Raw genomic sequence first — 43,276 nt, 5'->3', positions numbered from 1 at the left:
GTTGTGTCATATACCAAACCCCCCGACCCCGCCCCCCCAAGGGGGGCGCGGGGAACTGCGCGAGCAACCGAAGAACGACCCGCACCCGTCAGGCGGCGTGCACGACATCCTTCTCTTCAGCGAAGTGGCAAGCCGACTCGTGCGCCGCCGGCGTCCTCTTGCCGGCGAACACCTCCGGCACCGCCAGCAGCGGCACCTCCTCCGCGCACTTGTCCTGTGCCTTCCAGCACCGCGTGCGGAACCGGCAGCCGGACGGCGGGTTGGCCGGGGACGGGACGTCGCCGGTGAGGATGATCCGCTCGCGGCCCTCACGCGCCTCCGGGTCCGGGACCGGGACGGCCGACAGCAGCGCCTGCGTGTACGGGTGCGTCGGGTGGTCGTAGATCTCCGCGTCCGTGCCGATCTCGGCCAGCTTGCCGAGGTACATCACACCCACGCGGTCCGAGATGTGCCGCACGATCGACAGGTCGTGCGCGATGAAGACGTAGGACAGGTTGAACTCGTCCTGGAGCTTCTCCATCAGGTTCACGACCTGGGCCTGGACGGACACGTCCAGAGCCGACACCGGCTCGTCGCAGATGATGATCTCGGGGTTGAGCGCCAGCCCGCGCGCGATGCCGATGCGCTGCCGCTGACCGCCCGAGAACTGGTGCGGATAGCGGTTGATGTACTCCGGGTTGAGACCCACCACGTCCAGCAGCTCCTGGACCCGCCGCCGGCGGTCGCCCTTCGGGGCCACCTCGGGGTGGATGTCGAAGGGCTCGCCGATGATGTCGCCCACCGTCATACGGGGGTTGAGCGACGTGTACGGGTCCTGGAAGACCATCTGGATGTTGCGGCGCACGGCCTTCAGTGCCCGGCCGGACAGCTTGGTGATGTCCTGGCCCTTGTAGAAGACCTCGCCCGCGGTGGCCGTCTCCAGGGTCATCAGCAGCTTGGCGACGGTGGACTTGCCGCAGCCCGACTCGCCCACGATGCCGAGCGTCTCGCCCTGGTAGAGGTCGAAGGAGACCCCGTCGACCGCCTTGACCGCACCGACCTGCCTCTTGAACAGGACTCCCTGCGTCAGCGGGAAGTGCTTGACGAGGTTGCGGACCTGGAGGATCGGCTCGCCGCGCTCCACAGGGGCGTCGAGCACGGCCTCCACCTCGGCGGTCGTGCTGGCGTCACTGGCCACGACGTCGGAGAGGGCCTCGTCCTTCACGCCGGTCTCAGCCATGGATCGTCTCCTTCCAGAAGTGGCACGCGCTCCCGCGGCCGGCCAGTTCCGCGCCGTCCCGCTCGGCCACCTGGTGCAGCTCCGGGACCTCCGAGCGGCAGATGTCCTGGGCCTTGGGGCAGCGCGGGTTGAAGGCGCAACCGGTGGGAATGCGCAGCAGGTTGGGCGGCAGACCCTTGATCGCGAAGAGCTCCTGGCCCTTCTGGTCCAGGCGCGGGATCGAGTCCAGCAGACCCCGGGTGTACGGGTGCGCGGGGCGCTTGTACAGCTCGTGCACGGGCGCCGTCTCCACGATCCGGCCCGCGTACATCACCGCGATCTTGTCGGCGACGTCCGCGACGACACCGAGGTCGTGCGTGATGAGGATGAGCCCCATGTTGAACTCGCGCTGCAGCTCGGCCAGCAGGTCCATGACCTGGGCCTGGACGGTGACGTCCAGCGCGGTCGTCGGCTCGTCCGCGATGATCAGATCCGGCTCCAGGGCCAGCGCCATCGCGATCATGATGCGCTGCCGCATACCGCCCGAGAACTGGTGCGGGTAGTCGTTCACCCGCTCCTTCGCGGCCGGAATGCGCACCCGGTCCATCAGCTCGATGGCCTTGGCCCTGGCGTCCTTCTTGGACATGCCCTGGTGGACGCGGAACATCTCGCCCAGCTGATACCCCACGCTGAGCACGGGGTTGAGGGAGGAGAGCGCGTCCTGGAAGATCATGGCGATCTTGGCGCCACGGATCTTCCGGCGCTCCTCGGCGGACATCTTGAGCATGTCCTGGCCGCGGAAGAGGATCTCCCCCTTGGGGATGGACCCGGGCGGCATGTCGAGGATGCCCATGATGGCCTGCGCCGTCACGGACTTGCCGGAGCCGGACTCGCCGAGCACGGCGAGCGTCTCGCCCGCGTTCACGGAGTAGTTGACGCCGTTGACGGCCTTGGCGATGCCGTCGCGGGTGTGGAACTCCACGTGCAGATCGCGGACTTCGAGGAGCGGGGCGTCCTTCTTCCCCGACTGCTCCGGGGTGTTCGCCGTCTTCTCTGTGGGGGTGGTGGTCACGTGCGTCTCCCTCAGCGCAGCTTGGGGTCGAGGGCGTCGCGCACCGCGTCGCCGAGCATGATGAACGCCAGCACGGTCACGCTCAGGAAGCCTGCCGGGAAGAGCAGGACGTGCAGCGCGTTACGGATCTGCTCGGAGCCGTCGGAGATGTCGCCGCCCCACGAGATGCCGTTCTGGATGCCGATGCCGAGGTAGGACAGGGTCGCCTCGAGCGAGATGTACATGCCGAGGGAGATGGTCGCCACGACGATGACCGGCGCGAGGGAGTTGGGCAGGACGTGCTTCATCAGGATCCGGCCGCTGCCCGCGCCGAGGGCCCGGGCGGCCTGGACGTAGTCCGCCTGCTTGACGGTGATCACCGCACCGCGCATGACGCGGGTGATCTGGGTCCAGCCCAGGATGCCGATGGCCGCCGAGACGGTCCAGGCCGTGCGGCCGGTGAACGCCTGCAGGATGACCAGGGAGCCGAGCAGGATCGGCACGCCGGAGAAGATGTCGGTGAGCCGGGAGAGCAGGGCGTCCAGCCAGCCGCCGAAGTAGCCGGCGATCATGCCGATGAAGCTGCCGAGCACGGTGACGATCGCCGTGGTGACGACACCGACGATGATCGAGGCACGGGCGCCGTAGATGACACGCGCGTAGATGCTGCGGCCCTGGGCGTCGTAGCCGAACCAGTCGACGTCGCCGACATGGCTGAGGTTGGGCTTCTGGAGGAAGTGCGTCAGGTCGCCCGGCTTCGGGTCGGCGTCGGTGAACCAGCCGGGGAAGGCCGAGATGGCCAGCAGCAGCAGGATGATGACGGCGGACACGATGAAGACCGGCCGGCGGCGCAGATCCCGCCAGGCGTTGGCCCAAAGGCTGTTGGCGGCTTCCTTCTTGGGCTTCTCCGGAGCCGCGCTGCCGGTACCGGTGGACGGAACGGTCGCGGATGCCCGGGCGGTGGTGGTGTCGTTCAGCTCAGGCATAGCGGATCCTCGGGTCCAGAACGGCGTAGAGGAGGTCGACCAGGAGGCTCGCGACCAGGTACACGACGACCAGGAAGGTCACGGTCCCGACGACCAGCGGGCCGTCGGCCCCGGTGATGGCCTTGTAGAGCGTGTTGCCGACGCCCTTGACGTTGAAGATGCCCTCGGTGACGATCGCGCCGCCCATCAGGGCGCCGAGGTCGGTCCCGAGGAACGTCACCACGGGGATGAGGGAGTTGCGCAGCAGGTGCACGCCGATGACGCGGCGGCGCGGCAGGCCCTTGGCGACCGCGGTGCGGATGTAGTCGGAGCGGATGTTCTCGACCACGCTGGTGCGGGTGAGCCGGGAGACGTACGCGAGCGAGACCGAGCCGAGCACGATGCCGGGGAGGATCAGCTGCGTGATGTCGTTGGAATCCGTGACCGTGGGATTGACGATGCCCCACTTCGTTCCGATGTAGACCTGCGCGAGATAGCCGATCACGAAGATGGGGATGGAGATGACCAGCAGGGTGAGGACGAGGACGATCTGGTCCACGATCTTGCCCCGCTTGAGGCCCGTCAGCACGCCGAGGGCGACGCCGAAGACCGCCTCCAGCACGAAGGCCACGAGCGCGAGTTGAATGGTGACGGGGATCGCGTCCCCGAGGATGTCGGACACCTCGCGCTGGCTGAAGCTCAGGCCGAGGTCGCCCTGGAACAGGTTGCTGAGATACGTCCAGTACTGCTCGATCAGGGACTTGTCGAGTCCGTACTGGTGCTTGAGCCGGACCACGGTGGCCGGGTCGGCGGCCTTGTCGCCGAAGAGCGCCTTCACGGGGTCGCCCGGGAGGGCGTACACCGCAAGGAAGATGATCAAAGTGGTGCCGATGAACACCGGGATCATCTGGAGCAGGCGTCGCAGGATATAACGCCCCATCGTGCCTCCAATGCGGTCGGCACGGCGGCGGCCGGAGGGTTCTCCCGGAACCCGCCGGCCGCCCGCCGTGCGACCGGTTCAACCGTCCCCGGCGGTGGGCGCCGGGGACGGAACGCCGGTGTGTGAACTACTTCTTGAGGACCTGGACGTCGGTCCAGATCGGGTCGCCGATCCAGTCGTACGCCACGTCCTTGACGTGCGTCGAGTAGCCGCCGTTCTCCTCGTAGTTCCACAGCGGGATCTGCGGCATGTCCTTGAAGAGGACCTCTTCGGCCTTCTGGTACAGCTTCGCCGAGTCCTCGGGCGTCTTGGCCTTGTCGGCCTCGGCCGCGAGGTCGTCGAACTCCTTGCTGCTGTAACCGGAGTCGTTGGAGGCGGCACCCGTGCGGTACACGTCGGCGAGGAAGCTCGCGATGTGCGGGTAGTCGGCCTGCCAGCCGGTGCGGAACATGTCGCCGGCGCCCAGCTTCTTGCTGGTGATCAGGTCGCGCGAGGTCTTGAAGTCCGGCTTCGGGTTGCCTTCGCAGGCGACGCCGAGCGTCTTGGTGATGGAGTTGCAGACCGCGTCGACCCACGGCTTGTGGTTGCCGTCGCTGTTGTAGAGGATCGTGATCTTGTTGCCCGGGACGCCGCCGCCGTCCTTGACGAACTGCTTGGCCTTGTCCGGGTTGAACTGCAGCAGGTCGTTCTTGGCGTTCGGGTCGTAGCCGAGGATGCCCGGGGTGAGGAAGCTGTTGGCGGGCTTGCGGGAGCCCTGCAGCACCGTCTTGGTGATGGTGTCGCGGTCGATGGCCATGGACAGGCCCTGGCGGACCTTGGCCTTGTCGACGCCGTCCCACTCCTTGTCGTACATGGCGAAGCCGATCATCTGGATCGTCGCCATCGGCTGGTCCACGGCACGGTCGCCGAGGTCCTGCTTGTACTTGGTGAGGCTGGACGGCGGGACCATGTCCAGCACGTCGAGGCCGCCGGACTGCAGGTCGGCGTAGGCCGCCTCGCCCTTCAGGTAGAACTTGAAGTCGACGCCGCCGTTCTTCGGCTTGTCGTCACCCTTGTAACCGTCCCACGAACGCAGGGAGATCTGCGAGTTGTGGTCCCACTTCTCCACCTGGTAGGGGCCGTTGCCGATCGGCTTCTGGCCGAACGCCTTCGGGTCCTTGTAGAACTCCTTCGGCAGCGGGGAGAGGGCCGGGTAGCCCGTCTTGTACTGCCAGTAGGAGACCGGCTGCTTGAGCTCGACGGTGAAGGTCTTGTCGTCCTTGACCACCAGGCCCGACATCTTGTCGGCCGACGGGTCGCCCTTCTCCGGGTGGACCTCGTCGTAGCCCTTGATGTCCTGGAACCAGGAGCTGTTCAGCTGCGCGTTCTTGGAGTTGGCGCCCCAGTTCCAGGCGTCGACGAAGGACGCGGCCGTCACCGGCTCGCCGTTCTGGAACGTCCAGCCCGGCTTCAGCGTGATGGTGAAGTGCTGGGAGTCCGTGGTCTCGATCTTGTCCGCCACGGCCATCTTCAGCGACCCGTCCTTGGGCGCGAATTGCGTCAGGCCGCGGAAGATGCTCTTGAGGATGCGACCGCCGCCGACCTCGTTGCCGTTGGCCGGCTGCAGCGGGTTCTGCGGCTCCGTCGACTGATAGGTGAAGATCCCCTTGGCATCCGGGTCACCGGACGCCCCGTCGTTCTTGTTACCGCCGCAGGCAGTCGCGGCCATCGCCACGACAATTGCGCACGCCGCCCACTTGGCGCTCTTGGCACCGCGCATGGGTTCGCCTCCTCATGAGTCCACTATCACTACGAGTGAGGCGCCGGTCCCCCGCTGACACCCCTGACAGCGGAGCGGGAACCGGCACCTCGTGTGTGCTCGTGAGTCGGCGCTCCCCACAGCGCGTGACCCGTTGACCCGAGCTCAGTGAACCCAACTATTAAGTAACTGCGGCCTGTAAACCACACTTAAAGGGTTTCGCTTTGGTCACATCGGCCCCTGAAATAAGTTGAGAAACAGGACAAAAGCCGCCCAGACAGACAGCTACGAAACGGACTGTTAACACGACATCCGGGATCGCGGGTCCGATATCCGGGCATGAAAGAGGCCCGGGACCCCCGCTCTGGAAGCGGAGGTTCCGGGCCTCTCGTCAGTCAGTTGACCGCGGCTCAGCCGTGCTTGGCGCGCGAGGCGGAGCGGCCGCGCTCCTTCTGGTCCAGGACGACCTTGCGGATGCGGACCGCCTCCGGAGTCACCTCGACGCACTCGTCGTCGCGGCAGAACTCCAGCGACTGCTCCAGCGACAGCTTGCGCGGCGGAACGATCGCCTCGAAGGAGTCGGCCGAGGAGGAGCGCATGTTGGTGAGCTTCTTCTCCTTGGTGATGTTGACGTCCATGTCGTCGGAGCGGGAGTTCTCGCCGACGATCATGCCCTCGTACACCTCGGTGCCCGGGTCGGTGAAGAGCACGCCGCGCTCCTGGAGGTTCGTCATCGCGAAGGCGGTGACGGCACCGGCGCGGTCGGCGACCAGCGAACCGTTGTTACGGGTCTGCAGGTTGCCGAACCACGGCTCGTGGCCCTCGTGGATGGAGTGGGCGATACCGGTGCCGCGGGTGTTCGTCAGGAACTCCGTGCGGAAGCCGATGAGGCCACGGGACGGGACGACGAACTCCATGCGGACCCAGCCGGAGCCGTGGTTGGACATGTTGTCCATGCGGCCCTTGCGGGTGCCCATGAGCTGGGTGACGGCGCCCATGTGCTCCTCGGGCACGTCGACCGTGAGGCGCTCGACGGGCTCGTAGGTCTTGCCGTCGACCTCCTTGGTGACCACCTGGGGCTTGCCGATGGTCATCTCGAAGCCCTCGCGGCGCATCTGCTCGACCAGGATGGCGAGCGCGAGCTCACCGCGGCCCTGGACCTCCCAGGCGTCGGGGCGCTCGGTGTCGAGCACACGCAGCGAGACGTTACCGACCAGCTCGCGGTCCAGACGGTCCTTGACCTGGCGGGCGGTGACCTTGCGGTCCTTGACCGCGGACTTGGCGTCCGCGCCCTTGCCCGTGCCGCCGCGGCCGACCAGCGGGGAGGTGTTGGTGCCGATGGTCATGGAGATCGCGGGCTCGTCGACCGTGATCAGCGGCAGGGCGACCGGGTTCTCCGGGTCGGCCAGGGTCTCGCCGATCATGATGTCCGGGATACCGGCGACCGCGCAGATGTCGCCCGGGCCGGCCACCTCGGCCGGCTTGCGGGTGAGGGCCTCGGTCATCATCAGCTCGGTGATGCGGACGTTGGAGACCGAGCCGTCGCGCTTGATCCAGGCCACGGTCTGGCCCTTGCGCAGCTCGCCCTGCTCGACGCGGAGCAGCGCGATACGGCCGAGGAAGTTGTCGGCGTCGAGGTTGGTGACGTGGGCCTGGAGCGGCGCGTCCTCCTCGAACGTCGGGGCCGGGACGTGCTCCAGGATGGTGGAGAAGAACGGCTCCAGGTTCTCGCTGTCCGCCGGGACGGTGCCGTCCTCCGGCTTGGTCAGCGAGGCGATGCCGTCACGGCCGCAGGCGTAGACGATCGGGAACTCGATCTGGTCCTCGTCGGCGTCCAGGTCGAGGAAGAGGTCGTAGGTCTCGTTGACGACCTCGTCGATGCGGGAGTCCGGGCGGTCCGTCTTGTTGATGCAGAGGATGACCGGCTTCCGCTGCTGGAGCGCCTTGCGGAGCACGAAGCGGGTCTGCGGCAGCGGACCCTCGGAGGCGTCGACGAGCAGCACGACCGCGTCCACCATCGACAGACCGCGCTCGACCTCGCCACCGAAGTCGGCGTGGCCGGGGGTGTCGATGATGTTGATCGTGATCGGGGCCCCGCCGTCCTTGGGGTGATACTTCACCGCCGTGTTCTTGGCGAGGATCGTGATGCCCTTCTCACGCTCCAGGTCGTTGGAGTCCATGACACGGTCGTCGACGGACTCCAGCTGATGCGCCGCGAAGGCGCCGGCCTGCTTGAGCATGGCGTCGACGATGGTCGTCTTACCGTGGTCGACGTGGGCGACGATGGCGACGTTACGAATGTCGTGGCGCGTGGGCATACTTGCGGCGCTTCTCCCGGAATCGTGGATGGCGGCGCGTACGGTCCGGCACGCGCGCCCGCCGGGCAGATCAACGCCGCGGCCTCACTCCATGGTAAGGGTGCGCCGTGACTTTGGCTTTCCAGGGGCTCTGACCTGGGGTTACTCCTGCTGGGAGGGCTATCGGCGGCGGAAGCCCATGTCCTGGTACCGGGGTGTCGCCAGCCCGAAGGCCCCGGCGTTCACGACCGTGCTCCGCGCCCCCACCAGCTCCGGCCGCTGGTACAGCGGGATCGACCCGGCCGCCGCCCAGATCCGCGCGTCCGCCCGCGTGACCAGGTCCCGCGAGGCCTCCTCGTCCAGCTCGCTCGACGCCTGGTCGAACAGCCGGTCGATCTGGTCGGTGCCGACCCGCGTGTAGTTCTGCTCGACGGTCAGCGACCCGTCCGTCGCCGGCTGGGGCTTCGCGAAGATCGGCCGGGCGTCGGTGGCCGGGAAGGCGCTCGCGGGCCAGGAGTAGAGGGCGAGATCGAAGTCGCCGGAGGCGATGTGGTCCTTGAAGTAGCCCGCGTCCTCGACCCTGGTGATCTCCGTGCGGATGCCGACCGCCTCCAGCTGGCGGGCGATCCGGTCGCCGACGGCCCGCAGGGACTCCGTCCCCGACCCCTTCGGCAGGACGAAGCGGAGGGCGAGCTTCTTGCCGTCCTTGAGGCGGACGGGCGAGGCCGCGCCCTTGCCGGAGGCGGAGCCGTTGTTCCGGTCGTCCCGCAGCTCCTTGGTCGTGTCCTCCGCCGCCTCGGCCGGCTTCTTCCGGGCCGTCTGCCCCTCCTTCCAGCCCGCGTCGGCGAGCAGGGCCATGGCCGCCCGCGGGTCCATGCCGCCGATCGCGTCGCTGTTGTCCTGGTAGCCCTCCTGCCCGGCGACGAGCACATGGCTGCCGAGCGGCTCGGCGGGCAGCCCGAGCGGCCGGAGGACGGACTCGGCGATGGCCCGGCGGTCGATGGCCCGGGCGACGGCGCGCCGCACGCGCTCGTCGGCGAGCGGCCCGGAGGCGCCGTTGAGGGCGAGCTGGGTGTAGGCGGGCTCCAGGGACTTGCGGACCACCAGCCCGCGCAGCTGCGGGTCGGACGGCTTGACCGGCTTCCCGGCCTTGTCCTTCTTCGGCGGCATGTTCGCCTTCGCAATGCGCGTGGCGATGTCGGGAGTGATCTCGGCGAGGTCCGCCTTGCCGCTCGCCAGCGCCTCGGCCCGCTGCTCGCGCGGCACGACGCGGAGCACGAGCCGGTCCAGCTCGGCCCGGTCGCCCCACCACTTGGGGTTCCGCACGAGGGTGAGCGTGCCCTGGTCCTCGTCGCGGCTGCCGACCCGGAACGGCCCGGCGGCCAGCGGCAGCTCCTTGCGGGCGGAGTCGTTGAACCCCGTCGGGGTGCCCATGACGGACTTCGGGTAGAGCGGGGTGAAGAGGGAGGGCCAGTCGGCATAGCTCTTCGCGAAGGTGACCTTGACCTCGTGGGCGTCGGCGCCGCGCTCGACGCGCTCGATCCGGTCGTAGCCGGCGTTGCGGGCCGTCCAGTACGCGCTGTCCTTGCCGCGCAGGGCCTTGGCCTGGGCCTCGAAGTCCGCTGCGGTGACGGCGCTCCCGTCGCTCCACACGGCGGACGGGTTGAGCTTGTAGAGCACCACCTGGTGGGGCTCGCGCCGGACGACCTCGGCGGACTGCAGGAAGTCGGGGTTGCGCTGCGGCCGACCGTGCCCGTCGAGGGTGAACAGGGCGGGGAGCACGGCCCCGGCGACCCGCTGCGAGCTGGCGTCTGCGTCGGCCTGGAAGGTGTTGAAGGTGGTGGGCAGGGCGTCGACGGCCCAGGTCAGGGTGCCCTTGTCGGCGACCTTCGCGCGCGCGGCGACGGCGATGTCCCGGGCGGCCGCGGCCCCGTCGGAGGCGTCCGGCTCGCCGGAGGAACAGCCGGCCAGGAGCGGCAGCGCGAGCACGCCCGCCGCGAGCAGCGCGGCGCAGCGGCGGGCACGGGACGACCGGGTGCGGATGGGGGACATGGGCGCTGACCTCCGCGGGCTGGGCCGGGATCGTTCGCAGCCGGCGCAGGCGGCCGCTGCTCGCCGCCCACTGAAGGCGACGGTCCCGGCGAAGACCCGCAGACACGGCGCCGCCGCCCCGCACGCCACCCGCCTGGACGAACGTTTCCGCAGCCTTGCGGCGTCACCCTGACGCGCACGGGCCATCACCCTGACGCGCACAGGGAATGCGCTCCCGCGAAGGCGCGATCGGGACGGCTATCTTCCCCTGAAGGGGTGTGACGCGCGACACTCTCTGTCGCATCTGCGCCGCCACCCGCAACCGCCGACGCGGAAGTGAGGGCACACCATGTCCGTCAAAGACGACCTGACCTCCGTCCAGCGCAGCCTGGACGAGCTGAACCGCGCACTGGGCCGGCTGGAGCAACAGCTGGGCCGGGACCCGCTGGACGTACGGCGGGTGCGCACCGACGCCGACCACCTGCGCGAGAGCGTCGCCCTGCTGCGCGGGTCCCAGCCCGCCGAGAGCCTGCGCCCCGCCATGGTGCCGGTGCCGGTCCCGGACGCCCCCTACGACGCCTCGCTGTGGCGGGACGCCGACGACGAGGGCCTGGGCGCGCGCGACCGCCGCGCCCCCTAGCCGGGCCGGGCACCGACACCGAACCGTCCGCCCACTCCTCCCGGAGTCCGCCTTGGCCACTGGTACCGACCCCCAAGCCGTTGCCGCCGGCACCGGAGCGCGCCCCGCACGGGGCGGCGTCCACCACTCCTCGCGCGCCGCGATCCCCGAGCGCCACCTGCGGCGCGACCGCTGGTGGCTGGCGCCCGCCGCGACGGCCGCCGGGCTGCTGGCGTTCGTCGTGTACTCGACGTGGCGCGCGTTCGCGGGCGACCACTACTACGCGGCGCCCTACGTCTCGCCGTTCTACTCGCCCTGTCTCGCGGAGAACTGCGTGCCCATGAAGGGCGGCGCGGACTGGGGAGTGTTCGGGGCCTGGTGGGGCCTGTCGCCCGCGCTGCTGGTCCTGATCTTCCCGCTGGGCTTCCGGCTCACCTGCTACTACTACCGCAAGGCCTACTACCGGGGCTTCTGGGCCGCGCCCGCGGCCTGCGCGGTGCCCGAGCCGCACGCGCGCTACACCGGGGAGACCCGCTTCCCGCTGATCCTGCAGAACATCCACCGCTACTTCTTCTACTTCGCGGTGATCGTCGCGGGCATCCTCACCTACGACGCCGTACTGGGCTTCCGGAACGCGGACGGCGAGTGGGGCCACATGGGCCTGGGCACCCTCGTCCTGCTCGTCAACATCGCGCTGATCTGGGCGTACACGGCCTCCTGCCACTCCTGCCGGCACATCGTCGGCGGGCGGCTGCGGAACTTCTCGCGGCACCCGGTGCGCTACCGCCTGTGGGGCTGGGTGAGCCGGCTCAACGCCCGTCACATGCAGCTCGCCTGGGCGTCCCTGGTCAGCGTGGCCGTGGCGGACTTCTACGTGTACCTGATCGCGAGCGGCGCCTTCGACGACCCGCGGTTCTTCTAGGACTTCCGGAACAGGACTTCCAGAACTTCCAGAACAGGGGCCTTTTTTCGATGACACAGGTGGAGCGGCAGTCCTGGGACGTGGTCGTGGTGGGCGCCGGCGGCGCCGGGCTGCGGGCCGCCATCGAGGCGCGGGAACGGGGGCTGCGGGTCGCGGTGATCTGCAAGTCGCTGTTCGGCAAGGCGCACACGGTGATGGCCGAGGGCGGCATCGCGGCCTGCATGGGCAACGTCAACTCCAAGGACAACTGGAAGGTCCACTTCCGGGACACCCTGCGCGGCGGCAAGTTCCTCAACAGCTGGCGGATGGCCGAGCTGCACGCCCAGGAGGCGCCCGACCGGGTGTGGGAGCTGGAGACCTGGGGCGCGGTCTTCGACCGCACCGACCGCGGGACGATCTCCCAGCGCAACTTCGGCGGTCACGAGTACCCGCGGCTGGCCCACGTCGGCGACCGCACCGGCCTGGAGCTCATCCGCACCCTCCAGCAGAAGATCGTCTCCCTGCAGCAGGAGGACCACAAGGAGACGGGCGACTACGAGGCCCGGCTGAAGGTCTTCCAGGAGTGCACGGTGACAAGGGTGTTGAAGGCTGCATCCGATAGCGGCTCCGCCGCGGACGACCGCGTCTCCGGCGTCTTCGGCTACGAACGCGAGTCCGGCCGCTTCTTCGTCATCGAGGCCCCGTCCGTGATCCTGGCCACCGGCGGCATCGGCAAGTCCTTCAAGGTGACCTCCAACTCCTGGGAGTACACCGGCGACGGGCACGCCCTGGCGCTGCTCGCCGGGGCCCGGCTGGTCAACATGGAGTTCGTGCAGTTCCACCCGACGGGCATGGTCTGGCCGCCGTCCGTCAAGGGCATCCTGGTCACCGAGTCCGTGCGCGGCGACGGCGGGGTGCTGCGCAACAGCGACGGCAAGCGGTTCATGTTCGACTACATCCCGGACGTCTTCCGCGAGAAGTACGCCGACACCGAGGCCGAGGCCGACCGCTGGTACGAGGACCCCGACCACAACCGCCGCCCGCCCGAGCTGCTCCCCCGCGACGAGGTGGCCCGCGCCATCAACGCCGAGGTCAAGGCCGGGCGCGGCACCCCGCACGGCGGGGTCTTCCTGGACGTCTCCACCCGGATGCCCGCCGACGCGATCATCCGCAAACTCCCCTCCATGCACCACCAGTTCAAGGAGCTGGCGGACGTGGACATCACCGCCGAGCCCATGGAGGTCGGCCCCACCTGCCACTACGTGATGGGCGGCGTCGAGGTCGAGCCGGACACCGCGGAGGCGGTCGGCGTCGCGGGCCTCTTCGCGGCGGGCGAGGTCGCCGGCGGCCTGCACGGCTCCAACCGCCTCGGCGGCAACTCCCTTTCGGACCTGCTGGTCTTCGGCCGCCGGGCCGGGCTCTACGCGGCCGAGTACGCGGCCTCGTTCGGCACCGCGGACCGGCCCGCGGTCTCGGATGCGGACGTGGAGCTGGCGGAGGCGGAGGCGCTGCGCCCGTTCGGCGCGGAGAGCGCGGAGCAGGACCCCGCGCAGGGCCCGGAGAACCCGTACTCCGTCCACCAGGAACTGCAGCAGTCGATGAACGACCTGGTGGGGATCATCCGCCGGGAGGCCGAGATGGCGGAGGCGCTGCGCCGCCTGGACGCCCTGCGGGCCCGCGCCCGGCGGGCCGGGGTCGAGGGGCACCGGCAGTTCAACCCCGGCTGGCACCTGGCCCTCGACCTGCGCAACATGCTGCTGGTCAGCGAGTGCGTGGCGCGGGCGGCCCAGGAGCGCACCGAGAGCCGCGGCGGGCACACGCGCGACGACCACCCGCAGATGGACCGGGAGTGGCGGCGGATCAATCTGGTCTGCCGGCTCGCCAACGGGGCGGGCGGTGCCGCCACGGCGGACCCGGCGCTGGGGCGGATCCGGCTGGAGCGGCAGGAGATGCCGCCGATGCGGCCGGACCTGCTGGCGCTGTTCGAGAAGGAAGAGCTGGTCAAGTACCTGACGGACGAGGAGCTCACCTCATGACCTACCAGGGCCGCTTCAGGGTGTGGCGGGGTGACGCCGAGGGCGGCGGCCTCGTCGACTACGAGGTGGACGTCCACGAGGGGGAGGTCGTCCTCGACATCGTCCACCGCATCCAGGCCACCACCGCCCCCGACCTGGCCGTCCGCTGGAACTGCAAGGCGGGCAAGTGCGGTTCGTGCAGCGCGGAGATCAACGGGCGCCCACGGCTGCTGTGCATGACGCGGATGTCCGTCTTCGACCCCGCGGAGACGATCACCGTGACCCCGATGCGGGCCTTCCCGGTGCTGCGCGATCTGGTCACGGACGTCTCGTACAACTACACCAAGGCCCGCGAGGTGCCGTCCTTCGTCCCGCCGCCCGGGGTGAAGGCGGGCGAGTACCGGATGGCGCAGGAGGACGTCAACCGGGTGCAGGAGTTCCGCAAGTGCATCGAGTGCTTCCTGTGCCAGAACACCTGTCACGTGGTCCGCGACCACGAGGAGAACAAGCAGGTGTTCGCGGGGCCGCGCTTCCTGATGCGGATCGCGGAGCTCGACATGCACCCGCTGGACGCGGCGGAGGAGACGGGCACCGACCGGAAGCGCGGGGCGCGCGAGGAGCACGGGCTCGGGTACTGCAACATCACCAAGTGCTGCACGGAGGTGTGCCCGGAGCACATCCGGATCACGGACAACGCGCTGATCCCGCTCAAGGAGCGGGTGGTGGATCGTGCCTACGATCCACTGGTGTGGCTGGGGAGCAAGATCCGGCGCCGCTGAACCGCCACTCACAGCAACCGCACAGCTGCCAGCAGTAGCGGACCGGCGATTCCGGTCATACGCTCCAAAATGTGACGCGGCCTTCGACGCGGTACGTACGACCCGCGGCGCGCCCCGGCATGGCCCTGGTCGCCGCCGCCCTCTCCGCGTTGTGCACCCTCCTGCTCCCCACCCCGTCCGCCCGCGCCGACACCCCCCTCGACCTGGACTCCGGCGGCCGCATCACCGACACCGTCGGCGCCCTCGGGCACCGCCGCGGCCAGGTCGAGGCCGCCCTGGACCGGCTGCACGCCACCCAGCACGTCCAGCTGTACGTCACCTACGTCCACGACTTCTCCGGCCGCAACGGCCACGACTGGGCCGACGCCACCGCCGACCGCAACGGCCTCGGGCCGCACGACGTCCTGCTGGCCATCTCCACCTCCGGCCGCCAGTACGCGGTCTCCGCCGCCGAGGACTCCGGCTTCCGCCAGGACCAGCTCTCCGCCGTGGCCGCCCTGGCCATCTCCCCCGCCCTCAAGGAGCACGACTGGGCCGGGGCCGCCATCGGCGCCGCCGACGGCTACCGCGCCGTGCTGCGCGGCGAGCCGGTCCGCACCCCGCTCATCAAGCCCGGCAGCACCGACCCGGGCGGGGACGGGCTGCTGCCCGGCGACCGTCGGCTCTGGGTCCCCGTGGCCGGGGGCGGCGGGCTGTGCCTGGGCGGGCTCTACCTCGCCTCGCGCCGCGCCGCCCGGCGCCGCCGCGCGGCCGACTACCTGCTGGACGAGGACCCGTACCCGCTGGTCGCCACGGCCACCCCGCGCGGACTCGCCCGGATGGCCCAGCCGCTGACCCCGCTGACCGAACTGGACGCGGAGGCCTGCCGGAACCTCGTCGACACCGACGACGCGGTCCGCACCAGCGCCGAGGAACTCCACTTCGCGACGGCCCAGCTGGGCCGGCCCGCCACCCGCCCCTTCGCCGAGGCCGTGGACTGGGCCCGCAGCGAACTGGCCGACGCCTTCCGGCTCCGGCAGCAGCTGGACGACGCGCCGTACGAGGACGAGGACGCCCGGCGGCACGCCCTGGACGGCATCTGCTCCCGCTGCACCAGCGCCAACCGCCGCCTGGACGCGGAGTCCGCCGCCTTCGACCGGCTCCGCGGCATACGGGCCAACGCCGCCGCACTGCTGGTACGGGCCGAGGCCGCGGCCCGCGCCCTGGCCCCGCGCCTGCGCACCGCCGAGGCGGCGCTGGCGGCCGTCGCCGCGCACTGCCCGGAGGCCGCCCTCGCCCCCGTCGCCCGCCACCCGGCCGAGGCCCGCGACCGCCTCGCCTTCGCCGGCGCCGCGCTCACCGAGGCCCGTGCCGCCCTGGCCGACGGGGACGCCGAACAGGCCGTCGTCTCCCTGCGCGCCGCCGAGGCCGCCCTCTCCCAGGCCCGCACCCTGGTCGCCGCCGTGCTCCGGCACGTCCGCGAACTCACCGGCGCCACGGCCCGGTTGCACGCCGTGCTCCGCACCATGGCGGACGCCGCGCGGGACCCCCGCGAGGTGATCCGCGCCCTCGACCCCCTGGAGGCCGCCCGTGGCGAGGCCGCCGCCGCGCGGGACTTCGTCGCCACCCACCGGGGCGCGGTCGGCTGCCCGGCCCGCACCCTGCTGGCCGAGGCGGAACGCCGCCTGGCCCTGGCCCGGGGCGACCCCGCCGAGGCCGCCCACGCCACGACCCTGGCCCGCGAGGCCCGGACCCTGGCGGAACACGACGTGGCCGGCTACGCCACCCCCGCCCACGGCGTGGGCGGCGCCCTCCTGGGCGGCATCATCCTCGCGGGCCTGCTGCCCCCGACCTTCGGCGGCGGCTCGACACGGGGCCGCTTGGGCGGCTGAGCCCCGTCAGGGGCGCGGGGAACTGCGCGACCAGCCACAGCCGACCCGCACCGTCAATACAGGCTGAGCAACGCCTCAACGGCGTCAGGCGGCGGCGAATCCCCATCCGGCAACGCCATTTCGAACCAAACGGTCTTCCCGCGCGGAATCCGCCGACTCCCCCAAGCCGCACTCAGCAGCCCGACGAGCTGGAGGCCCCTGCCTCCTTCGTCGGTGTCGCGCGCCCGACGGCGCCGCGGCTGGACCAGCCCCCCGTCCCACACCTCGCACACCAGCGTGCGGTCCAGCAGCAGCCTCAGCCGGATCTCGCCCTCGCCGTACCGGAGCGCGTTGGTGACGAGCTCGCTGACCAGGAGTTCGGTGGTGTCGACGAGGGCGTCCAGCTCCCAGGCCGTCAGCTGGTCGCGGGCCAGCTCGCGGGCGCGGGCGACCGAGCGGGGCTCGGGCGGCAGGGTCCAGTCGCCGACCCGGTCGGGCGGCAGGCCCCGGACCTTGGCCATGAGCAGGGCGATGTCGTCCTCGCCGTGGTGGGTGTCCAGGGCGCCCAGCACGTGGTCGCAGACGTCCTCCAGCGGGCGGCCGGGGTCGTGCAGGGCCTCGCGGAAGGCCTCCAGGCCCTCGTCCAGCGGATGGTCCCGGGACTCGACCAGGCCGTCGGTGTAGAGAGCGAGCAGCGCGCCCTCGGGGAGCTCGACGACCGTCTCCTCGAAGGGCTCGCCCCCGACGCCCAGCGGCATGCCCGGCGGCACGTCCAGCAGCATCGCGGGCTCGCCCTCCTCGACCAGGACGGGCGGCAGGTGCCCGGCGTTGGCCACCGTGCAGCGCCGGGTGACCGGGTCGTAGACGGCGTAGACGCAGGTGGCCAGGTAGACCTCGGAGAGGTCGGAGGGCCGGATGCTGCCGCGCACCCCGCGCGGGGCGGACTGCTTGCCGCCGGGCCGGCCGAGGCCGTGGGCGATCTCGTCGAGCGCGGAGAGCACCTCGGCCGGCTCCAGGTCGAGCATGGCCAACGTGCGTACGGCGGTGCGCAGTTCGCCCATGGCGACGGCCGCGCGCAGGCCGCGTCCCATGACGTCGCCGACGACCAGTGCGGTGCGGTGCCCGGGCAGCTCGATGACGTCGAACCAATCACCGCCGATCTCGGTGGCCGCGTTGCCCGGCAGGTAGCGGCAGGCGATGTCGAGGCCCGCGGCCTCCGGGTCGCCCGGGGGCAGCAGGCTGCGCTGGAGGATCAGCGCCCGCTCGTGCTCGCGCCGGTAGAGCCGGGCGTTGTCGATGCAGACGGCGGCGCGGGCCGCCAGCTCGACGGCGAGGGCGGTGTCGCGCTCGCCGAACGGCTCGCTGCCCTTGGTGCGGGAGAACTGGGCCAGCCCCACCACGGTGTCCCGGGCGACCATCGGCACCGCCAGCGTGGACTGCACGACGGCGCCCAGCTCCGGGCCGCCCTCCTCGCCGTCGCGGCAGGGGACGTTCTGCACGTGGGCCGTGCGCAGCGCCTGGGCGCAGGGCGAGTGGAACGGGTACCGGTGCACCTCGCCGACCTGGACGGACTTGTGGTCCGCGTCGACGGGCACCCCGGAGACCGCGCTGGAGTAGGCCACGCGCCGCAGTTCGCCGCTGCCGTCGGCGAGTCCGGGCGGCGCCTCGTCGCCGACGAGCAGGCCCTGGTAGAGGTCGACGGAGGCCAGGTCGCAGAACTGCGGGACGGCGACGTCCAGCAACTCACGGGCGGTGGTCTCCAGGTCCAGCGAGTTGCCGATGCGCGCGCCCGCCTCGTTGAGCAGCGCGAGGTTGCGGCGCACTCCCGCGGCCTCGCGCTCCGCCCGGCGCCGTCCCGTGACGTCGGTGGCGATCGCGGCCACGCCGATCGGCCGCCCGCTGCCGCTGTGCAGCCGGTACAGCGACACCGACCAGCGGCGCCGCTCGTGCCGGCCGGGCACGGGCCCGACGAGCTGAAGGTCCGCCACCGGCTTTCCGGAGTCGAGGACCTGTCGCAGCGCGGCCGTCAGCCGCTCGGCCTCGATGCGGGGCAGAAAGTCGTGCGGGGTGCGGCCGCGGTGCCAGTCGGCGGGGCGGCCGAAAGCCTGGGCGAAACTCTCGTTGACGCGCAGCAGGGTCAGGTCCGTACCGACAAAGAAGAAGCCGAGCGGAGATTGGCCGAAAACGGCTTCCGAAGCGGCAATGTCGGTCTCTATTCCGCGCAACGCCCTGACATCGACGGCCACACAGAGCGCCGAGCGCTCGCCGCGCCGGTTCTCACTGGGCATCACATAGATCTCGGCCAGGCCCTGCTGCCGGCCGGCGTCGCCGCGCTGATAGGGCACCAGGCCGGTCCAGGCGCGCCCGTCGAGGCCGCCGTCGCCCAGGAACGGGGTGTCGGTCAGCGGCCTGCGGCGCGCGGTCGGCGCGGGGGCGAGCACGTCCAGCGGATCCCTGCCGACGGCCTGCCGGGCCGCTATGCCGAACAGCTCCGCGGCCCGCTCGCTCCACTGCTCGATGCGCCCGTCGGGTCCCAGCGAGAACGACGCCACACGAATGTGGTCGTAGAGGGAACCGGGCGGACTGTTCTGCCACATCGCCGTGGCACCCGTACCCTCCGGACCGCCCGCTGCAGTACCCGCTGGCTTTTCGCTCACGTGCCCGTCCCCTCCGGCTCATGTGCTCGCACCGGCATCAGAAGGCCGAGTATCCAGCACGGCAGGCCCTCGGAACACGGACTTCACGATCACAGCACGGTCTCAACCCGCTATGTCTTCTCCCCGTGTCAGGAAGTCGGCAAGCTCAGCTCGAACCACACCGTTTTGCCAGTAGTGGCGGGCCGGGTGCCCCAGCGCCGCGAGGCCAGGGCGACGAGCTGGAGTCCGCGGCCGCCCTCGTCGTCGGCGCCCGCGGGGCGCTCGCGGGGCGGGTCGGGCACGGGGTCGGAGACCTCGACGAGCAGGGTGGGTCCGGCGTGCGAGTACATCCGGACGCCGATGGGACCGCTGGCGTACCGCAGGGAGTTGGTGACCAGCTCGCTGACCAGCAGGACCGTCACGTCCGTGACCGCGTCGAGGCCCCATTCCCGCAGGGTGTCGCGGACGAGGGTGCGTGCCGTCCGCACGGCACCGGCCTCGGCGGGAAAGGTCCACTCGGCGAATCCGGGCGTCGAAGCCAGGGTCCCTGCGCTGTCGCTCACGCCGACCACTTCCCAGACCGCTGCGACCCCGCCGGTATGACCGGCTTTGGGGATAATAATCAGCACATACCCGGTATGGGGGCGGCCTATCGTGATCTGCGGCGTCTGTCCGCGGAGCATGCCACGTTCGGCGTAACGAGGATCCCTTCGCCGTGGGGTCCTCCGCCGGTTCACCGGGGCAGCTTCTCCAGCAGCCTCATGGCAGCCGCCACCGCGGGACGGTCCTGGTCCAGCCAGTCGACCTCGTCGACGCGGTCGGGGGTGAGCCAGCGCAGTTCGTCGTGGTCCTCAAGAGGGCGGGCCTCGCCCGACAGCAGCCGGGCCGTCCACACCTGGAGGACGTACCCGGGCTTCAGGGGCCACTCTCCGGCGATGCGCTCCAGCGGCTCGGCCTCGATGCCCAGTTCCTCGCGCAGCTCCCGCACGAGCGCCTCCCGGGGCGTCTCGCCGGGCTCCAGCTTGCCGCCGGGCAGCTCCCAGCGGCCGGCCAGCTCGGGCGGGGCACTGCGCCGCGCGGCCAGCAGCCGCCCCCGGTCGAAGACCGCTCCGCCCACCACCACACGCACCGTAGCCATGGCGGGAAAGTCTAGGCGGTCCTACGAAACTTCCCCGCGCCCCTGAGGGGCACGGGGAAGTTGCCTGTGCGGGCTAGGAGACCGCCCGGCCCACCCGCTCCACGATGTAGAGCTGCCGGTTGCCGTGGGCGTCCAGCCGGTCGGCGACGCGCTCGGCCTCCGTCCGGGTCGCATAGCGCCCGACGCGGTAGCGGTTGCCGTTCTCGTCCTGGCGGATCACCAGCCAGGGCAGGACCGGTCCGGTGTCAGTCATCGCCCCTGCCCTCCCGCCGAAGCTGCGCGCACCGGCGCACGCCCTTCGGCGCCTCCCGAAGAAACCGCAGTCCGCATATGCCCGAGCGTACGCCCGACCTTTACGCAGCGGATACGGGTTTTCACGAAGAGGTACGCATTTGGCCACCGAGGGTGGCCGCATGCGTGCTTACTTGACCTTCTCGGTCTCCGCCTCGGCGGCCGCCTCGGCCTGCTCGGCGACGAGCATCTCCTTCTCGGTCTCCACAAGCGTGGGGTTGCGCCACGCGCTGCGCACGCCCCACACGTAGAAGGCGAGGGCGATCACGACGACGACCGCGATGTCCCAGCCAGGCGCGAGGTAGCCCTTGCCGCCGAACTCGGAGCCGCCGGCCCAGGAGACCGCGGCCATCACGAGCAGGTAGGCGACCATCCAGACGCCGGCCTGCAGGTGCGGCTTGAGCTCGGCCCACGGCTTGCGCAGCTCGTACCAGGCCCAGATCGGCAGGCCGACGGCCATGATCAGGATGACCTTGCCCGTGAGCGGCCAGCGGGCCCAGTAGAGCACCAGGGAGCCGAAGGTCATCGCGACGGGCGCGATGACGGGCATCGCGCGCAGCATGACCGGGCGCTTGATGTCCGGGGCGATGCGGCGCAGCGACATCACGGCGACGGGGCCGGTGATGTACGAGATGACGGTCGCGACCGAGACGATCTCGGCGAGCGAGCCCCAGCCGCGGAAGACCGCCAGGAAGATGAAGGCGACACCCAGGTTGAGCAGCAGGGCCGGGCGCGGGACGCCGGTCTTCTTGTCGACCTTGCCGAAGACGCCGGGCAGGTGACCGTTCTCCTGGACGCCCTGGACCATCCGGGAGGTGGTGGCGGCGTAGATCATGCCGGTGCCGGACGGGGAGATGAAGGCATCCGCGTAGAGCACGATCGCGAGCCAGTTCAGGCCCCAGGCGATGGCCAGGTCGGCCAGCGGCGACTTGTAGATCGTGCCGAGCCCGGACCAGCCGTGCTGGGCCAGGTCGGAGGACGGGACGGCCATCAGGAAGGCGACCTGCAGCGCGATGTAGATCACCAGCGCGATGAGGATCGAGCCGATGACGGCCTTCGGCAGCGACTTGCCCGGGTTGCGGGCCTCGCCGGCCATGTTCAGCGGGGACTGGAAGCCGTTGAACGCCCAGACGATGCCGGAGAGCGCGACCGCGGTGAAGACCGAGCTCCAGCCGTTCGGGGTGAAGCCGCCGGCCGACTCGATGTTGTGCGTGTCGAAGTGCGACATCATCAGCGCGCCCGCGGTGAGCGCGGGGACGACGACCTTGAAGATCGTGATCGCGTTGTTGGTCTTCGCGAACAGGGTGATCGCGAACCAGTTGAGGAAGAAGTAGAAGAGCAGCAGCACGGAGGCCAGCGCGACACCGCTGCCGGTCAGCTCCTTGCCGTCGTAGAGGGACTTGGCCCAGTCCCACTTCCAGGAGCTCATGTACTGCACGGAGGCGGTCGCCTCGCCGGGAATGACGGAGACGATCGCGATCCAGTTGGCCCAGGCCGCCAGGTAGCCGGCGAGCGAGCCGTGCGAGAGCTGGCCGTAGCGGACCATGCCGCCGGCCTTCGGGAACATCGCGCCCAGCTCACTGTAGGTGAGCGCAATGGTCAGTGCGACGGCCGCTCCGATGACCCAGGCGAGGATCGCCGCAGGACCGGCGATGGCCGCGGCGCGCTGGGCGCCGAAGAGCCAGCCGGAACCGATGATCGACCCGAGGCCGATGGCCGTCAGGGCCACCGGACCAAGCGTCCGGCGGTAATTGGAGTGCGAACCCGCTTCGGTACTCAACGCCCCGGATCTCCTTTTCTTTCTTACTCCCCCACGGCAGGACACAAACCGCGCCATCGTACGAGCGATTTCGCCGAGTTGGTTCCGCAAAATGGCTCTGACCTGGGCGTCTGTGAGTTTTGCAACACCGGAAGAGGCTCTTCCACACCGGGGCGAACCGGGACAGAAGGGCCCGTTCCTACCCGCTGGTACGGACCATGACAAGGGGTTTCCGGAGCCCCGGAACCTGACTGCGAAGTCAGTTCATGTGCACGTCACGGCTACTTCACCGGGAGGTGATAGGCGACGCGATAGCGCTCGGCGAGCATCACGACATCCGCTGTCTCGACCGGACAGCCGCCCGCGAAGTACGTCCGCGAGACCACCAGAACGCAGTGCCCGGGCACCCCGCCGAGCGCCAGCGTCTCCTCCGCGAGACCCGGCCGGGCGCCCACCTCCTCGGTGACGTTGTCCACGACCAGGTCGATGGCGGCCATCCGCTCGACCACACCGCGGCCCGCCAGCGGACCCTCCTCGGGGAGCATCACGGGTGTACGGCCAGTGACCGTCAGAGGCTCCCAGGAGGTGGAGAGCATCACGGGCTCACCGGCGGAGCGGAACAGGTAGTGCGTGCGCATCACGCGGTCCCCGGGGGTGATCCGCAGCCGCCGCGCAATGGCCGCGTCCGCCATGCCCTGCTCGCTGCGCGACTCCCAGGTGCCGCCGACCCGCTCGTCGGCCTGCTCCTGGCGGAAGGGCGTCGAGTCGCCCAGCGCGCGGTAGCCCGTGCGCACCACGGCCCGCGGCACGGGCTGCTCGCGGACGTACGTCCCGGACCCGGAACGCCCCTCGACCAGGCCCTCGGCCATCAGGACCTTGCGGGCCTCCAGGGCCACCGTGTCCGAGACGCCGTACTGCTCCCGGATCCTCGCCTGGGAGGGGAGCCGGGTGTGCGGCGGCAGCTCGCCCGCCACGATCTTCTGGCGCAGATCGCCGGCCACACGGAGATATGCGGGCTGGTCACCGAATGCCACGTCCACTCCCAAGGGGTTGACAGTCCGCAACAGCTTGGCAACCGTCGGTTGCGGAGCGCAACTCTAGGCCAACGAATCACCGGATGTGGTGAATTGCAGGTCGGCGGTGCGTAGTTGAGAAGCAGCGGCACATGCGGGAAGCACGCACCGGGAGCACTTCTGCATCGATGCAGCGCGCGCAGTGGTCACGGGGAGTCAGGAACGCGAAAGGGCCGGACCCGAAGGTCCGGCCCTCATGCGGCTGTGCGGCCGTCAGACGTTGAACCGGAACTCCACCACAACCGGCCTGACCTGCGGTTATGCGGGCGCATCCCAGCACCATCCCAGCACGGGAGCCGCGACAAAGTACAAGAAGATCCAGTGGCGCCGAGACTACGCCGCCGGATGCGGGCCGCGCAGCATCTCACCCGATGTAATAGTTCCTGTACTAGACTGGCCCCTATGAAGTCACCCCGCCCCGGCGGCACGGAGAACATCTCCGTCTCGATGCCCTCGGAACTCCTCGGTGCCCTGCGGACCCGCACCGGCAAGCGCGGCGTGTCCGCGTACGTGACCGCGGCGGTCCGGCATCAACTCGCGATGGACGGCCTCGCCGAGATCGTGGCCGCCTACGAAGCCGAGCACGAACCGCTGAGCGAGGCCGAGATCCAGGCCGCGCAGCACGAACTGTTCGGTGACGCACCGGCTCCGTACGCGTCCGGCGACAGCGCCGCATGAAGGAACCCGCCGCGAGGTCCCTGGTTCTGGACTCCCAGGCACTGTCGCTGCTCCTGCGCAACGACCGCCAGATGATCACCCGGATCGAGGCCGCCCGGCGCGTAGGCGTGCCCGTCCTCGTGTCGGCCCTGACAGTGGTGGAAGCCGTCTACGGGAAGACGGACACCGCCCGGCTGCGCTGGCTTCTCTCCCGCCTTCAGGTCCAGGACGTCACCCAGGCGGACAGCCTCACCGCGGTGCAGCTCCTGAGCGACGCCGGCGGCCTGCACGGCCACAAGTACGCCATCGACGCCCTCGCCGCCGCGATGGCTCTTCGCTCCCCGGCACCCGTGCTCGTGCTGACCTCGGACCGCGACGACTGGTCGAAACTGTGCGGCGACCGTGTACAGATCAAGGAGGTCTGACCTCGGCGTTCACTCAGCTTGAATCCACCTGCTGATTGTGACATCTGGACGACGACCTTGCCCTTGGCGTGCCCCTGTTCCAGGTAGGCGAAGGCGTCGGCGGATCTACTCGAAGGGGAAGACGCGGTCGGTGACGGTCTTGAGGGTGCCCTTGTCGACGAGGCCGGCCAGTACCTCGAGGTCGGCTCCGCTGGGGTGCATGAACAGGTAGCAACGAACCCCGTGGGGTCATTTTGAAGGGCCCGGGAGGGTCAAGGTTCAGTGAGCGGTGCCACGGTCGGCTGCGCGAGACATAGCGGATGAGCGGTGGCGGCGTACACGAGTTGCGCGACGGTGCAGCTCCTCTGGCGATGGGGATCTTGGACCGTCTACTCAGCGCGAGTAGTCCGCGAGGGTGAGTAGCAGGTGTGCCGACTCAGCGCGCACGTGATCGGAATGGGCACCTGCCGGATTGAGGTGGCGCCCGCGAACGTACACGTCGGAGGCGTCGATGTTGACGAAACGGTGGTCGAGCGCGGAGTGCGGATACCGCTCGTCGAGTGGCAACAGGGGTGTGGTGAACATGGGCGCTGGGGCCGGACCAATTCCGGAGTGTCCGATGCCGGGTTGCTTCTCGGCCCGCAGGTGCCAGAACCCCGTCGCCCGGTCGTGACGCGAGTAAGTGGCGACGACGGGGCCCCTCAGCGGAGCGCCGTCATGCGCCTCGCTCGGCAGGATGTTCGGAAAGAGGGAGAGGAACGCATCCCGGCTTGCGGCCATCTGGAATAGCAGCATGCTGTCGGCGGTGAACGGGCGGGATGGCGGGTGGTCCGTCACGCTCCAGCCGAGTGTGTCATCAAGGCGGGCGTCTGCCGACCATTGGACCGCCTCGCACAGGAAGCGGCAGCCGAAGGAGTGCCCGACGAGGTGGAGGTACTGACCGTCTCGGTTGGCGAGCACGGGCGCTGCTCCAGGGTCAGCGCGCTCGGCGTCCAGATAGCCGAGGAGCCGGCCCAGGATGTGGGCGGCGTGGCCTCCTCCGTCGCGTGCACCCATCGCGTGCGCCCGGTCCCGGATCCTGCGGTAGCCGGTGGGGGTGACCAGGCTGGATGATGGCCAGCGTACGACGACACACCATGGGCTGAAGCCCTTGCCCGCTAGGGCCGGATACTGGGCCGGGGCTGTCGCAAAGACGTCGTGCGTCAGAGACAACAGCCGCTCAGCGGTGCGGTAGGCGGAATCGGGCGAGGTCTGCCAACCGTGGACATAGACGACTATGTCCGTCGCCCAGGCGGGCGGGGCGAGGCGCTCCGCGAAGTACTGGCGCAGCCAGGCCTCGGGCACAGGCTCACCTGTGTCGGCGTCGAGCAGCCAGCCCGTTGCATCCAGGTCAACGACCTCGACCGTGCCGACACGGCTCACGCCTCGCCTCCACTTGTCCGCTCCAGACGAGCATCCATGCCGCAATGCAGACCGTAGGCGAACCCCAGGGGATTTCGGTATCGGGCAGCGAAGTCCCGGGCCAACTCATGAGTGATCTGGCCAGCGGTCGCCTCCCCGCGCAAGTAGCGCGTGACGAACTCGAGCGCGTACTCGGCAGCAAACGCCTGCGGCATCGCGATCTGCGGCCCGAGCACACCCTGCGCACCGTGCTCGATGAACATGCTCCCAAGGAACGCTCGGTCCGCACTCGCCGCGGAGACTCCGGTGTGGCAGGCGTTGAGTAGGACAAGCGGTCGGAAACAACCGTGCCGGTAGTTCGCCCTTAGCTCGCGTACGGTGTGGCCGTCGAAGGGGGTGCCGTCGGTGAGCTTGATGACCAGGGTCGGGGGTTCGGGAAGGTTGCCGACGAACTCTCCGTGGCACCAGAAGTACATCAACTGCTCGTCCAGCTCGGGCTTCCCCAGATCGCGGACGAGTTCCTCATAAGTCGTTCGTACGGTGTACTCCGTGCCCGCCGTCAGTGCCTTCGCGACTTCATCCGCACGGGTGGCGCTGCCCACGCGGACGTCGTGGTTCAGGCTGACCGAGGGCCGCTCGTGGGCTGCTCCGGGCGGCCCGATCCACGCGTAGGCATCACCGGTGTGCTCGATCTGATGCCGATAGCCGAGGAAGCAAGTGAAGAGAACCTCCAAGGTTGCAGGCACGGTGGAATCTTCGGTTGTGCACAGCAAGGGCCAGGGCAGATGGAGATCGGAGTCGAACCGTACCCGCAGCCCCTCCTGGGACAAGGCCGAACGCAGGGAGTTGCGGAATATCTTGGTCGGTTCGTCGTCACCGCGCAGCAGAGTGCTAAACAGCAGTGATTCCCCGCTTCGAGCCAGATCGGCCACTACCCGGCGCAGCTCCTCCTCAGGTTCGGCCCTGAGGTCCGCAGACGTTGCGTACGGGCGCCATCGACCCTGTACAGACCGACCCAGATCGTCGACTGGCTGGAAGTCAACGAACTCCGATTTCCATCGGGCACGGAGCCGGGCCGCCACCCCATGGACCTCATCGGGCCGGGCATGCAGGTCAACCTTATGTTCGGTGCCGTGGAGTGCCGGAACGGCCGATCCTGACATCCGCGCCCGGATCCGACCCCCGCCGAGGACGTCGAAGCTGACGAGGAGGTCGGGAGCTGCCGTCGTCAGGTGCGGCAGGAAGCGGAAGCCGTCGCTGGGGTCCTGCACAATGCGGGTGGTCAATTCACGGGGCATCGGTCAGGCCCTCCCCGTGCGTGGCCGCAGCTGTCTATTCCCCGGCCCACTGGGCTTCGTCTCCGTGATGGACAGGTCGGACTCCACCTGCTGCAAGACGGTGCCTGTGTCGTGATGCACCAGGGTGAACCGGATCCGGTGTGTACCGGGCTCCAGGGCCGTGAAGCGGAACGGCTCGGATTCGGCGTCTCCAGGGTGGTACGCCATTGTGGCTGGTGCAACCTCCGCGCCACTCAACGGCACGGCCACGATGTCCAGCGCGGGCCGCTCACCCGGGCGGGCCCAAGGATGCCGGGACTCAGCGACCAGCTTCAGTGTCACGTGTACTGGAGTCCCCACACTGGGGTTGTCGTCCAAGAGCGTCAGATGCGCTCGGCAGCGTGGCGGTGCCGAAAGCGCCGGAGGTGCCACGTCAACATCAACCACGCTGCCGGCGACTGCATAGGGGGCGACCGCTGCTTCGTAGAAGGCATCCGCGAGGGCCACGATGATCGAGTTGATCGCCGGCCCGTCGGTGAAGAAGTAGTCAGCCATCGTATTGTGGGCGTCCTGGTTGTCTGCGACTGCCTCCGTGACGGCGGCTTGGAAGTCCTGTGACTCCAGGAACTGCTTCTTAGAGTTCACCTTAGTTTGCTGGACCAGGTTCGGGTCAGCGAGCAGCAGTTGCAAGAGGCCCTGTACAAACTCCCTGATCTGGGAAGCAGCGAACGTTTCGGCGCCGAAGAGGTCGTTCATCTTGTCTATGACGACCTGAAGCGCGACGTACTTCGGATCCTTCTTCGCTCCCGTACCGGCGGCGCTGATGCCCTTCAGCTGCCCGTCACCCACGAGTGAGATGTCGACCGGGATCGCCTTGGTGTGATTGACCCCAACCAACACCACGTCGGAGAGGTCCACGTCGGCTGCCCAAGCGGACTCGGCAATCACTTTCTCCAGCAGGCGCAGGAAGATCGAGAGCATCTCCATGTAGGGATCGCCGTAGTCAACGATCTGGGACATGAAGTCGTAGAGCCGTACGTAGGTGGAGACGTCCTTCCGGAACAGGTCGAGCTCCTGGAGCTTTACCTGGTCTTCCTCCTCGATCGCCCGCGCGTAGCGGCGCCGGAAATCGTGCTGCGCCGGGCTGATCGCTGCCGAGAGAGCATTGTTGCCCTTCCGTGTCACCCACAGTTCGGCGACCTTGCGGACGTCATCCTCGGTGTAGATCCCGGCCTGGGCAAGCTTGTTAGCCAGGTGGACGACGACGTACGGGTCGGTCTCGGTCTCCAAAGTCGCGTTCTTGAAGTACGGCTCGAAGGCTGTCTTGATGTCCGCGGGCTTGTTGGCGAAGTCGATGACGAACGTCTTGCGCTTCTGCTCCCCGCCTGCGGTGCGGTGGGTGCGGTTGAGCCGTGAGAGCGTCTGCACCGCGGTGACCCCTGGCAGCTTCTTGTCGATGTACATCGCCGAGAGCAGGGGCTGGTCGAAGCCTGTCTGGAACTTGTTAGCGACCAGCATGACCTTGTAGGTGTCGCCTTTGAACGCGGCTGCCAGGTCAGCTCCGGCGCCGGGGTTCATATTGGCCTCGGTGAACTCGTCGTCCTCCGACGGCTGCGGGCCCCAGTTGCTGTGCCAGGTCTCGTCCTCGGGCATCGTCACCCCGCCCGAGAAGGCAACCAGGGTGCGGTAGTTGTACGAGGCGTCCTCGGCGCGGCGTTTGGCGATGTAGGAATCTATCGCCAGCTTGTACTTCACCGCGGACTTTCGTGAGCCGGTGACCACCATCGCCTTCGCCTTCCCTTCGAGGAGGTAGGCGACGTTGGCGTGGAAGTGCTCGACGATGATCTGTACCTTCTGGCTGACGTTCGTCGGGTGGAGCTGCACCCACCTCATCAGCCCCTTGCGGGCTGTAGCCTCCTCGACCTCCTTATTCCCGTCACCGCTCTCGGCCTTGCCGGCGATCTTCAACGCGGTGTCGTAGTGCTGGTAGCCCTTGAGGACGTCGAGGATGTAGCCCTCCTCGATCGCCTGCTTCATCGAGTACAGGTGGAACTCGCGCGGCTTGCCATCGGGTCCCTTGCGGCCGAACAGCTCGAGGGTCTTGCTCTTCGGCGTCGCGGTGAAGGCGAGGTAGGAGATGTTCTCCGACTCGGCACGCTCGGTCATCTCCGAGGCCAGTACCGACTCCACATCGACCTCGCCGCCCTCCTCGATCTCCTTGATCTCCTCGGCCGTCAGCACCTGCTTCAGCTTCGAGGAAATCTGCCCCGACTGTGAGGAGTGCGCCTCATCAGCGATCACGGCGAACCGCTTGCCCTTCAGGCCGGTGTCGGTCCGGATCTCCTCCAGCGCATACGGGAAGGTCTGCACCGTCACAGCGATGATGAGCTCGCCGCTTTTCAACGCCTGCGCCAGTAGACCCGACTTCGACTTCGCGCCAGCCTTACGGACGTCCTCGGGACTGATCGTCGCTACGATCTTCTTGTTCCCGTCGATCTGCCGAATCGCATCCTGCAGCTGGGAGTCGAGCACGGTACGGTCCACGACCACGATGACGGAGTCGAAGACCTTCTTGTCGTCGGCATCATGCAGTCGGGCCAGCCCGTGGGCGGTCCAAGCGATGGTGTTCGTCTTACCTGACCCGGCCGAGTGCTCGATCAAGTACCGGTGCCCGACACCCTCTTCCTTCACAGCGGCAACAATGCTCGTGACGGCCTCCCACTGGTGGAAGCGCGGGAAGAGCATGCTCGTGCGCCGCACCGAGGTGCCGGTGGTGACGTCCCACTCCTCCTTGGTCTGCACGATCATCAGCCGCCCGATGATGTTCAGCCAAGCGTGCTTCTCCCAGACGCGTTCCCATAGGTACTTCGTCGCCGACCCGCCGTCCGCACCAGGCGGGTTGCCGGCACCGCTGTCGAAGCCGATGTTGAACGGAAGGAAGTGGGTCTTGTCCCCCTCCAGCTTCGTGGTCATGGCCGCCAGGCCGTTGGAGACCGCGAAGTGCACCAGCGCACGGTGACCAAACGACAGCAGCGGCTCCGGGCGCCCGTTCGTCAGCGGTTTACGGTCGTGCTTGTACTGGTTGATCGCCTCGTCCAGCGACTGGGTGAAGTCGGTCTTCAGCTCCACCGTGGCCACCGGGAGCCCGTTGATGAAGAACACCAGATCGATGGTGCGCTGGTCGGCAGTCGAAAAGTGCACCTGCCGCACAACCCGCACCCGCATCGCCTCGTAGTGCGACACGGTGGTCGCGTTGAGAGAGGTTTCGGGGCGGAACTGCGCCATCTTCAACCGGCCGCCACCGATGTACTGAACCCCGTTGCGCAGGATGTTAAGCGTCCCGCCGCCATGCTCAAGCGGCTTGTCCAAAGCTGCGGTGAGCACGTCCAGGAACTTGGCCTGCGAGCCCGCCGCCTTCAGTGCCTTCTCGTAGGCCGGCTTCTGGGTCGCCTTCAGCCACTCGAACAGATCCGCCGGGAACAGCGCTCGCTCGCGGTCGTACTCGCCCCCGTCGTGGTCGTTCACCGAGTACAGCCAGCCGCGCGCCTCGAGGTACTCGCAGATCTCCTTCTCGAAGACCGCCTCGTTGTGGTCGGCCATCACGCCGCCTCTCGTACGTCGATCTGACCTGTCACGGCCGCCGTGATCAACGCATCGCGCCGTTCCCTAGAGAGCTCAATGAGCCGCTCCGACTCGGCGATGAGCCTGCCAATCTTCGCTACCTCCCCGTCGAGATAGGAAGCGATCCGGAGCTGTTCATCGAAAGGTGGCAACGCAACCCTCATCTGAGCGAGGTGGGTTGGGCCGAAGTGCTGGATCGTCGATCCTGTCTTGAGTGAATCAACCTGGTCAGTAAACTCGCCCGAGACTACGAACCACCGAATGAATTCCTTGCACATGCGCCCAGGCTTGATCCGAATGATCCCTGTGTAGGGGACCGCCCCCGCGGTTTCCTCAGTAACTTCGGAAACAGTCCCCATACTTGCGCTTGCACTGATGAGCAGATCACCAAGATCGACCCGGAAATGTGACCACCGCCGATCGACCTCGTTTGGGTCGAGGTAGTTGCAACCCTCAAGCGTCGATTGAGCCGTGCGCACTGAGCTGACCCTCAGGAGCGGGATGCCGTCATCGCGGAAGTCTGCAGCCATGATGCCTGGCCCCTCCTGAAACGTGATCGTGTAGCGGAGGGGCACGACGTCCCAGTGCCCTGGCACTGGTCCAGCTCCGGGAAGTCCGGAATCCTTGAGCGCAACGCCCTCATCAAGACCTCGCGCCACTGCGCCCGAGATCGCCGCCGCTTGCCGCTCTCTGAGCACCTCGATCAGGCGCTGCTGCTCTTCGATGAGGGTGTCGATGCGGGACGTCTCGCGGTCGAGGTAGTCGGCGATGGCTCGCTGTTCTTCCAGCGGCGGCACTGGGATCGCCATGCTGAGGAAGACGTCGGGGTAGATCCGAAGGCGCGACGACCAGATGCCGCGGGAGAGGCGAGTCATCTCCATCACGTACGGGGTCGATCGGTAGAGGTAGTCGTAATAATCCGGGCAGAAGGCTGCGTTCGGACGCGGCTTGTACACACCGTACGCGGGGCTCACGATGCCTGCCTGCTTCGAGACGCCGAGCGCCCCCATCCACGCCCACATCGTGTTGATGACGAGATCGCCCGCGTCCACGAGGCGGTAGCCATCGAGGCTCTCCGCTGCAGTCATCGTCACGTTCTTCTCTGACCTCGGGGTGATCCCGGTCAGGTGCGACACACTGAGAAGTTCCTCTGCGCCTTCGGACGAGACAGACAGTGACTCTGCCAGGAGTTCTTTGTTTCTGCTCCAGCGCCAGCGGGATGGGACGTTGCCGACCCAAGCCTGCTCAAGATCAAGCTGCGCTAGTGTCATCCCTCAACCTCCCGCAGCAGATCGAGGATCTTAGCGACCTGCTTCTCCAGGTCGGCGTCGATCTCCGCGAGTGGACGAGGCGGAACGTACTTGTAGAAGTGCCTCGTGAACGGGATCTCGTACCCCGTCTTGGTCTTGGCCCAGTCGATCCAGGCGTCGGGAACGTGCGGCTTCACCTCCGCATCGAAGTACGCCTGGATGACTTCGCGCTCTGCTGCCGCGCCGGCGGTCGAGCCGCCGTAGGTAAAGGGCACGTTCTCTGTGTCACGCTTCTTTGAATCGGGCTTCGGGTCACCCTTGCGGTTGACGACAGGGTTCCCGCCCTCGTCCAGCAGGGGGCGCTCGACGGTGACCGTCCAGTAGCCGAACTCGTCGTTGCGCAGCACCTTGGAGAGCTCGGGATCGGCGTCCTCGAAGTCGTCGTACAGCCGCAGGGCCTTGGCGCGGTCGGCGTCGCTGATCTCGCGTCCCTTGGCACCGAGGTTCTTGCGCATCTTGGTCCAGAACGACGTGCCGTCGATCAGTTGCACCTTGCCCTGGCGGTCGGGGTGCTTGGTGTTGTCCAGGATCCAGATGTAGGTGGCGATGCCCGTGTTGAAGAACATGTTGGTCGGCAGGGCGACGATTGCCTCGACGAGGTCGTTCTCCAGTAGCCACCGGCGGATGTTGGAAGGGCCGGATTCGGCGGCGCCGTTGAAGAGCGGAGAGCCGTTCATGACGATGCCGACGCGGCCGCCACCGTCCTCGGGTGCGCGCATCTTGTGGGCTAGGTGAAGCAGGAAGAGCATCTGTCCGTCGGAAGTCGCGGGGAGGCCCGGTGCGAAGCGGCCGTAGGGGCCGGCGGAGTCTCGCTCCTCCTTGACCGCCTTGGCGTACTGCTTCCAGTCCACGCCGTAGGGCGGATTGGACATGCAGTAGTCGAACTGGCGGCCCTTGAAGGCGTCGTCGGTGAGCGTGTTACCGAAGGCAATGTTGCTCGCGTCGTGGCCCTTGGCGAGCAGGTCGGACTTGCAGATGGCGTACGACTGCGGGTTGTACTCCTGGCCGTACAGGCCCAGCTTCGCGTCGGGGTTCCCTGCGAGCAGGTGCTCCTCTGCCAGGGAGAGCATGCCGCCGGTGCCGGCGGTGGGGTCGTACAGCGATCGGATGATGCCGCCTTCGGTGAGGTCGACATCCTTCTCCGCAAAGAGCAGGTCGACCAGCAGCCGGATCGCATCGCGCGGCGTGTAATGGTCGCCGGAGGTCTCGTTCGCTGCCTCGTTGAACTTGCGGATGATGTATTCGAAGGCGTCACCCATGTCGGCGTTCGACACCACATCGGGGTGAAGGTCGACCTTGCCGAAAGACTTGACGATCTCGCGTAGGAGCCCAGCCTTCTCCAGAGCCAGGATCTCCTTCTTGAAGTCGAAGTACTCGAACACGTCCACATCGCTGGAGAACCGGTCGATGTAGTCGGCCAGGTTGTCCGCCAGCCCGTCCGCGTCGGCCAGCAGGTTCGCGAACGAGTAGTTGGAGGTGTTGTAGAAGGTCCGTCCTGTGGCCTTCTTGACCTCGACCTTGAGCCGGTTCGGGTTCTCGAACTTCGATGCCAGCTCCCGTACCACCTCACGATCCGGCTCTAGCACGCAGTCGAGCCGCCGCAGGATCGTGAACGGGAGGACCACCGTCCCGTACTGGTTGGGGCGATAGGGGCCCCGAAGCTGGTCAGCGATTGACCAAATGAAACTACCGAGCGTGCTCACAAGTTCCTCACGAGAATCGTCTAGCGGTGCCGACCACTTTGCCAGAGCCAGCAGCCACGGTCCTACGGTTCGGCCAGCCACCGGAGTGCAACCCAGCACCGGCAGCGCATCCACGTCCCAGCACAATCCCAGCACGGCACGGATGACCAGGGATGACGACAGGTGACGAGAGGTCAGCTATCCCAGCACCATCCCAGTACGGGAAAAAACCAAGGGCCCGACCCCGAAGAGTCGGACCCTCTCTGACCTGCATGTTTGCCAGATCAGTGACGTGGTGATATGTCAGCCGCTACACATTGAACCGGAACTCCACCACGTCCCCGTCGGCCATCACGTACTCCTTGCCCTCCATGCGGGCCTTGCCGGCCGCGCGGGCCTCGGCGACGGAGCCGGTCTCGACCAGGTCGGCGAAGGAGATGACCTCGGCCTTGATGAAGCCCTTCTGGAAGTCGGTGTGGATGACACCGGCCGCCTCGGGGGCCGTGGCGCCCTTCTTGATCGTCCAGGCGCGGGACTCCTTGGGACCGGCCGTCAGGTAGGTCTGCAGGCCCAGGGTCTCGAAGCCGACGCGGGCCAGGGTGGCCAGGCCGGGCTCCTCCTGGCCGACGGACTGGAGGAGCTCCAGGGCCTCCTCGTCGTCCAGCTCGGCCAGGTCGGCCTCCAGCTTGGCGTTGAGGAAGATGGCCTCGGCGGGGGCCACCAGGGCGCGCTGCTCGTCCTTGAAGGCGTCGTCGGCCAGCTCGTCCTCGTCGACGTTGAAGACGTACAGGAAGGGCTTGACCGTCAGCAGGTGCAGGTCGTGCAGGATCTCGGCCTTCTCGGTGCCCTGGACGATGCCGGCGGAGAACAGGGTGTTCCCCTCCTCCAGGATCGCCTTGACCTCCTCGACGGCCTTGACCTTCGGGGCCACGTCCTTCTTGATCCGCGACTCCTTCACCAGACGCGGCAGGACCTTCTCGATGGTCTGCAGGTCGGCGAGGATCAGCTCGGTGTTGATGGTCTCGATGTCGTCCTTGGGCGAGACCTTGCCGTCGACGTGGACGACGTTCTCGTCCTTGAACGCGCGGATGACCTGGCAGATCGCGTCGGACTCACGGATGTTCGCCAGGAACTTGTTGCCCAGGCCCTCGCCCTCGGAGGCACCGCGGACGATGCCGGCGATGTCGACGAAGTCGACCGTGGCGGGGAGGATCTTCTGCGAGCCGAAGATCTCCGCCAGCTTGGTGAGCCGCGCGTCCGGGACGCCGACGACGCCGACGTTGGGCTCGATGGTGGCGAACGGGTAGTTGGCCGCCAGCACGTCGTTCTTGGTCAGGGCGTTGAACAGGGTCGACTTGCCGACATTGGGCAGACCGACGATTCCGATCGTGAGCGACACGTGACGACTTCCCGTAACTTCCCGTAGCGAGATTCCCGTGGCGGGGCGCCGGTACGGGAATGGTGTAAAGGGTCCGCGGCCCGGACGGGCCGGTCCCCCAGTCTACGGGTCCGCGCCGCGCCCCGGCCCCGTCCGGGTGATCGGCCGAACGCACGGCCAAGGGGGGTCAAAGGGCGTGTCCCATCCGGGGTTCCCGCGGTCCCCCGACCTACTTTGGTCGCGTGGAGCAACCCAGCACGCGTACCCCCCAGCGCAAGGTCCGCCGCGACACACCGGTGCCCCGCCCCGCCGCCCCCGTGGGACCGGGCGAGAGCAGCTCGGTCTTCCGGGCCCGGCGGCTGCCGGGCCGCACCCGGCCGCTACGGCCGCGCCGCCTGGACCAGCTGCCCCCGGCCCGCCTGACGGGCCTCGGCAGCGGGCTGCTCACCGCGCTGGTGATGCTGGCGGCCGGCAAGCTCGACGCCATGACGCTGGACGGCTCGCCCGCCGTCTACGGCGTGTGCTTCCTGCTCGCCTGCGCGGGCTGCGCCCTGTGGGTGCGCCCGGCCGAGGTGCTGACGGCGCCGGTGAGCGCGCCGATCGCCTTCGCGGTCGGCGCGCTGCCGATCAGCAGCAGCAGCGGCGGCGGCCTCGGCGCCCGGATCATGGGCCTGGTCACCGTGCTGTCGCTGCAGGCCGGCTGGCTCTACGCGGGCACTCTGCTCGCCGCGCTCATCGGGCTCTACCGGCGGGTCGCGCTGATCAGGCTGCGGCGGCGGGAACGGCACCAGCAGCGGAAGCGGCCATCGCGGCCCCCACGATCCCCGCGTTGTTCTCCAGGGCAGCAGGAACGATCTCGGCGCTGATCCCCTCGATCAGCGGCAGGAACCTGTCGGCCTTGCGGCTGACGCCGCCGCCGATGACGAAGAGTTCGGGCGAGAAGAGCATCTCCACGTGTGCGAGGTACTTCTGCACCCGGCGGGCCCAGCGTTCCCAGGTCAGCCCGCCGTCCTCCTTGGCACGGGACGAGGCGCGGGTCTCCGCGTCGTGGCCCTTGAGCTCCAGGTGGCCCAGCTCGGTGTTGGGCACCAGCCGGCCGCCGGTGAAGACGGCGCTGCCGATGCCGGTGCCGAAAGTGAGCACGACGACGGTGCCCTTGCGGCCGCGTCCGGCGCCGAAGGACATCTCGGCCAGGCCGGCCGCGTCCGCGTCGTTGAGCAGGGTGACCGGCGCGCCCAGGCGATCGCCGAGCAGGCCGGCCGCGTCCATGCCGATCCAGCCCTTGTCGACATTGGCCGCCGTCCGGGTCGTACCGCCGACGACGACGCCCGGGAAGGTCGCGCCGACGGGGCCCCGCACCCCGCCGAAGTGCCGCAGCACCTCCGCGACGCCGTCCGCGACCGCGTCCGGGGTGGCCGGGTGCGGCGTGAGCACCTTGAAGCGCTCCGCCGTCACCTCGCCGCGCGCCAGGTCGACCGGCGCGCCCTTGATGCCCGATCCGCCGATGTCCACGCCGAATACGTTCATGCCGACCACGCTACGGGGCGGCGGGCGCCGTCACCCCTCGGACGGCTGCACCTTTTCCGCGGCCTCCGCGCGCAGGTCGCGGCGGAGCTCCTTGGGGAGGGAGAAGGTGATGGACTCCTCGGCCGCGGTGATCACCTCGACGTCCCCGAAGCCGCGCTGCGCGAGCCACTCCAGGACGCCCTCGACGAGGATCTCCGGCACCGAGGCGCCCGAGGTCACGCCGACCGTGCCCACGCCCTCCAGCCAGGCCTCGTCGAGCTCCTCGGCGTAGTCCACCAGGTGCGCGTCGCGCGCGCCGGCGCCGAGGGCGACCTCGACGAGGCGGACGGAGTTGGAGGAGTTCTTCGAGCCCACGACGATCACCAGGTCGGCGTCGGCGCCCATCTGCTTGACCGCGGTCTGGCGGTTCTGCGTGGCGTAGCAGATGTCGTCGCTGGGCGGCGAGAGGAGGTTGGGGAAGCGGCCCTTGAGGGCGTCGACCGTCTCCATCGTCTCGTCGACGGACAGCGTGGTCTGGGACAGCCAGACGACCCTGTCCGGGTCGCGGACCTCGACGTTCGCCACGTCCTCCGGGCCGTCGACCAGGGTGATGTGGTCGGGCGCCTCGCCGCTGGTGCCGATGACCTCCTCGTGGCCCTCGTGACCGATGAGGAGGATGTCGTAGTCCTCATTGGCGAACCGGACGGCCTCCTTGTGGACCTTGGTGACCAGCGGGCACGTGGCGTCGATCGTCGCCAGCCTGCCGCGCGCGGCCTCCTCGTGGACCACGGGCGCGACGCCGTGCGCCGAGAAGATGACGATGTTGCCCTCGGGCACCTCCGCCGTCTCCTCGACGAAGATCGCGCCCTTCTTCTCGAGCGTCTTCACGACGTACTTGTTGTGGACGATCTCGTGGCGCACGTAGACGGGGGCACCGTACTGCTCCAGCGCCTTCTCGACGGCGATCACGGCGCGGTCCACGCCCGCGCAGTAGCCACGGGGGGCGGCGAGCAGGACCTTGCGGGCAGTGGGAGTGGTCATGGCGTCCATCGTACGGGGCGGCACCGACAGCGCGCCGGGCGCGGCTGGGGGACGATGACCAAGGAAACGTGACGATCAGGACCGTTTCCGACGAGGAACGTTCACAGGAACGTTCAACTGTTCACCCTGCTCACGGTGAAGGGACAGCCCGCATGCCCCCAACACCTGCACCTGCCTCTCCCGCCTCCGGCACCGGCACCGGAGGACTCCGCCGGGCGCTCGGCTTCCGGGATCTCGTCGTCTACGGGCTGCTGTTCATCGCCCCCATGGCGCCCGTCGGCGTCTTCGGCACGCTGGACGCCAAGTCGCACGGGGCGGTCGCGCTGGTCTACGTCGTGGCGACGGTCGCGATGGGGTTCACGGCCTTCTCGTACGCGCAGATGGTGCGGGTCGCCCCCAAGGCGGGGTCGGTCTACGCGTACGCGCGCGTGGGGCTCGGCGAGGGCGCGGGGTTCATCGCCGGGTGGATGGCGATGCTGGACTACCTGCTGATCCCGGCGGTGGCCTACCTCTTCTCGGGGATCGCGCTGCACGCGCTCGTCCCGTCCGTCCCGCAGTGGGTGTGGACGGCGATCGCGGTGGTCGTGACGACCGCACTGAACCTGTGGGGCGTGCGGGCCGCCGCACGGGTCGGCTTCCTGGTGCTGGCCATGGAGATCGCGGTGCTGCTCGTCTTCGTGGTCGCGGCGTGCGTGGCGCTCGCGGAACACGGGCCCCGGCGCGACTGGCTGTCCCCGCTCAGCGGGGTGGGCGGGTTCTCCTGGAACGCGGTGCTGGCCGCCGTGTCGGTGGCGGTGCTGTCGTACCTGGGCTTCGACGCGATCGCCGCGTTCGCGGAGGAGTCGGCCGGGGGGAGCGAGAAGGTCGCGCGGGCGGTGCTGACGTGTCTGGCGGTGGCGGGTGTGCTGTTCGTCCTGCAGGCGTACCTGGCCGCGCTGCTCGCACCGATGTCACCGCAGGAGCTGGCGGCGAAGCCGGTCCGCCAGGGGGCGGCGTTCTACGACACGGTCGATGCGGCGGCGGGTACGTGGCTGCACGACCTGGTGGCCGCGAGCAAGGCGGTCGGTGCGGCGTTCGCCGCGCTGGCCGGGCAGGCGGCGGCCGGGCGGCTGCTGTTCGCCATGGCGCGGGACCGGCGGCTTCCGGCCCTTCTGGCGAAGGTGGACCGGGGGTCCGGGGTGCCGCGGCCGGCCGTGCTGGGCTCGGCGGTCGTGACGCTGTGCGCCGCCGTGTGGGCGGCGCGACGGGACGACGGGCTGGACCGGCTGGTGTCCGTGGTGGACGTGGGGGCGCTGGTGGCGTTCGGGCTGCTGCACCTTTCGGTGCTGGGGTGGTTCGCGGTGCGGAAGCGCTCGCGCTTGGCGCGGCATGTGGTGGTGCCGCTCGCCGGCTTGGCCGTGGTGATCGTGGTGATCGCCCGCGCGGCCGGGACCGCCCAGGTGGTGGGCGGTCTCTGGCTGGCGGCCGGACTGGGCGTGCTGGGCGCCGAGATCTTCCGGCGTTCCTCGCCGGGGTGACCGCAACCCCCTGCCCCGTCACAGCCCGCCGCTAGGCTCGACCGCATGGCTGCAACCACGTCCCCCGAAGCGCCGCTCCCCGTCAGTGAGGTGAGCCGGCTCGTCGGCGGGTGGATCGACCGGCTCGGTGCCGTCTGGGTGGAGGGGCAGATCACCCAGCTGTCCCGGCGCCCCGGCGCCGGCGTCGTGTTCCTGACGCTGCGCGACCCCTCGCACGACGTCTCCCTCTCGGTCACCTGCTACCGCGCCGTCTTCGACCGCGTCGCCGACGTCGTCACCGAGGGCGCCCGCGTCGTGGTGCACGCCAAGCCCGAGTGGTACGCCCCGCGCGGCCAACTGTCGTTGCGGGCCGCCGAGATCAGGCCCGTGGGGGTCGGGGAGCTGCTGGCGCGGCTGGAGCAGCTGAAGAAGTCCCTTGCCGCGGAAGGGCTGTTCGCGGCGGAGCGCAAGCGGCCGCTGCCGTTCCTGCCGCAGCTGATCGGGCTGGTCTGCGGCCGCGCCTCCGCCGCCGAGCGCGATGTGCTGGAGAACGCCCGGCACCGCTGGCCCGCCGTGCGTTTCGAGGTGCGCAACGTCCCGGTGCAGGGCGTGCACGCGGTGCCGCGCGTCATCGAGGCGGTGCAGGAGCTGGACGCGCTGCCCGAGGTGGACGTGATCGTCGTGGCCCGCGGCGGCGGCAGTGTGGAGGATCTGCTGCCGTTCTCCGACGAGCAGCTGATCCGCGTGGTGTCCGCGTGCCGCACGCCCGTCGTGTCGGCGATCGGGCACGAACCGGACACCCCACTGCTGGACCTGGTGGCCGACCTGCGGGCCTCCACGCCGACGGACGCGGCGAAGCGGGTCGTGCCGGACGTGGGCGAGGAGCTCGCGCGCGTGCAGCACCTGCGCGAGCGCGCCCTGCGCTGTGTGACGGGGCTGCTGGACCGCGAGGAGCGCGGCCTGGCGGCGGCTCTGGCGCGCCCGTCCATGGAACGTCCGCAGCGGATGGTGGACGAGCGCGAGGAGCAGATCGCCGCGCTCGAGGGCCGGGCCCGCCGCACCCTGGGCCACCTGCTGGACCGGGCGGACTCGGAGCTGACGCACACCCTGGCCCGGGTGGTCTCGCTGTCCCCCGCCGCGACGCTGCGCCGCGGCTATGCGGTGCTGCAGCACGCCGACGGCTCCGTGGTGCGCACGGCGGACGAGGTCACGGCGGACGAGGAGCTGCGGGCGCGGGTCGCGGAGGGCGGGTTCACGGTGCGGGCCGTTGTCGGCCCCCCGGCCTAGGCTGGTGCGCATGGCAACGGAGGCAGAGGCAGAGGCGGCGCTGGGCTACGAGCAGGCGCGGGACGAGCTGATCGAGGTGGTGCGCCGCCTGGAGGCGGGCGGTACGACGCTGGAGGAGTCGCTCGCGCTGTGGGAGCGCGGCGAGGAGCTGGCGAAGGTGTGCCGCCGCTGGCTGGACGGCGCCCGGGCGCGGCTGGACGCGGCGCTGGCCCGGGAGGAGGAGGGGGCCGGCGAGGACTGACGGCCAGGGGGGCGACGGGGGGCGCGGAGTGACTCCCTCCACATTTAGTTGAAAGTTAATACACTTTGCGCCTAGAGTGGCTGTCGCCAGCTTGAAAACCCCACGCGACAGGTGGTGTCCCCCCATGACCCTCGCCCTCGACAAGGCCGCCCAGGACCTTCTCTTCCGCGCGGCCCACACGGCCAACGCGTTCACCGAGGAGCCCGTCACCGACGAGCAGATGCAGGCCGTCTACGACCTGATCAAGCTCGCTCCGACCGCCTTCAACCAGTCCCCGCTGCGCGTGGTCCTGGTCCGCTCCACGGAGGCCCGCGAGCGCCTGGTCCCCCTCATGTCCGAGGGCAACCGGGCCAAGACCGGCGCCGCCCCGCTGGTCGCGATCCTCGCCGCGGACAACGAGTTCCACGAGGAGCTGCCGGCCCTCTTCCCGGCCTTCCCGCAGGCCAAGGACCTCTTCTTCGCCGAGCGCGCGGCCCGCGAGTCGTCCGCCACGCTCAACGGCGCCCTGCAGGCGGGGTACTTCATCCTCGGCCTGCGCGCCGCCGGCCTGGCCGCCGGCCCGATGACCGGCTACGACGCCGCGGCCGTGCAGAAGGAGTTCCTGGACGACGACCACACGCCGCTGATGATCGTCAACATCGGCCGCCCGGCCGAGGACGCCTACCGCCCGCGCGGCCCGCGCCTGGACTTCGACCAGGCCGTGACGACCGTCTGAGTCGCACGACAGCACGACAGAGGGCCGGGCGCCGTTGCGGCGCCCGGCCCTCTGCGTGTTTCAGCTGCGTGTGTCAGCCCGCCGGCGACGCCGACGGAGCCGCCGCAGGCGCCGCCGCCTTCTCCGCCTTGAGCGCGGCGGCCATCTCCGTCAGCCGCTCCCACGACGCGGTACCGGTGACCACCGTCGTCACCCCGTTCCCCTCGTGCACCAGGGCGTTGTACTTCGAGCCCTCGTAGCGCTGCCAGGTGAGGCCGCCCGCCTGCACGGTCCTGTCGGTCTTCCCGGCCTGCTGGGTGGCATCGTCGACGAAGACGGCAGGCGAACCGTTGCTCTGCTCGACCCCCACGTACTCCGTCTGCGGGTCGAGGAAGCCCAGGTGCCACACGGAGCCCATCTTGCTCTGCGGCTCGTAGCGGACCGACGTCGCGCGCCAGCCCTCGCCGAGCCCCTCGGGCCCGGCCACCGCGTACGGCGCGGCGCGCCGGGCCGCGTTCAGCTCCACCTGGTAGCCGATCGTCCGCACCGGGTTCTTCCCGGCGTCGTGCGGGATGAACAGGTAGCTCAACCACGCCACCGGTATCACGACCGCCATGGACAGCACCATGTTGCGGATCTTCTGCTTCTTGCCGTCTCTGCCTGCCACGTCCCCCATCGTCCCCCATGCCTCTGCCGATCTTTACGCAGGTGGCCCGGCATGCCGCGAAACAGGCCTTGACGCTGCTCATGCGTGGGGGGCCCTGCTCATTCTCGCAATCAACAGATAAAGTCATGAGCACCCTCACCCACGGCCGCCGCCGTACAGAAAGGTCCGCCCGATGACCGATCATCACCTGCCGTCCCAGCTCGAGGTCAGCCCCGAGGCACCCGACAGGAACCTTGCGCTGGAGCTCGTCCGGGTCACCGAGGCCGGGGCCATGGCCTCGGGCCGCTGGGTCGGCCGCGGCGACAAGAACGGTGCCGACGGCGCGGCCGTGCGGGCCATGCGGGCGCTGATCCACACCGTCTCGATGGACGGCGTCGTCGTCATCGGCGAGGGCGAGAAGGACAACGCCCCGATGCTCTACAACGGCGAGCGCGTGGGCGACGGGACGGGCGCGGAGTGCGACGTCGCCGTGGACCCGGTGGACGGCACGACGCTCACCGCCAAGGGCATGGCCAACGCGGTCTCCGTGATGGCCGTCGCCGAGCGGGGCACCATGTTCGACCCGTCCGCGGTCTTCTACATGGACAAGCTCGTCACCGGCCCCGAGGCGGCCGACTTCGTCGACATCAACGCCCCGGTCGGCGTCAACATTCGCCGCATCGCGAAAGCGAAGCGCTCCTCCCCCGAGGACGTCACCGTCGTCGTCCTGGACCGCCCCCGCCACGAGGGCATCGTCAAGGAGATCCGCGAGGCGGGCGCCCGCATCAAGTTCATCGCCGACGGCGACGTGGCCGGCGCCATCATGGCCGCGCGCGAAGGCACGGGCGTGGACCTGCTGCTGGGCGTCGGCGGCACCCCGGAGGGCATCATCGCGGCCTGTGCGATGAAGTGCCTCGGCGGCACCATCCAGGCCAAGCTGTGGCCGAAGGACGACGAGGAGCGGCAGCGCGCGCTCGACGCCGGGCACGACCTGGACCGCGTCCTGCACACCGAGGACCTGGTCAGCGGGGAGAACGTGTTCTTCGTCGCCACCGGCATCACCGACGGCGAGCTGCTGCGCGGCGTCCGCTACCGCGCGGAGACCGCGACCACGCAGTCGCTGGTGATGCGCTCCAAGTCCGGCACGATCCGGCTGATCGAGTCCGAGCACCGGCTGTCGAAGCTGCGCGCCTACAGCTCGATCGACTTCGAGCGCCCGAGCTGATCTCGCCCCAGCCGACGCGCCCCAACGGGGCGCGGGGCGGTTTCTCCCCCAGCTACCGCTGGGAGGTACCCCCAGCGGCTCCGCCGCGTGGGCGCGACCAGCCACAACGGGAGATTGGTAGAGCACACG

36 protein-coding genes are annotated in these 43,276 nt (G+C 69.3%); 14 read left to right on the top strand and 22 right to left on the bottom strand.

The window, feature by feature from the left end; genetic code table 11:
* Positions 1-88: 88 nt before the first annotated feature.
* From ACWD4B_RS23005 to ACWD4B_RS22975, 7 genes are all read right to left on the bottom strand, one after another.
* Positions 89-1,219, bottom strand: a complete 1,131-nt coding sequence (locus ACWD4B_RS23005) for an ABC transporter ATP-binding protein (RefSeq protein ID WP_451422493.1) — start codon at positions 1,217-1,219, stop codon at positions 89-91.
* Entirely contained in the window at positions 1,212-2,270 is a 1,059-nt protein-coding gene (locus ACWD4B_RS23000; protein WP_451422492.1) for an ABC transporter ATP-binding protein, read from the bottom strand. Before ACWD4B_RS23000 ends, ACWD4B_RS23005 begins: the two co-directional genes overlap by 8 nt.
* Positions 2,271-2,281: 11 nt before the next feature.
* On the bottom strand, positions 2,282-3,235 hold the full coding sequence (locus ACWD4B_RS22995; protein ID WP_451422491.1) for an ABC transporter permease: 954 nt from the start codon (positions 3,233-3,235) through the stop codon (positions 2,282-2,284).
* Positions 3,228-4,154, bottom strand: coding sequence for an ABC transporter permease (locus ACWD4B_RS22990; protein WP_451422490.1), 927 nt, complete (start codon positions 4,152-4,154; stop codon positions 3,228-3,230). The genes ACWD4B_RS22995 and ACWD4B_RS22990 overlap by 8 nt, the downstream gene beginning before the upstream one ends.
* A 127-nt stretch (positions 4,155-4,281) precedes the next feature.
* Positions 4,282-5,913: a peptide ABC transporter substrate-binding protein gene (locus ACWD4B_RS22985; protein WP_451422489.1), complete on the bottom strand. Its 1,632-nt coding sequence runs from the start codon at positions 5,911-5,913 to the stop codon at positions 4,282-4,284.
* Positions 5,914-6,302: 389 nt separating this feature from the next.
* A complete protein-coding gene (gene typA / locus ACWD4B_RS22980; RefSeq protein ID WP_451422488.1) occupies positions 6,303-8,210 on the bottom strand; it encodes a translational GTPase TypA in 1,908 nt (635 codons plus the stop codon).
* Positions 8,211-8,369: 159 nt separating this feature from the next.
* On the bottom strand, positions 8,370-10,241 hold the full coding sequence (locus ACWD4B_RS22975) for an ABC transporter family substrate-binding protein (protein WP_451422487.1): 1,872 nt from the start codon (positions 10,239-10,241) through the stop codon (positions 8,370-8,372).
* Here ACWD4B_RS22975 and ACWD4B_RS22970 point away from each other — a divergent pair.
* The 6 genes from ACWD4B_RS22970 (at position 10,240) to ACWD4B_RS22945 (ending at position 16,405) form a co-directional block, all read left to right on the top strand.
* A complete protein-coding gene (locus ACWD4B_RS22970; protein ID WP_451422486.1) occupies positions 10,240-10,413 on the top strand; it encodes a hypothetical protein in 174 nt (57 codons plus the stop codon). The two genes, ACWD4B_RS22975 and ACWD4B_RS22970, sit on opposite strands and share 2 nt — an antisense overlap.
* A 156-nt stretch (positions 10,414-10,569) precedes the next feature.
* Positions 10,570-10,860: a hypothetical protein gene (locus ACWD4B_RS22965; RefSeq protein ID WP_336415470.1), complete on the top strand. Its 291-nt coding sequence runs from the start codon at positions 10,570-10,572 to the stop codon at positions 10,858-10,860.
* 52 nt (positions 10,861-10,912) lie between these two features.
* Positions 10,913-11,761 carry a hypothetical protein gene (locus tag ACWD4B_RS22960; RefSeq protein WP_336415469.1) on the top strand — a complete coding sequence of 283 codons (849 nt, stop codon included), beginning with the start codon at positions 10,913-10,915 and terminating at the stop codon, positions 11,759-11,761.
* A 50-nt stretch (positions 11,762-11,811) separates the two neighbouring features.
* Positions 11,812-13,776 (top strand): fumarate reductase/succinate dehydrogenase flavoprotein subunit, encoded by a 1,965-nt coding sequence (locus ACWD4B_RS22955; protein WP_451422485.1) that lies wholly within the window; start codon positions 11,812-11,814, stop codon positions 13,774-13,776.
* Positions 13,773-14,534 (top strand): succinate dehydrogenase/fumarate reductase iron-sulfur subunit, encoded by a 762-nt coding sequence (locus ACWD4B_RS22950; protein ID WP_451422484.1) that lies wholly within the window; start codon positions 13,773-13,775, stop codon positions 14,532-14,534. Before ACWD4B_RS22955 ends, ACWD4B_RS22950 begins: the two co-directional genes overlap by 4 nt.
* A gap of 71 nt (positions 14,535-14,605) precedes the next feature.
* The gene (locus ACWD4B_RS22945) at positions 14,606-16,405 is read left to right on the top strand and encodes a TPM domain-containing protein (RefSeq protein WP_451422483.1); all 1,800 of its coding nucleotides are present in this window, start codon (positions 14,606-14,608) and stop codon (positions 16,403-16,405) included.
* 53 nt (positions 16,406-16,458) lie between these two features.
* Here the strand turns inward: ACWD4B_RS22945 and ACWD4B_RS22940 are convergent, their stop codons facing one another.
* The 6 genes from ACWD4B_RS22940 to ACWD4B_RS22915 all read right to left on the bottom strand — a co-directional run bounded on the left by ACWD4B_RS22940 (position 16,459) and on the right by ACWD4B_RS22915 (position 23,242).
* Positions 16,459-18,981 carry a SpoIIE family protein phosphatase gene (locus ACWD4B_RS22940; protein ID WP_451422482.1) on the bottom strand — a complete coding sequence of 841 codons (2,523 nt, stop codon included), beginning with the start codon at positions 18,979-18,981 and terminating at the stop codon, positions 16,459-16,461.
* A gap of 188 nt (positions 18,982-19,169) precedes the next feature.
* Positions 19,170-19,592: an ATP-binding protein gene (locus tag ACWD4B_RS22935; RefSeq protein ID WP_171080048.1), complete on the bottom strand. Its 423-nt coding sequence runs from the start codon at positions 19,590-19,592 to the stop codon at positions 19,170-19,172.
* Between the two features lie 161 nt (positions 19,593-19,753).
* Positions 19,754-20,158 carry a (deoxy)nucleoside triphosphate pyrophosphohydrolase gene (locus ACWD4B_RS22930; protein WP_451422481.1) on the bottom strand — a complete coding sequence of 135 codons (405 nt, stop codon included), beginning with the start codon at positions 20,156-20,158 and terminating at the stop codon, positions 19,754-19,756.
* A 73-nt stretch (positions 20,159-20,231) separates the two neighbouring features.
* A complete protein-coding gene (locus ACWD4B_RS22925) occupies positions 20,232-20,411 on the bottom strand; it encodes an SPOR domain-containing protein (protein WP_171080009.1) in 180 nt (59 codons plus the stop codon).
* Between the two features lie 168 nt (positions 20,412-20,579).
* A complete protein-coding gene (locus ACWD4B_RS22920) occupies positions 20,580-22,229 on the bottom strand; it encodes an APC family permease (protein WP_451422480.1) in 1,650 nt (549 codons plus the stop codon).
* 260 nt (positions 22,230-22,489) lie between these two features.
* Positions 22,490-23,242 carry a GntR family transcriptional regulator gene (locus ACWD4B_RS22915; RefSeq protein ID WP_390776319.1) on the bottom strand — a complete coding sequence of 251 codons (753 nt, stop codon included), beginning with the start codon at positions 23,240-23,242 and terminating at the stop codon, positions 22,490-22,492.
* 441 nt (positions 23,243-23,683) lie between these two features.
* On the opposite strand from ACWD4B_RS22915, the gene ACWD4B_RS22910 reads away from it, so the two are divergent.
* A complete protein-coding gene (locus tag ACWD4B_RS22910) occupies positions 23,684-23,959 on the top strand; it encodes a hypothetical protein (protein WP_187818016.1) in 276 nt (91 codons plus the stop codon).
* Positions 23,956-24,363: a PIN domain-containing protein gene (locus ACWD4B_RS22905; protein WP_451422479.1), complete on the top strand. Its 408-nt coding sequence runs from the start codon at positions 23,956-23,958 to the stop codon at positions 24,361-24,363. Before ACWD4B_RS22910 ends, ACWD4B_RS22905 begins: the two co-directional genes overlap by 4 nt.
* 372 nt (positions 24,364-24,735) lie before the next feature.
* Here the strand turns inward: ACWD4B_RS22905 and ACWD4B_RS22900 are convergent, their stop codons facing one another.
* The 6 genes from ACWD4B_RS22900 to ychF form a co-directional block, all read right to left on the bottom strand.
* Positions 24,736-25,764, bottom strand: a complete 1,029-nt coding sequence (locus tag ACWD4B_RS22900; protein ID WP_451422478.1) for a hypothetical protein — start codon at positions 25,762-25,764, stop codon at positions 24,736-24,738.
* Positions 25,761-27,041: a CHAT domain-containing protein gene (locus tag ACWD4B_RS22895; protein ID WP_451422477.1), complete on the bottom strand. Its 1,281-nt coding sequence runs from the start codon at positions 27,039-27,041 to the stop codon at positions 25,761-25,763. Before ACWD4B_RS22895 ends, ACWD4B_RS22900 begins: the two co-directional genes overlap by 4 nt.
* A 3-nt stretch (positions 27,042-27,044) precedes the next feature.
* Entirely contained in the window at positions 27,045-30,620 is a 3,576-nt protein-coding gene (locus tag ACWD4B_RS22890; RefSeq protein ID WP_451422476.1) for a type I restriction endonuclease subunit R, read from the bottom strand.
* Positions 30,620-31,912 (bottom strand): restriction endonuclease subunit S, encoded by a 1,293-nt coding sequence (locus tag ACWD4B_RS22885; protein ID WP_451422475.1) that lies wholly within the window; start codon positions 31,910-31,912, stop codon positions 30,620-30,622. Before ACWD4B_RS22885 ends, ACWD4B_RS22890 begins: the two co-directional genes overlap by 1 nt.
* Positions 31,909-33,654: an N-6 DNA methylase gene (locus ACWD4B_RS22880; RefSeq protein ID WP_451422474.1), complete on the bottom strand. Its 1,746-nt coding sequence runs from the start codon at positions 33,652-33,654 to the stop codon at positions 31,909-31,911. The genes ACWD4B_RS22885 and ACWD4B_RS22880 overlap by 4 nt, the downstream gene beginning before the upstream one ends.
* Before the next feature lie 289 nt (positions 33,655-33,943).
* The gene (gene ychF, locus ACWD4B_RS22875; protein ID WP_451422473.1) at positions 33,944-35,032 is read right to left on the bottom strand and encodes a redox-regulated ATPase YchF; all 1,089 of its coding nucleotides are present in this window, start codon (positions 35,030-35,032) and stop codon (positions 33,944-33,946) included.
* Between the two features lie 221 nt (positions 35,033-35,253).
* Here ychF and ACWD4B_RS22870 point away from each other — a divergent pair, with 221 nt between their 5' ends.
* Positions 35,254-35,877 (top strand): DUF6542 domain-containing protein, encoded by a 624-nt coding sequence (locus tag ACWD4B_RS22870; protein WP_451422472.1) that lies wholly within the window; start codon positions 35,254-35,256, stop codon positions 35,875-35,877.
* Here ACWD4B_RS22870 and ppgK read toward each other — a convergent pair.
* Complete coding sequence (gene ppgK / locus ACWD4B_RS22865; RefSeq protein WP_451422471.1) at positions 35,774-36,538, bottom strand: polyphosphate--glucose phosphotransferase; 765 nt, start codon at positions 36,536-36,538, stop codon at positions 35,774-35,776. The genes ACWD4B_RS22870 and ppgK overlap by 104 nt on opposite strands.
* 30 nt (positions 36,539-36,568) lie before the next feature.
* Positions 36,569-37,558, bottom strand: a complete 990-nt coding sequence (locus ACWD4B_RS22860) for a 4-hydroxy-3-methylbut-2-enyl diphosphate reductase (protein WP_451422470.1) — start codon at positions 37,556-37,558, stop codon at positions 36,569-36,571.
* Between the two features lie 152 nt (positions 37,559-37,710).
* Between ACWD4B_RS22860 and ACWD4B_RS22855 the strand changes: the two genes are divergently transcribed.
* The 4 genes from ACWD4B_RS22855 to ACWD4B_RS22840 all read left to right on the top strand — a co-directional run bounded on the left by ACWD4B_RS22855 (position 37,711) and on the right by ACWD4B_RS22840 (position 41,297).
* Complete coding sequence (locus ACWD4B_RS22855) at positions 37,711-39,075, top strand: APC family permease (protein ID WP_451422469.1); 1,365 nt, start codon at positions 37,711-37,713, stop codon at positions 39,073-39,075.
* A gap of 45 nt (positions 39,076-39,120) precedes the next feature.
* Positions 39,121-40,341, top strand: coding sequence for an exodeoxyribonuclease VII large subunit (gene xseA / locus ACWD4B_RS22850; RefSeq protein ID WP_451422468.1), 1,221 nt, complete (start codon positions 39,121-39,123; stop codon positions 40,339-40,341).
* 10 nt (positions 40,342-40,351) lie between these two features.
* A complete protein-coding gene (locus tag ACWD4B_RS22845; RefSeq protein WP_451422467.1) occupies positions 40,352-40,582 on the top strand; it encodes an exodeoxyribonuclease VII small subunit in 231 nt (76 codons plus the stop codon).
* Between the two features lie 124 nt (positions 40,583-40,706).
* Positions 40,707-41,297, top strand: a complete 591-nt coding sequence (locus ACWD4B_RS22840; protein WP_451422466.1) for a malonic semialdehyde reductase — start codon at positions 40,707-40,709, stop codon at positions 41,295-41,297.
* A 73-nt stretch (positions 41,298-41,370) separates the two neighbouring features.
* Here the strand turns inward: ACWD4B_RS22840 and ACWD4B_RS22835 are convergent, their stop codons facing one another.
* The gene (locus tag ACWD4B_RS22835; RefSeq protein ID WP_451422465.1) at positions 41,371-41,952 is read right to left on the bottom strand and encodes a DUF4245 domain-containing protein; all 582 of its coding nucleotides are present in this window, start codon (positions 41,950-41,952) and stop codon (positions 41,371-41,373) included.
* Between the two features lie 163 nt (positions 41,953-42,115).
* Between ACWD4B_RS22835 and glpX the strand changes: the two genes are divergently transcribed.
* Positions 42,116-43,147, top strand: coding sequence for a class II fructose-bisphosphatase (glpX, locus tag ACWD4B_RS22830; RefSeq protein ID WP_451422464.1), 1,032 nt, complete (start codon positions 42,116-42,118; stop codon positions 43,145-43,147).
* The last annotated feature ends 129 nt before the right edge of the window (positions 43,148-43,276 follow it).

The sequence above is a fragment of the Streptomyces sp. NPDC002536 genome (genome assembly GCF_053594995.1).
The sequence above is the reverse complement of the archived record's forward strand: the minus strand, read 5'-3'. Positions and strand labels throughout refer to the sequence as shown.

Coding starts and splice junctions, on each gene's coding strand:
- ACWD4B_RS23005 (WP_451422493.1), bottom strand. CDS start 1,219: ATGGCTGAGACCGGCGTGAAGGACGAGGCCCTCTCCGACGTCGTGGCC.
- ACWD4B_RS22995 (WP_451422491.1), bottom strand. CDS start 3,235: ATGCCTGAGCTGAACGACACCACCACCGCCCGGGCATCCGCGACCGTT.
- ACWD4B_RS22990 (WP_451422490.1), bottom strand. CDS start 4,154: ATGGGGCGTTATATCCTGCGACGCCTGCTCCAGATGATCCCGGTGTTC.
- ACWD4B_RS22985 (WP_451422489.1), bottom strand. CDS start 5,913: ATGCGCGGTGCCAAGAGCGCCAAGTGGGCGGCGTGCGCAATTGTCGTG.
- typA (WP_451422488.1), bottom strand. CDS start 8,210: ATGCCCACGCGCCACGACATTCGTAACGTCGCCATCGTCGCCCACGTC.
- ACWD4B_RS22970 (WP_451422486.1), top strand. CDS start 10,240: ATGGGCGCTGACCTCCGCGGGCTGGGCCGGGATCGTTCGCAGCCGGCG.
- ACWD4B_RS22975 (WP_451422487.1), bottom strand. CDS start 10,241: ATGTCCCCCATCCGCACCCGGTCGTCCCGTGCCCGCCGCTGCGCCGCG.
- ACWD4B_RS22965 (WP_336415470.1), top strand. CDS start 10,570: ATGTCCGTCAAAGACGACCTGACCTCCGTCCAGCGCAGCCTGGACGAG.
- ACWD4B_RS22955 (WP_451422485.1), top strand. CDS start 11,812: ATGACACAGGTGGAGCGGCAGTCCTGGGACGTGGTCGTGGTGGGCGCC.
- ACWD4B_RS22950 (WP_451422484.1), top strand. CDS start 13,773: ATGACCTACCAGGGCCGCTTCAGGGTGTGGCGGGGTGACGCCGAGGGC.
- ACWD4B_RS22940 (WP_451422482.1), bottom strand. CDS start 18,981: ATGTGGCAGAACAGTCCGCCCGGTTCCCTCTACGACCACATTCGTGTG.
- ACWD4B_RS22930 (WP_451422481.1), bottom strand. CDS start 20,158: ATGGCTACGGTGCGTGTGGTGGTGGGCGGAGCGGTCTTCGACCGGGGG.
- ACWD4B_RS22925 (WP_171080009.1), bottom strand. CDS start 20,411: ATGACTGACACCGGACCGGTCCTGCCCTGGCTGGTGATCCGCCAGGAC.
- ACWD4B_RS22910 (WP_187818016.1), top strand. CDS start 23,684: ATGAAGTCACCCCGCCCCGGCGGCACGGAGAACATCTCCGTCTCGATG.
- ACWD4B_RS22905 (WP_451422479.1), top strand. CDS start 23,956: ATGAAGGAACCCGCCGCGAGGTCCCTGGTTCTGGACTCCCAGGCACTG.
- ACWD4B_RS22895 (WP_451422477.1), bottom strand. CDS start 27,041: ATGCCCCGTGAATTGACCACCCGCATTGTGCAGGACCCCAGCGACGGC.
- ACWD4B_RS22890 (WP_451422476.1), bottom strand. CDS start 30,620: ATGGCCGACCACAACGAGGCGGTCTTCGAGAAGGAGATCTGCGAGTAC.
- ACWD4B_RS22885 (WP_451422475.1), bottom strand. CDS start 31,912: ATGACACTAGCGCAGCTTGATCTTGAGCAGGCTTGGGTCGGCAACGTC.
- ppgK (WP_451422471.1), bottom strand. CDS start 36,538: ATGAACGTATTCGGCGTGGACATCGGCGGATCGGGCATCAAGGGCGCG.
- ACWD4B_RS22860 (WP_451422470.1), bottom strand. CDS start 37,558: ATGACCACTCCCACTGCCCGCAAGGTCCTGCTCGCCGCCCCCCGTGGC.
- ACWD4B_RS22855 (WP_451422469.1), top strand. CDS start 37,711: ATGCCCCCAACACCTGCACCTGCCTCTCCCGCCTCCGGCACCGGCACC.
- xseA (WP_451422468.1), top strand. CDS start 39,121: ATGGCTGCAACCACGTCCCCCGAAGCGCCGCTCCCCGTCAGTGAGGTG.
- ACWD4B_RS22845 (WP_451422467.1), top strand. CDS start 40,352: ATGGCAACGGAGGCAGAGGCAGAGGCGGCGCTGGGCTACGAGCAGGCG.
- ACWD4B_RS22840 (WP_451422466.1), top strand. CDS start 40,707: ATGACCCTCGCCCTCGACAAGGCCGCCCAGGACCTTCTCTTCCGCGCG.
- ACWD4B_RS22835 (WP_451422465.1), bottom strand. CDS start 41,952: ATGGGGGACGTGGCAGGCAGAGACGGCAAGAAGCAGAAGATCCGCAAC.
- glpX (WP_451422464.1), top strand. CDS start 42,116: ATGACCGATCATCACCTGCCGTCCCAGCTCGAGGTCAGCCCCGAGGCA.